General features: G+C 69.7%; 52 protein-coding genes and 1 pseudogene (1 of these 53 cut by a window edge). 23 read left to right on the top strand and 30 right to left on the bottom strand.

Translation table 11 applies throughout. The features are described from left to right. The 6 genes from ACFXC1_RS14140 to ACFXC1_RS14115 form a co-directional block, all read left to right on the top strand. A protein-coding gene (locus tag ACFXC1_RS14140) for a DeoR/GlpR family DNA-binding transcription regulator (RefSeq protein ID WP_381242459.1) crosses the window boundary here: on the top strand, nt 1-291 show its 3' end. The gene continues 480 nt to the left of window position 1, outside the view; 291 of the gene's 771 nt are visible here — the last part of the coding sequence; the start codon falls outside the window, past its left edge; the stop codon is at nt 289-291. A gap of 91 nt (nt 292-382) precedes the next feature. Next, entirely contained in the window at nt 383-1753 is a 1371-nt protein-coding gene (locus tag ACFXC1_RS14135; protein ID WP_381242457.1) for an ABC transporter substrate-binding protein, read from the top strand. Beyond that, on the top strand, nt 1750-2688 hold the full coding sequence (locus tag ACFXC1_RS14130; RefSeq protein ID WP_381242455.1) for a carbohydrate ABC transporter permease: 939 nt from the start codon (nt 1750-1752) through the stop codon (nt 2686-2688). Before ACFXC1_RS14135 ends, ACFXC1_RS14130 begins: the two co-directional genes overlap by 4 nt. Beyond that, a complete protein-coding gene (locus ACFXC1_RS14125) occupies nt 2685-3533 on the top strand; it encodes a carbohydrate ABC transporter permease (protein WP_381242453.1) in 849 nt (282 codons plus the stop codon). The genes ACFXC1_RS14130 and ACFXC1_RS14125 overlap by 4 nt, the downstream gene beginning before the upstream one ends. Then, nucleotides 3530-4519, top strand: a complete 990-nt coding sequence (locus ACFXC1_RS14120; RefSeq protein WP_381242451.1) for a zinc-dependent alcohol dehydrogenase family protein — start codon at nt 3530-3532, stop codon at nt 4517-4519. The genes ACFXC1_RS14125 and ACFXC1_RS14120 overlap by 4 nt, the downstream gene beginning before the upstream one ends. A gap of 103 nt (nt 4520-4622) precedes the next feature. After that, nucleotides 4623-5801, top strand: a complete 1179-nt coding sequence (locus tag ACFXC1_RS14115; protein ID WP_381242449.1) for a TerD family protein — start codon at nt 4623-4625, stop codon at nt 5799-5801. 51 nt (nt 5802-5852) lie between these two features. On the opposite strand, the gene ACFXC1_RS14110 is transcribed toward ACFXC1_RS14115, so the two are convergent. Next, the gene (locus ACFXC1_RS14110) at nt 5853-6431 is read right to left on the bottom strand and encodes a TetR/AcrR family transcriptional regulator (protein ID WP_381242447.1); all 579 of its coding nucleotides are present in this window, start codon (nt 6429-6431) and stop codon (nt 5853-5855) included. Between the two features lie 137 nt (nt 6432-6568). Between ACFXC1_RS14110 and ACFXC1_RS14105 the strand changes: the two genes are divergently transcribed. Further along, complete coding sequence (locus ACFXC1_RS14105) at nt 6569-8014, top strand: MFS transporter (protein WP_381242445.1); 1446 nt, start codon at nt 6569-6571, stop codon at nt 8012-8014. On the opposite strand, the gene ACFXC1_RS14100 is transcribed toward ACFXC1_RS14105, so the two are convergent. The 5 genes from ACFXC1_RS14100 to ACFXC1_RS14080 all read right to left on the bottom strand — a co-directional run bounded on the left by ACFXC1_RS14100 (nt 8011) and on the right by ACFXC1_RS14080 (nt 14958). Continuing rightward, nucleotides 8011-9027 carry a 1-aminocyclopropane-1-carboxylate deaminase gene (locus tag ACFXC1_RS14100; protein ID WP_381242443.1) on the bottom strand — a complete coding sequence of 339 codons (1017 nt, stop codon included), beginning with the start codon at nt 9025-9027 and terminating at the stop codon, nt 8011-8013. The genes ACFXC1_RS14105 and ACFXC1_RS14100 overlap by 4 nt on opposite strands. Nucleotides 9028-9041: 14 nt before the next feature. Continuing rightward, nucleotides 9042-9689, bottom strand: coding sequence for a GntR family transcriptional regulator (locus ACFXC1_RS14095; RefSeq protein ID WP_381242441.1), 648 nt, complete (start codon nt 9687-9689; stop codon nt 9042-9044). 62 nt (nt 9690-9751) lie between these two features. Continuing rightward, a complete protein-coding gene (locus ACFXC1_RS14090; RefSeq protein ID WP_381242439.1) occupies nt 9752-11335 on the bottom strand; it encodes a TROVE domain-containing protein in 1584 nt (527 codons plus the stop codon). 491 nt (nt 11336-11826) lie between these two features. Then, the gene (locus ACFXC1_RS14085; protein WP_381242437.1) at nt 11827-13281 is read right to left on the bottom strand and encodes an alkaline phosphatase PhoX; all 1455 of its coding nucleotides are present in this window, start codon (nt 13279-13281) and stop codon (nt 11827-11829) included. Between the two features lie 240 nt (nt 13282-13521). Continuing rightward, entirely contained in the window at nt 13522-14958 is a 1437-nt protein-coding gene (locus tag ACFXC1_RS14080; protein ID WP_381242435.1) for a hypothetical protein, read from the bottom strand. 310 nt (nt 14959-15268) lie between these two features. On the opposite strand from ACFXC1_RS14080, the gene ACFXC1_RS14075 reads away from it, so the two are divergent. Then, entirely contained in the window at nt 15269-17092 is a 1824-nt protein-coding gene (locus ACFXC1_RS14075; RefSeq protein WP_381242433.1) for an endonuclease/exonuclease/phosphatase family protein, read from the top strand. Between the two features lie 67 nt (nt 17093-17159). Here the strand turns inward: ACFXC1_RS14075 and ACFXC1_RS14070 are convergent, their stop codons facing one another. Both ACFXC1_RS14070 and ACFXC1_RS14065 read right to left on the bottom strand, forming a co-directional pair. After that, nucleotides 17160-17885: an SRPBCC family protein gene (locus ACFXC1_RS14070; protein ID WP_381242431.1), complete on the bottom strand. Its 726-nt coding sequence runs from the start codon at nt 17883-17885 to the stop codon at nt 17160-17162. Nucleotides 17886-17910: 25 nt separating this feature from the next. After that, a complete protein-coding gene (locus ACFXC1_RS14065; RefSeq protein WP_359605381.1) occupies nt 17911-18528 on the bottom strand; it encodes an ArsR/SmtB family transcription factor in 618 nt (205 codons plus the stop codon). Nucleotides 18529-18616: 88 nt separating this feature from the next. Here ACFXC1_RS14065 and ACFXC1_RS14060 point away from each other — a divergent pair, with 88 nt between their 5' ends. After that, nucleotides 18617-19093: a hypothetical protein gene (locus ACFXC1_RS14060; protein WP_381242429.1), complete on the top strand. Its 477-nt coding sequence runs from the start codon at nt 18617-18619 to the stop codon at nt 19091-19093. A gap of 9 nt (nt 19094-19102) precedes the next feature. On the opposite strand, the gene ACFXC1_RS14055 is transcribed toward ACFXC1_RS14060, so the two are convergent. From ACFXC1_RS14055 to ACFXC1_RS14045, 3 genes are all read right to left on the bottom strand, one after another. Beyond that, complete coding sequence (locus ACFXC1_RS14055; protein WP_381242427.1) at nt 19103-19816, bottom strand: antibiotic biosynthesis monooxygenase; 714 nt, start codon at nt 19814-19816, stop codon at nt 19103-19105. A gap of 78 nt (nt 19817-19894) precedes the next feature. Next, nucleotides 19895-20575 carry a hypothetical protein gene (locus ACFXC1_RS14050; RefSeq protein WP_381242426.1) on the bottom strand — a complete coding sequence of 227 codons (681 nt, stop codon included), beginning with the start codon at nt 20573-20575 and terminating at the stop codon, nt 19895-19897. Further along, on the bottom strand, nt 20572-20709 hold the full coding sequence (locus ACFXC1_RS14045) for a hypothetical protein (protein ID WP_381242424.1): 138 nt from the start codon (nt 20707-20709) through the stop codon (nt 20572-20574). The genes ACFXC1_RS14050 and ACFXC1_RS14045 overlap by 4 nt, the downstream gene beginning before the upstream one ends. Nucleotides 20710-20924: 215 nt before the next feature. Between ACFXC1_RS14045 and dapA the strand changes: the two genes are divergently transcribed. Further along, nucleotides 20925-21830 carry a 4-hydroxy-tetrahydrodipicolinate synthase gene (gene dapA, locus ACFXC1_RS14040; RefSeq protein WP_381242422.1) on the top strand — a complete coding sequence of 302 codons (906 nt, stop codon included), beginning with the start codon at nt 20925-20927 and terminating at the stop codon, nt 21828-21830. A 33-nt stretch (nt 21831-21863) separates the two neighbouring features. Here dapA and ACFXC1_RS14035 read toward each other — a convergent pair whose 3' ends face one another. Both ACFXC1_RS14035 and ACFXC1_RS14030 read right to left on the bottom strand, forming a co-directional pair. Next, nucleotides 21864-23075, bottom strand: coding sequence for a WD40 repeat domain-containing protein (locus ACFXC1_RS14035; RefSeq protein ID WP_381242420.1), 1212 nt, complete (start codon nt 23073-23075; stop codon nt 21864-21866). Then, nucleotides 23072-23629: a SigE family RNA polymerase sigma factor gene (locus ACFXC1_RS14030; RefSeq protein WP_026178364.1), complete on the bottom strand. Its 558-nt coding sequence runs from the start codon at nt 23627-23629 to the stop codon at nt 23072-23074. Before ACFXC1_RS14030 ends, ACFXC1_RS14035 begins: the two co-directional genes overlap by 4 nt. Before the next feature lie 142 nt (nt 23630-23771). On the opposite strand from ACFXC1_RS14030, the gene ACFXC1_RS14025 reads away from it, so the two are divergent. Beyond that, nucleotides 23772-24275, top strand: a complete 504-nt coding sequence (locus ACFXC1_RS14025; RefSeq protein ID WP_381242417.1) for a hypothetical protein — start codon at nt 23772-23774, stop codon at nt 24273-24275. A 64-nt stretch (nt 24276-24339) separates the two neighbouring features. Here ACFXC1_RS14025 and dapD read toward each other — a convergent pair whose 3' ends face one another. The 3 genes from dapD to ACFXC1_RS14010 all read right to left on the bottom strand — a co-directional run bounded on the left by dapD (nt 24340) and on the right by ACFXC1_RS14010 (nt 26674). Then, the gene (dapD, locus tag ACFXC1_RS14020; protein ID WP_381242415.1) at nt 24340-25329 is read right to left on the bottom strand and encodes a 2,3,4,5-tetrahydropyridine-2,6-dicarboxylate N-succinyltransferase; all 990 of its coding nucleotides are present in this window, start codon (nt 25327-25329) and stop codon (nt 24340-24342) included. 488 nt (nt 25330-25817) lie between these two features. Then, the gene (locus ACFXC1_RS14015; RefSeq protein WP_381242413.1) at nt 25818-26354 is read right to left on the bottom strand and encodes a TetR/AcrR family transcriptional regulator; all 537 of its coding nucleotides are present in this window, start codon (nt 26352-26354) and stop codon (nt 25818-25820) included. Next, on the bottom strand, nt 26354-26674 hold the full coding sequence (locus ACFXC1_RS14010; protein WP_093625388.1) for a DMT family transporter: 321 nt from the start codon (nt 26672-26674) through the stop codon (nt 26354-26356). The genes ACFXC1_RS14015 and ACFXC1_RS14010 overlap by 1 nt, the downstream gene beginning before the upstream one ends. A gap of 303 nt (nt 26675-26977) precedes the next feature. Between ACFXC1_RS14010 and ACFXC1_RS14005 the strand changes: the two genes are divergently transcribed. Next, nucleotides 26978-27856 (top strand): AbfB domain-containing protein, encoded by an 879-nt coding sequence (locus ACFXC1_RS14005; protein WP_381242411.1) that lies wholly within the window; start codon nt 26978-26980, stop codon nt 27854-27856. Here the strand turns inward: ACFXC1_RS14005 and ACFXC1_RS14000 are convergent. From ACFXC1_RS14000 to ACFXC1_RS13960, 9 genes are read right to left on the bottom strand one after another with little or no spacing between them, the layout of a single operon-like run. Further along, a complete protein-coding gene (locus ACFXC1_RS14000; protein ID WP_381242409.1) occupies nt 27853-28245 on the bottom strand; it encodes a VOC family protein in 393 nt (130 codons plus the stop codon). The genes ACFXC1_RS14005 and ACFXC1_RS14000 overlap by 4 nt on opposite strands. A 48-nt stretch (nt 28246-28293) precedes the next feature. Beyond that, nucleotides 28294-28626 (bottom strand): metal-sulfur cluster assembly factor, encoded by a 333-nt coding sequence (locus ACFXC1_RS13995; RefSeq protein WP_019067540.1) that lies wholly within the window; start codon nt 28624-28626, stop codon nt 28294-28296. After that, the gene (sufU, locus tag ACFXC1_RS13990) at nt 28623-29090 is read right to left on the bottom strand and encodes a Fe-S cluster assembly sulfur transfer protein SufU (protein WP_381242406.1); all 468 of its coding nucleotides are present in this window, start codon (nt 29088-29090) and stop codon (nt 28623-28625) included. Before sufU ends, ACFXC1_RS13995 begins: the two co-directional genes overlap by 4 nt. A 19-nt stretch (nt 29091-29109) precedes the next feature. Then, nucleotides 29110-30366 carry a cysteine desulfurase gene (locus ACFXC1_RS13985; protein ID WP_019067542.1) on the bottom strand — a complete coding sequence of 419 codons (1257 nt, stop codon included), beginning with the start codon at nt 30364-30366 and terminating at the stop codon, nt 29110-29112. Continuing rightward, nucleotides 30363-31130: a Fe-S cluster assembly ATPase SufC gene (gene sufC / locus ACFXC1_RS13980; RefSeq protein ID WP_381242404.1), complete on the bottom strand. Its 768-nt coding sequence runs from the start codon at nt 31128-31130 to the stop codon at nt 30363-30365. The genes ACFXC1_RS13985 and sufC overlap by 4 nt, the downstream gene beginning before the upstream one ends. 7 nt (nt 31131-31137) lie before the next feature. Continuing rightward, nucleotides 31138-31458 (bottom strand): bifunctional 3-phenylpropionate/cinnamic acid dioxygenase ferredoxin subunit, encoded by a 321-nt coding sequence (locus ACFXC1_RS13975; RefSeq protein WP_093625399.1) that lies wholly within the window; start codon nt 31456-31458, stop codon nt 31138-31140. Further along, complete coding sequence (gene sufD / locus ACFXC1_RS13970; protein ID WP_381242401.1) at nt 31458-32642, bottom strand: Fe-S cluster assembly protein SufD; 1185 nt, start codon at nt 32640-32642, stop codon at nt 31458-31460. Before sufD ends, ACFXC1_RS13975 begins: the two co-directional genes overlap by 1 nt. Before the next feature lie 56 nt (nt 32643-32698). Beyond that, a complete protein-coding gene (sufB, locus tag ACFXC1_RS13965) occupies nt 32699-34123 on the bottom strand; it encodes a Fe-S cluster assembly protein SufB (protein ID WP_019067546.1) in 1425 nt (474 codons plus the stop codon). Further along, on the bottom strand, nt 34120-34842 hold the full coding sequence (locus ACFXC1_RS13960) for a helix-turn-helix transcriptional regulator (protein WP_381242399.1): 723 nt from the start codon (nt 34840-34842) through the stop codon (nt 34120-34122). Before ACFXC1_RS13960 ends, sufB begins: the two co-directional genes overlap by 4 nt. Before the next feature lie 161 nt (nt 34843-35003). Between ACFXC1_RS13960 and ACFXC1_RS13955 the strand changes: the two genes are divergently transcribed. The 4 genes from ACFXC1_RS13955 to ACFXC1_RS13940 all read left to right on the top strand — a co-directional run bounded on the left by ACFXC1_RS13955 (nt 35004) and on the right by ACFXC1_RS13940 (nt 39714). After that, nucleotides 35004-35816 carry an AAC(3) family N-acetyltransferase gene (locus ACFXC1_RS13955; RefSeq protein WP_381242397.1) on the top strand — a complete coding sequence of 271 codons (813 nt, stop codon included), beginning with the start codon at nt 35004-35006 and terminating at the stop codon, nt 35814-35816. 30 nt (nt 35817-35846) lie between these two features. Further along, nucleotides 35847-36770 (top strand): ABC transporter ATP-binding protein, encoded by a 924-nt coding sequence (locus ACFXC1_RS13950; protein WP_381242395.1) that lies wholly within the window; start codon nt 35847-35849, stop codon nt 36768-36770. Between the two features lie 62 nt (nt 36771-36832). Then, the gene (locus ACFXC1_RS13945) at nt 36833-37549 is read left to right on the top strand and encodes an ABC transporter permease (protein ID WP_381242704.1); all 717 of its coding nucleotides are present in this window, start codon (nt 36833-36835) and stop codon (nt 37547-37549) included. A 29-nt stretch (nt 37550-37578) separates the two neighbouring features. Further along, on the top strand, nt 37579-39714 hold the full coding sequence (locus ACFXC1_RS13940; protein ID WP_381242393.1) for a glycogen debranching N-terminal domain-containing protein: 2136 nt from the start codon (nt 37579-37581) through the stop codon (nt 39712-39714). Between the two features lie 108 nt (nt 39715-39822). Here the strand turns inward: ACFXC1_RS13940 and ACFXC1_RS13935 are convergent. After that, nucleotides 39823-40956: pseudogene (locus tag ACFXC1_RS13935) on the bottom strand (glycosyltransferase family 4 protein); the annotation flags it as partial. Nucleotides 40957-41250: 294 nt separating this feature from the next. Here ACFXC1_RS13935 and ACFXC1_RS13930 point away from each other — a divergent pair. Beyond that, entirely contained in the window at nt 41251-43818 is a 2568-nt protein-coding gene (locus tag ACFXC1_RS13930) for a tetratricopeptide repeat protein (protein ID WP_381242391.1), read from the top strand. Between the two features lie 70 nt (nt 43819-43888). After that, nucleotides 43889-44899 carry a COX15/CtaA family protein gene (locus ACFXC1_RS13925; RefSeq protein ID WP_381242389.1) on the top strand — a complete coding sequence of 337 codons (1011 nt, stop codon included), beginning with the start codon at nt 43889-43891 and terminating at the stop codon, nt 44897-44899. Between the two features lies 1 nt (nt 44900). On the opposite strand, the gene ACFXC1_RS13920 is transcribed toward ACFXC1_RS13925, so the two are convergent. The 4 genes from ACFXC1_RS13920 to ACFXC1_RS13905 form a co-directional block, all read right to left on the bottom strand. Next, nucleotides 44901-45653 (bottom strand): nucleotidyltransferase domain-containing protein, encoded by a 753-nt coding sequence (locus ACFXC1_RS13920; protein WP_381242387.1) that lies wholly within the window; start codon nt 45651-45653, stop codon nt 44901-44903. 18 nt (nt 45654-45671) lie between these two features. Further along, on the bottom strand, nt 45672-46778 hold the full coding sequence (locus ACFXC1_RS13915) for an amidohydrolase family protein (RefSeq protein WP_381242385.1): 1107 nt from the start codon (nt 46776-46778) through the stop codon (nt 45672-45674). Between the two features lie 105 nt (nt 46779-46883). Beyond that, nucleotides 46884-47216, bottom strand: coding sequence for a hypothetical protein (locus ACFXC1_RS13910; RefSeq protein WP_381242383.1), 333 nt, complete (start codon nt 47214-47216; stop codon nt 46884-46886). Nucleotides 47217-47282: 66 nt separating this feature from the next. Then, complete coding sequence (locus ACFXC1_RS13905) at nt 47283-48236, bottom strand: heme o synthase (protein ID WP_381242702.1); 954 nt, start codon at nt 48234-48236, stop codon at nt 47283-47285. 356 nt (nt 48237-48592) lie between these two features. Here ACFXC1_RS13905 and tkt point away from each other — a divergent pair, with 356 nt between their 5' ends. The 5 genes from tkt to pgl are packed head-to-tail and all read left to right on the top strand — an operon-like array spanning nt 48593 to nt 55280. Next, entirely contained in the window at nt 48593-50680 is a 2088-nt protein-coding gene (tkt, locus tag ACFXC1_RS13900) for a transketolase (protein WP_381242381.1), read from the top strand. A 34-nt stretch (nt 50681-50714) separates the two neighbouring features. Beyond that, nucleotides 50715-51833, top strand: a complete 1119-nt coding sequence (gene tal, locus ACFXC1_RS13895; protein WP_381242379.1) for a transaldolase — start codon at nt 50715-50717, stop codon at nt 51831-51833. A gap of 4 nt (nt 51834-51837) precedes the next feature. Next, a complete protein-coding gene (gene zwf, locus ACFXC1_RS13890) occupies nt 51838-53361 on the top strand; it encodes a glucose-6-phosphate dehydrogenase (RefSeq protein WP_381242377.1) in 1524 nt (507 codons plus the stop codon). Continuing rightward, nucleotides 53358-54491 carry a glucose-6-phosphate dehydrogenase assembly protein OpcA gene (gene opcA / locus ACFXC1_RS13885; protein ID WP_381242375.1) on the top strand — a complete coding sequence of 378 codons (1134 nt, stop codon included), beginning with the start codon at nt 53358-53360 and terminating at the stop codon, nt 54489-54491. Before zwf ends, opcA begins: the two co-directional genes overlap by 4 nt. A 6-nt stretch (nt 54492-54497) precedes the next feature. After that, nucleotides 54498-55280, top strand: a complete 783-nt coding sequence (pgl, locus tag ACFXC1_RS13880) for a 6-phosphogluconolactonase (RefSeq protein ID WP_381242373.1) — start codon at nt 54498-54500, stop codon at nt 55278-55280. The last annotated feature ends 234 nt before the right edge of the window (nt 55281-55514 follow it).

The raw sequence follows: 55514 nt of genomic DNA, 5'->3' as shown, positions 1-55514 counted from the left end.
ACGAAGATGCTCGCCGGCTTCGTCCTCGACCTCGCCTTCATCGGCGCCAACGGCATCTCCCGCGAACACGGCCTGACCACGCCCGACCCCGCCGTCAGCGAGGTCAAGGCACAGGCCATCCGCGCCGCCCGGCGCACCGTGTTCGCCGGTGTGCACACCAAGTTCGGGGCGGTCAGCTTCTGCAGGTTCGCCGAGATCGGCGCCCTGGAGACGATCGTCACGAGCACGCTGCTCCCGTCGGCCGAAGCCCACCGGTACTCCTTGCTGGGGCCACAGGTCATCCGCGTCTAGCACGCCGTTCGAAATTCCAACTGAGTCTCTACGTAGGGCGCAGCCACGCCCGGCCCGCGCCTTTTTCTCCCCATATGTGCAGGAGCGATCCATGCGAACCCAGAGCCGACGACGGCCCCCGCGAGCAACGCTCGCCCTGGCCGCCGTAGGGACGCTGCTCGCCCCGCTGCTCTCCGGCTGCTGGGTCGGAGCGGGCGGCGCCGGATCAGGCGGCAACTCGGTCAACGTCCTGATGGTCAACAACCCCCAGATGGTCGAACTCCAGAAACTGGCCCCGCACTTCACGAAGGAGACCGGCATCAAGGTCAACTTCACGGTGCTGCCCGAGAACGACGTCCGCGACAAGATCAGCCAGGACTTCGCCAACCAGGCCGGCCAGTACGACGTGGCGACCCTCTCCAACTACGAGATCCCGATCTACGCCCGCAACGGCTGGCTGCACGAGATGGACTCGTACGTCGCCAAGGACCCCGCCTACGACGAGCAGGACATCCTCAAGCCGATGCGGGAGTCCCTGACCGCCGACGACGGCAAGCTCTACGGGCAGCCGTTCTACGGCGAGTCGTCCTTCCTGATGTACCGCAAGGACGTGCTCGCCGCGAAGGGCCTCACGATGCCCGCGCACCCGACCTGGACCCAGGTGGCCGACATAGCCGCCAAGGTCGACGGCGCGAAGTCGGGCATGAAGGGCATCTGTCTGCGCGGGCTGCCCGGCTGGGGCGAGTTGATGGCGCCGCTGACCACCGTCGTGAACACCTTCGGCGGCACCTGGTTCACCAAGGACTGGAAGGCGCAGCTGGACTCCCCCGCGTTCGAGCAGGCGACGAAGTTCTATGTCGACCTCGTCCGCAAGCACGGTGAGTCCGGCGCTGCCCAGTCGGGCTTCGCCGAGTGCCTCAACAACATCACCCAGAGCAAGGTCGCCATGTGGTACGACGCCACCTCGGCGGCGGGATCCCTGGAGGCCAAGGGCTCCCCGGTGAAGGGCAAGATCGGCTATGTCCCCGCGCCCGTCGAGAAGACCGACTCCTCCGGCTGGCTCTACACCTGGGCCTGGGGCATCCAGAAGGCGTCCCACAACTCCGACAAGGCCTGGAAGTTCGTGTCCTGGGCGTCCAGCAAGGAGTACGAGCAGCTGGTCGGCGAGACCGACGGCTGGGCCAACGTGCCGGCCGGGAAGCGCGCCTCGACGTACACGAACCCCGAGTACGTGAAGGAGGCCGCCGCCTTCCAGGAGCAGACGAAGGAGGCCATCGAGGGCGCCAAGCCCAACGACCCGGGTGTGCAGCCGCGGCCCGCGCCCGGCATCCAGTTCGTCGACATCCCCGAGTTCACCGACCTCGGTACGAAGGTCTCCCAGGAGATCAGTTCGGCCATCGCCGGACGCCAGTCCGTCGACTCGGCCCTGAAGAAGTCCCAGAAGCTCGCCGAGAAGATCTCCAAGGAGTACGAGGGACGATGACCGCCACGACAACGGCCCCGCTGGCCGCCAGCCCAACCCGTACCGCGCGGCAGCCCTCGGACCGACTGCGCGCCTGGGCCACCCGTGCCCCGCTGCTCCCCGCCCTTGTCTTCATGATCGTCGTGACCCAACTCCCGTTCGTGGCCACGCTGGTGATCTCGTTCTTCGACTGGAACGCGCTCTATCCGAAGGCCCGGCACTTCACCGGTTTCGACAACTACCAGCAGGTCCTCAGCGACGCCGATCTGCGCCACTCGGTGTGGACGACCGTCCTGCTCACCGTCGCCGTGGTGCTGGCCAGCCTGGTCATCGGCCTGCTCCTCGCGCTGCTCCTGGACCGTAAGTTCCGCGGCCGGGGCTTCGTCCGCACCCTGCTGATCGCACCGTTCCTGGTGGTGCCGGTGGCCGCGGCCCTGCTCTGGAAGCATGTGCTCTACAACCCCGAATACGGCCTGCTCAACGGTCTGTTGCACTATGTGGGCGGACCGCAGCCGGACTGGATCTCCAACACCCCGCTGCTCGCGGTGGAGGCCTCCCTGGTGTGGCAGTGGACACCGTTCATGATGCTGATCCTGCTGGCCGGGCTCCAGAGCCGCGACCACCAGCAGATCGAGGCCGCGAAGGTGGACGGCGCGAGCGACTGGCAGGTCTTCCGCTATCTGACGCTGCCGCATCTGCGCCGCTATCTCGAACTGGGCGCCCTGCTGGGCTCGATCTACATCGTCCAGAACTTCGACGCGGTCTTCACCATCACGTCCGGCGGCCTGGGCACCGCCAACCTGCCCTACACCGTCTACCAGAGCTTCTACCAGGCCCACGAGAACGGCCTCGCCTCGGCGGCCGGCGTCCTGGTGGTCATCGGCTCGATCATCATCGCGACCTTCGCCCTGCGGGTCGTGTCGTCCCTGTTCCGAGAGGAGGCGTCCCGCGCATGAGCAGCATCGCCGTACGCGCGCGTGCCCGCCGCAAAGGCTCGGGCCTCGGCCTGGTGGCCTGGCTCCTGGGCATCGTGTTCTTCCTGCCCATCGCCTGGATGGCGCTGACGTCCTTCCACTCGGAGAGCGACGCGGCGACCAACCCGCCGTCCTTCGGTGCCGCCCTCACCCTGGACGGCTACCGGGAGTTCTTCGGCACGGGTGGCGGCGCGAGCCCCTGGCCCGCGCTGGTCAACTCCCTGGTGGCGTCCGTGACTTCGACGCTCTTCGTACTGCTGCTGGCGTTCCCGGCGGCCTACGCGCTGTCGATCCGACCGGTGAAGAAGTGGACCGACGTCCTGTTCTTCTTCCTGTCCACGAAGATGCTCCCGGTGGTGGCGGGCCTGCTGCCGATCTACCTGTTCGCGAAGAACGCCGGAATGCTGGACAACATCTGGCTCCTGGTCATCCTCTACACCTCCATGAACCTGCCGATCGCGGTGTGGATGATGCAGTCCTTCCTCGCCGAGGTCCCGGTCGCCGTCATCGAGGCGGCGCAGATCGACGGCGCGCGGCTGCCGACCATCCTCGCGCGCGTGGTGGCCCCGATCGCCCTCCCGGGGATCGCGGCGACAGCCCTGATCTGCTTCATCTTCAGCTGGAACGAGCTGCTGTTCGCCCGGGTCCTCACGGGTGTCGTCGCCGAGACCGCGCCCGTGTTCCTGACCGGCTTCATCACCAGCCAGGGCCTGTTCCTGGCGAAGGTGTGCGCCGCGTCGCTCGTCATCTCCCTGCCGGTGCTCGCCGCGGGGTTCGCCGCCCAGGACAAGCTGGTCCAGGGCCTCTCCCTGGGAGCCGTCAAATGAAGGCCGCCGTCATCGAGTCCGTGGGCCGCGCCGTCGTCACCGAGGTCCCGGACCCGACGCCGGGTCCCCGCGAGGTCGTCGTCGAGGTCGCCGCGTGCGGCCTCTGCGGCACCGATCTCCACATCCTCCAGGGCGAGTTCGCGCCCAAGCTGCCGATCGTGCCGGGCCACGAGTTCGCCGGTGAGATCGTCGCGGTCGGCACCCAGGTCTCCGAGGTCTCGGTCGGCGACCAGGTGGCCGTGGACCCGTCGCTGTACTGCTTCGAGTGCCGGCAGTGCCGCAACGGCCACAACAACCTCTGCGAACGCTGGGCCGCGATCGGCGTCACCACGGCGGGCGGCGCGGCCCAGTACGCACTCGCCCCCGTGGCGAACTGCGTGAAACTGCCCGAACACGTACGCACCGAGGACGCGGCCCTGATCGAACCGCTCTCCTGCGCGGTACGCGGCTACGACGTCCTGAAGTCCCGCCTGGGCGCGCACGTCCTGCTCTACGGCTCCGGGACCATGGGCCTGATGATGCTGGAGCTGGCCAAGCGCACCGGCGCGGCGAGCGTCGACATCGTGGACCTGAACCCGGCCCGACTGGAGACGGCCCGCACACTCGGTGTCTCCGGCTCCGCGGCGAACGCGGACGAGCTGGAGAGGCCCCAGGGCTGGGACCTCGTGATCGACGCGACCGGCAACGCGGCGGCGATCCAGGACGGCCTGGACCGGGTGGCCAAGGCGGGCACGTTCCTGCAGTTCGGGGTGGCCGACTACGCGACCCGGGTGTCGATCGACCCGTACCGCATCTACAACCAGGAGATCACCATCACCGGCTCCATGGCCGTGCTGCACAGCTTCGAGCGGGCGGCGGAGCTGTTCGCGAACGGGGTCCTCGACCCCGGGATCTTCATCAGCGACCGGATCGAGCTGGAGCGGTATCCGGAGGCGCTGGCGCAGTTCGCGGCCGGCGTGGGGCGGAAGATCGTGGTGATTCCCTGAGTGAAACGACGGGATTCGAGCCAGTACTTCCAAAGCTTGGCCAATTGGTCACTTGGTAAGGGAACGGCAAAATGGTCTCGGTCGTTCACGAGGCATGACAGCTATGACCCCTGGCTCGAACATCCCTCTTCCGGTCTCCCGGGTGGCGGTCGATGTCGCCGCCCCCGTGCGGCTCGACGTGTCGAGCCTGCTGCTCACCGGCGACGGCAAGGTGCGCTCGGACGACGACTTCATCTTCTACAACCAGCCGAACGGCCCGGGTGTGACGTACCGCTCCGGCGGCGGTACGTCCCCGGACGCGATCACCGTCGACACGGCCGCGGTGCCGCCCGGGATCGAGAAGATCGTCGTCACGGCGAGCCCCGACGCCGCGGGGCAGACCTTCCAGGGCATCGAGCCCACGGCGACGATCCGCAACGCGGCCGACGGCTCGGTGCTGGCCACGTTCACGCCCCCGCAGCTCGGCGCCGAGACGGCACTCGTGGTCGTGGAGATCTATCTCCGCAACGGCGTCTGGAAGGCCCGCGCGGTCGGCCAGGGATACGCCAACGGCCTGGCGGGCATCGCCACCGACTTCGGCGTCTCGGTCGAGGAACCGGCCCCGGCGCCGGTGGCTCCGCCGGCCCCCGTGACACAGACCCCCGTGGCGCCTCCGGTGCCCGCCGCTCCCCCGGCACCGCCCGCCGCGCCGCCGCTCGGCGCCGGAAAGATCAACCTCGACAAGGGCCGCGTCAGCCTCCAGAAGAACCAGACGGTGTCCCTGGTCAAGGGCGGCCGCGCGCTCCTCTCCCAGGTCAAGATGGGCCTCGGCTGGGAGCCCGCGTACCGCGGCAAGGACATCGACCTCGATGCCTCGGTCATCGCCTACGGCCCGCAGCGCAACCACATCGACAGCTGCTACTTCGGCAAGCTCTCGATCCTCAACGGCGCGATCAAGCACTCCGGGGACAACCTCACGGGCGAGGGCGGCGGTGACGACGAGGTGATCGTGGTCGACCTCGGCCGCATCCCCCAGGAGGTCACCGGCCTGGTCTTCACGGTCAACTCCTTCTCCGGCCAGAAGTTCACCGAGGTCGCCAAGGCCTACTGCCGCCTCCTGGACGCCGCGACAGGCGAGGAACTGGTCCGCTTCGACCTCACCAACGCCGAGGCCCAGACCGGCGTGATGATGGCCAAGCTGGTGAAGCAGTTCTCCGGCGAATGGGACATGACCGCGATGGGCGACTTCGTGAAGTCCCGCACGGTGAGGGGCATGGTGAAGCCCGCGGCTCAGGCGCTGTAAGCACTCCTACGACCGCTGCGGGCGCCCCTGATCAGGGGCGCCCGGCGTTCATTACCCCTGGGCGGCGGGCCGCAGGCCGTCCGTCAGCAGGGACAGATAGCGGCGGATGAACTTCCCCTGGCCGTCCGCCAGTTCGGACGCCGTGGACACCCCGTGGGCCAGGCGCAGGACCTCGATCGGCTCGATGTCCCGGCGCAGGGTGCCCTCCTGCTGCGCCGCCTCGACCAGTCGCTGTGCCGCACCCTTCATGTGCGTGCCGCAGGCCGTGAGCGTGACATTGGTGCCGTCCGAAACGGCCGAGCCCAGCAGGGCCTTCATACCGCGCACCTGGATCGTGCCGACGCACACCTCGTACAGCCACTCGGCCAGTGCCTCGCCCGGCGGCAGTTCCTTCGCGAGTTCGTCGGCGCGGGTGCCGAGCGCCTCGATCCGGTCGACGTAGGCCGCCTCCAGCAGCGCCTGCCGGGTCGGGAAGTGCCGGTACAAGGTCCCCGAGCCGACCCCCGCGCGCTTGGCGATGTCGTCGAGCGACGCGTTCTCCCCGTGTTCGGCGAACGCCTCGGCCGCCACCTTCAGCAGGCGCTCGTAGTTGCGCCGAGCGTCCGCGCGCATGGGCCTGACCTGCGTCATCCAGATACTCCTTGCGAACCGGGGACTCTCTCCGTATCTTACCGAGTACTAAACGGAGACAGTCCCCGCTTATCTCGGCGGGCAGTCCGTGCTGCCCGCACGCCTCTCAGCCGGGGACGCCAGACCGGGAGAACTCCATGTCCACGCCGTCCGCACCGTCCACCACCGCCGATCCTCTCCCCGCACCACCCGGGCCCGCCAGGCTCGGCGCCGTCCTCTTCGTCGTCGTCACCGCCTATCTGATGGTCGGCGTCGACTCCACCGTCGTCAACGTCGCGCTGCCCGACATCCAGAAGGACCTCGGCTTCAGCCCCACCGGCCTGTCCTGGGTCCTCAACGCCTACACCCTCGCCTTCGGCGGACTGCTGCTGCTCGGCGGCCGGGTCGGCGACATCGTCGGCCGCCGCCGGACGCTCACGATCGGCGTGCTGCTCTTCGCCTCGTCCTCCCTGCTCGGCGGACTTGCCACCGACAGCGCCTGGCTGCTCGCGGCCCGCGCGCTCCAGGGCCTGGGCGCCGCGCTCATCGCGCCCAACACCCTCGCCCTGATCACCACCAACTTCCCGGAAGGGCCGCGCCGTCACCACGCGCTCGGCATCTACACGTCCATGGCCGGCATCGGCGCCTCGATCGGTCTCGTCATCGGCGGCATGCTCACCTCCTGGGCGTCCTGGCGCTGGTCCCTGCTGATCAACGTGCCGATCGGCGCGGCCGTGGCCCTCGCCCTACCCCGCTTCGTGGGCGAAACCCCGCGCCACGCGGGCCGGTTCGACGCGGCGGGCGCGCTCACCGGCACCGCCGGGATGACCTCGATGGTGTACGCGTTCATCCGGGTCTCCTCGGACGGCTGGGGCGACCTCCAGACCCAGTTGGGCTTCAGCGCGGCGGCGGCCCTGCTCGTGGGCTTCACCCTGGTGGAGTCACGCGCCGACCAACCCATCATGCCGCTGCGGCTGTTCGCGAGCCGCAACCGCGCGGGCGGTTATGTGGGCGTCCTGCTGCTGCCGGCGGGCATGTTCGGCGCGTTCTACTTCCTCACGCTGATCATCCAACGGGTCCTGGACTACAGCCCGTTGCGCGCGGGCTTCGCCTTCCTGCCGCTGACCCTCGCGATGTTCACGGTCGTCCGCTTCGTACCGCGCCTGCTCGCCCGTCTCGGCGCGAAACCGGTCCTGCTCACCGGCATGGCCCTGCTCGTCGCCTCGGCGGTCTGGCTCTCGCAACTCAGCCCCGGCGACGGCTACTTGACGGGTCTGCTCGGCCCGCTCGTCCTGATGGGCGTGGGCGTCGGCCTCAGCTTCATGCCGCTCAACGCGACGATCCTCGCGGGCATCGAACCCCGGGAGGCGGGCTCGGCATCGGGTCTGCTCCAGACCCTCCAGTGGCTCGGCGGGACCCTCGGACTGTCCGTCCTGGTCACCGTCTTCGGCACGGCGACCCGGCACACGACCGGATCGCCGTCCGACATCCTCGTCCACGGCTCGGCCCGCGCGTTCGCCGTCGGCGCGCTGATCGCCCTGACCGCGCTGCTGGTGTCGGCGTTCGTGATCACCGGCAGGAAGGAGGCCGGGCGGGCCGTCTAGAACAGCGCGCTGTACGCGTTCAGCGCGGGCTGTCCGCCGAGGTGGGCGTAGAGCACGGTGGAGTCGGCGGCGATCTCGCCACGGGCGACCAGATCGATCATCCCGGCCATCGACTTGCCCTCGTACACGGGGTCGGTGACCATCCCCTCGGTGCGGGCGGCGAGGCGCATCGCGTCCAGGGTGGTCTCGTCCGGGATGCCGTAGACGCCGGCGTGGTAGCGGTCGTCGAGTTCGACGTCGTCGACGGTCAACTCCCGCTTGACCCAGATCAGTTGGCCGGTGCCGTGCGCGATACGGGCCACCTGCTCGCGGGTCTCGGCGGGCTTGGCCGACGCGTCGATGCCGAGGACGCGGCGCTCACGCCCGCCCGCCTCCTCGATCGCCTTGAACCCGGCGACCATGCCGGCCTGGGTGGAGCCGGTCACCGAGCACACCACCACGGTGTCGAAGAAGACGCCCAACTCCCGCTCCTGCTCGGCGACTTCATGGGCCCAGTTGGCGAAGCCGAGGCCGCCGAGCGGGTGGTCGGAGGCGCCGGCCGGGATGGCGTACGGCTTGCCGCCGCTCTCCTCGACCTCCCGCAGCGCCTGCTCCCAGCTCTCCTTGAAGCCGATGCCGAACCCGGCCTTCACGAGGCGTACGTCCGCTCCGGCGAGCCGGCTGATCAGGATGTTGCCGACCTTGTCGTAGACGGAGTCGGGCCACTCCACCCAACTCTCCTGGATCAGCACGCACTTGAGCCCGGCGCGGGCGGCACAGGCGGCGACCTGGCGGGTGTGGTTGGACTGCACGCCGCCGATGGAGACGAGGGTGTCACAGCCCTTCGCGAGGGCGTCCGCGACGAGGTATTCCAGCTTGCGGGTCTTGTTCCCGCCGTATGCCACACCGGAGTTGCAGTCCTCGCGCTTGGCCCACAGGGCGGCGCCGCCGAGGTGGGCGGTGAGGCGCTCCAGCGGGTGGACGGGCGAGGGGCCGAAGAGGAGGGGGTAACGGTCGTACGAGGAAAGGGACATGGGGTTCTCCCGGGTCAGTCGGTGTCGGCGAGGCTTTCGAGACCCCGCCAGATCTCGGCCGTCACGCGGACCGCGTCGTCCACGTCACCGTCGGAGCAGGCCTCGATGAGCCGCTCGTGCAGTCCTGCCGAACGGCAGTTGCCGCCCTCGCCGAAGCGCCGTCGCTCCAGTCGACGGATGAGCGGGGTGTAGCGGGCGACGGTGGCCGCGGCGGCGCGGTTGCCGCTCACCCGGACCAGGACGTCGTGCAGTTCGTCGTCGGCGCGCAGCGCCGCGTCCACGTCCCCGGCGCGCACGGCGGCGGCGAACCGGTCGTTGGCCGCGCGCATCACGTCAACGTCCGTGCCCTGCAAAAGGGGTACGGCGATCCGCGTCACCAACTCGTGCAGGGCACCGACGACAGCCGCCGCGTCCCGTACGTCGGCGGCCACCACCGGGGTCACCCGGGTGTAACTCTGCGGCTTGCTCTCCAGGAGCCCGTCGTCCACGAGCCGCGAGAACGCCTCCCGCACCGGCGCCCGGGACAGCCCGAGCCGCTCGGCCAGCTCGGCGTCCCGCACCACCGCGCCGGGTTCGATCTCGCCGGCCACGATGGCGTCGCGGATCGCTTCGTAGGCGCGGTCCCGGAGGAGGGTGCGGGGGACGGGGCGTAGGGCTTCCATGGCCGTAATGCTAGAACTGAAATGTTAGATGTCAATATCCCTTCTGGATCCCTCCTGGTGTCTCAGACAGCCCAGGGCCAGTCCGCGTCCCGGGCCGCCTCCAGCAGGGGCACCATCCGGAAGGCCGCGTCCGAGAGGCCGCCGAAGGTGTGCCGGCTGGCGGTGCCGGACGGGCCGTGGCCTGCCCGGTACCCGGCGAGGTTCCAGGTGTAGACCGGCACATGGGCCGGGACCTGCTCGGTCGGGTCGCCGTAGTGGCTGTACTCGGCCTGCTCGTCGGTGATGATCAGCACCCGGTCATGGCCCCGGTAGTGCGAGCGGACCGCCGAGGTGGTGTTGGTGCCGCCCAGGTCGCCGAAGCGGCCCAGGACCTTGAGCACCGACTCGCCCGCACCGAAGTCGAGGCGCTTGCTGGTGGTGCCGAACTCGACCAGGTCCGCGGCCGCCGCCCGCAGCGCGAGCGCCGTACCGAAGACCGCTGCCGCGTCGGCCCGGTTGAGCTCCGAGCGGTCGGACAGCCGCGAGTAGAACATCGAACCCGAGCGGTCCACGAGCACCAGCGTGCGGCCCGGCAGCGCGGGCACGTTGGCCAGCGAGTGGCCGAGCGCCTGCTCCAGCGGGTACGACCAGCGCAGCGAGGGCGCGTGCCGGTACGCGGCGAGATACCGGAAGGGGAACTGCCGCGAGCGCGCGACCTCCGCCGGGTCGCTGATCTTCGCCGCCACCTGCGCGGCGACCTCGTCGGAGACCCCGGCCCCGTCGAAGTTCCGGAGATTTCGGACGAGCGCCATCGAACCCATGGACGGGATCACGGCCTCCCAGGCTGCCTTGTCCATCGGGCCCTGGAGCCAGCCGGCCAGCGCCTCCCACGTCATCCCGGCCGCCGCGAGCCGCTCGGCGCCATCGGCCGCCGTGACGACCGCGCGTCGCTCGGCGACCGGCAACGCCATCAACTCGCGGTGCGCGGTCAGGACACGGTTCGACGCGGGCGGTACGGCGGTGTCCGGGTGGTGCCGGCGGTCCAGCGCGTACTGGAACAGCTCGCCCTGCCACGCCTTGTCCGGGTCCGGCGCCGCGTGCACCAGGTTGAGGATGTCGCCGAAGCGGTAGCCCTTGGACGCGGTGTCGTACTTCAGCAGCGACGCGCCGCCGTAGAGACGTCGTACGGCGTCGGCGACACCCCGCTTGACGGGCTTCGGGATGGTGCGGCCGTAGCGCGCGGTCCAGTACGCGAGCAGCTCGCCGGGCTCGTCCGGGCGCCGGAGCACGGAGTCGACGACCTGTCGGTTCGAGGGGCCGTCGGTGGCGCCGACGTCGAGGCGGGCCTTCACGTACTCGGCGGCGCCCACGATCGAGGCCGTACGGAGGTTGCCCTCGCCGCGCAGCCAGCCGAGGAGGCCGGCCGTCCAGACCGGGTCGGTGACGGCGAGTTCGCGCACGAGGGTCGCGAAGCGGTCGTCGCGGTCGGCGCCGGACTCGTAAAAGGTCTGCTGGGAAACGAAGTTGGCGACGGCGAGCAGGAAGAGCTCGGAGCGCGCGTCGCGCTCACGGCCTCGGCCGCCCTGGTAGGTGCGGAGTACTCGGCCCGTCGAGGTCACTCGCGACGTGGGCTGCGCCTTCGCCGACTTGTTGTTGAATCGCGACATGATGAATTCCCCCCGAATTCATTGGTGTTCCGGAGGGAGGAGCGGCAAAGGGAGAGCGCCCGAGGTCGAAGTCGACTGCGGTGCTTATAAACTGGCGCGTCTTCCGTTCCGCCACATCGACCCTGAGTCGATGACGGGATTCGAACCCGCATGAGGGATTCACCCCCACCAGTTCCCGAAGTATCCGCTGCCTGCGCACCGGGCACCCATCAAATGCCGCGCCTCCCGAGATCAAATCGGCGGCGGCATGGGATTCTTTGGAAGAAGTAGCCGCAGCCCGCGCACCGGGAGGTGCATGAAGTTGTGGTGTCCAGAGTTCAAGGCCGGCGGAACCGACGTAGGTGCTCTAACCCCTGAGCTACACCGGCGCGTTGTACCGGTGGCGGGACTCGAACCCGCGGCCGCCCCATTATGAGTGGAAGTAGGTCCTGCCTTCGCACCTGGACGTTCTTCACTCTAGGAGGCGGCTGCGAGTCGGGCGAACGAATTAACTACTTCTTCTGGCGCTTCCAGGGCCCCGTGATCGCCAGCATGATCCCCGGCGTCTGGATGTTCGCGAACAGCGTCTTTCCGTCGGGCGAGAAGGTCACGCCGGTGAACTCGCTGTACTCCGGCTTCTCCGCCGTGCCGATGTTGAGTTCGTTGCGGGCGATCGGGTACGTGCGACCGCTCTCGGTCGCGCCGAACAGGTGCTGGACGCCCTCGCCGTCCTCGGCGATGACGAGGCCGCCGTAGGGGGAGACCGTGATGTTGTCGGGGCCGTCGAACGCGCCGTCCACGGACGGGTCGGGGTTGACGCCGAGGAGGACCTTGAGGGTGAGGGTGCGGCGCTTGGGGTCGTAGAACCAGACGGCGCCGTCGTGCTGGACGGGGCTCTCCGTGCGGGCGAACGAGGAGACGATGTACGTGCCGCCATCACCCCACCACATGCCCTCCAGCTTGCGGGCGCGGGTGACCTCGCCGGCCGCGAACTGCTTGCGGACCGACACCGACTTCGCGTCACGGTCGGGGACGGTCACCCAGTCGACGCCGTACACCGTGCCGATCTTCGTGGCGCGGGAGAGGTCGTCGACGAACTTGCCGCCGGAGTCGAAGCACTTGAAGGCTTCGAGGACGCCCGCGTCGTCGGCGAGGGTGCGGAGCTTGCCGCGGCCGTGGTGGAAGTGCTCGGGCGGGGTCCAGCGGTAGAGGAGCCCGTTGGGGTTCGACGCGTCCTCGGTCAGGTACAGGTGGCCGCGCTTGGGGTCGACCACCACCGCCTCGTGGGCGTAGCGGCCGAGTGCCTTGATGGGCTTGGGGTTCTTGTTGGCGCGGCGGTCCACCGGGTCGACCTCGAAGACGTAACCGTGATCCTTGGTGAAGCCGTTGGTGCCGGCCTTGTCCTCGGTCTCCTCGCAGGTGAGCCAGGTGTCCCAAGGGGTGTTGCCGCCCGCGCAGTTGGTGGCGGTGCCCGCGATGCCGACCCACTCGGCGACGTGGTCGCGGCGGACCTCGACGACCGTGCAGCCGCCGGCCGCGGCGGGGTCGTAGACGAGGCCCTCGGTGAGCGGGACGGGGTGGGGCCAGTTGGCGCGGGGGCCGGCCAGCTCGTGGTTGTTGACGAGGAGGGTGGCGCCGCGCGGGCCGTCGAAGGTGGACGTGCCGTCGTGGTTGGAGGGGGTGAACTCGCCCGACTCCAGCTTGGTCTTGCCGCTGTAGGTGATGACGCGGTACTTGAAGCCGGCAGGGAGAGCGAGGAGGCCGTCCGGGTCGGCGATCAGCGGGCCGTAGCCGACGCCGGCATGGCCGTGGCCGTAGCCGGTCGCCGACTCCTCGGCCGCGGTCTCGGTGTCGGTGGCGGCGAGGGCGTTGGGGGCGGTGGCGAGGGCGCCGACGCTGCCCGCCAGGGCGACCCCGGCACCGGTGATCGCGGATTTCGCGGCGAAGTCTCTGCGGGTGAGCGACATGGTGTGTCTCCTGTGACGGTGGGTGTGCCGTGGAGGGTGGCGGACCTCGGTCGGCGCCACGCTTCCGCCCATGTCTGAACACGAGTTGAACACCGGTCGACTTCGCCGGGCTCTCTTCCATGAATCCGTATGCAATCGGCCATCGATCTCTATGTGATCGGCCATGGATTCGTTTGCGATCAGCCAGGAAGTCGTATGCCGTCACCCATGGGATTCAAAAGCCACGGGCGTCGCGTCGGCTCAACTCCCTTGCTGGGAGCGCGCTTTGAAGGCCGCCTTGCGTGCTTCCTTCGCGATCCGCTTGTCGGGGTGCAGGCGGCCCATCGCCTCCAGGACGTCGGCGGTGGCGGGGTGGTCGACCCGCCAGGCCGCCGCGAAGAAGCCGCTGTGCTGCTGGGCCAGGCCCTCGACCAGGGCCTGCAACTCCTCGGAGTTGCCCTCGGCGGCCAGCTGTGCGGCGACCGTGTCGACGGTCAGCCAGAAGACCAGGTCCTCGGAGGGCGCGGGGACGTCGCTCGCGCCGTTTTCGCTCAGCCAGACCCGGGCGAGACCGCCCAGTTCGGGGTCGTCGAGCACCTCGCGCAGCGCGGGCTCGGCCTCCGCGCCGACGAGGGAGAGGGCCTGCTGGCAGAGCAGGCGGCGCAGTGGTGCGCCGGTGTCGGCGCCGCGGGCCGCCGCCAGCAACTCCCGTGCGGCGGCGAGGGGTTGGCGGCCCGCCAGCCACTGTTCGGTCTCGGCCCGCGCGGCCTTCTGCGGGAAGGTCGACGTGCCGTCGAGGAGTGCGTCGGCGCCCTTGTCGGCGAGGTCTCCGACGGCGGGTGCCGTGAAGCCGGCCTCCTGGAGGCGGGCCCGCAGGCCGTAGAGGCCGAGCGGGGTGAGCCGCACCATGCCGTAGCGGGTGACGTCGGTCTCGTCGACGGAGGGCGGGGTTCCGTCGGCCGTTTCGTCGAAGTCGGCCATCAGGGCCTCGTCCACGGGCTGGTACTCGACGATCCCGACCGGCGCGAGCAGCCGGAACTGGTCGTCGAGGCGCATCATCGCGTCGGAGACCTGTTCCAGTACGTCGTTGGTGGGCTCCCCCATGTCGCTGGGCACGATCATCGAGGCGGCCAGCGCGGGCAGCGGAATGGGGCCGTCGCCGGGGCCCTCCTCGTTGACGGTGAGGAGATAGAGGTTGCCGAGGACGCCGTCGAGGAACTCGGCCTCCGCCTCGGGATCCCAGTCGAGTGACGAGAAATCGACCTCGCCGCCCTCGTCCACGGCGTCGACAAGACCGTCCAGATCGGGCACGCTCGCGTCCGCGAGGAGGGTCTCGAGGGCGCCGAGCCACACCGCGAGCACGTCGCCGGGCGAGCCCGAGGTGAGCAGCGCCAGCTCCTCGCCGGCCGCCACGGTGCCTTCCTCCTCGTCGACGACCTCGACCAGCCCGGTGTCGAACGCGACCCGCCAGGCCTCGCTCGCGTCGGCCGCCGCGTCGTCGCCGGTCAGGCCGAGCAGCTCGGCGGCGGCGGGCAGTTGCTCGTCGCCGAGGCCGCCACCGGCGTCGATGCGGGTGTCGGGGCTGGCCCAGCGGGCGAGCCTGGCCGCGCGGGCGAGCAGGGGGGTGGACAGCGCGTCACGCGCCAGCTCCGCTTCGGAGTGCAGCCGCACCGGCGGCAGGGGGGAGCTGTCTGACATCGGGGGGTTCTCCTAGGGCGCCTCGAAGGCCGTACGACGGCCGTACACGACACACGACTCAGCCGCTCAGCCTAGACGGATTTCGCCCCATGCCGCCCGGTTCATGTCCCGGCCACGAGGTGTACATGGCTGAAACCTTGACAACTGGGCGGCCCCGCAATGAGATTGACGCGCGTAGAAATGTCATGGACACCTAGTCCGGGTATCTTCTACGCGCGTCGCTACCGCCCCACCGGTCGCGGCTCCCACCGCCGCTGCACAGCTCCATCCACCCTCGTCCCGGCTCATGCATGTCCCCGGAGGGATCCCGTTGCCGAGCAAGTCCTCCGCGCGTCTCGCCGCGCTCACCGTCGCCGCCGTCTGTTCGATGGCGTCCGCGATCGTTCTCACCTCGCCCGCGCACGCCGACGGCGTCCGCATCCACGACATCCAGGGCACGACCCGGCTGTCGCCGTACGCCGGCCAGAAGGTCGCGGACGTACCGGGCATCGTCACGGGCGTCCGTACGTACGGCTCGTCCAAGGGTTTCTGGTTCCAGGACGCGACCCCGGACGACAACCCGGCCACCAGTGAGGGCGTGTTCGTCTTCACCAGCTCGGTCCCGAAGGTCGCCGTCGGCGACTCGGTCACCGTCTCCGGCACGGTCTCCGAGTACGTCCCGGGCGGCGCCGCCACGGGCAACCAGTCGCTGACCGAGATCACCAAGCCGACGGTCACCGTCGTCTCCAGCGGCAACGCCGTACCGGCCCCCGTGGTGATCGACTCCCGGTCCGTGCCGAGCGCGTACACCCCGGCCGGCGACACCGCCGCGAGCAACTCGATCAACGCGCTGCCGCTGGAGCCCAAGAAGTACGCCCTGGACTACTACGAGTCCCTCGAGGGGATGAACGTCCAGGTCTCCGACGTGCGCGTGGTCACCGCGACCGACCCGTACTCGGAGTTGTGGGTCACGGTGAAGCCGCACCAGAACGCCACCCCGAGCGGTGGCACGGTCTACGGGTCCTACGACTCGCAGAACGGCGGGCGCCTCCAGATCCAGTCCCTGGGCGCGACGGCGGACTTCCCGGTCGTCAACGTCGGCGACAAGCTGACCGGCACCACGGCGGGCCCGCTGGACTTCAACCAGTACGGCGGCTACACCCTCGTCGCGAACGAGATCGGCACCGTGAAGAGCGGCGGCCTCAAGCGCGAGACGACGAAGAAGCAGTCGAGGAACCAGCTCGCGGTCGCGACGTACAACGTCGAGAACCTCGACCCGTCGGACGGCACCTTCGCCGCGCACGCCGCCGCGATCGTGAACAACCTCCAGTCCCCCGACATCGTGTCCCTGGAGGAGATCCAGGACAACAACGGCGCCACGGACGACGGCACGGTCGACGCGAGCGTCACGGTCAACAAGCTGATCGACGCGATCGTCGCGGCGGGCGGCCCGAAGTACGACTGGCGCTCGATCGACCCCGTCAACGACAAGGACGGCGGCGAGCCCGGCGGCAACATCCGCCAGGTGTTCCTGTTCAACCCGGAGCGGGTCTCCTTCACCGACCGCGCGGGCGGCGACTCCACGACCGCCGTCGGCGTCACCAAGGTGCACGGCAAGGCACAACTCACCGTCTCCCCCGGCCGGATCGACCCGGCCAACGCGGCCTGGACCGCGAGCCGCAAGCCGCTCGCGGGCGAGTTCGTCTTCAAGGGCAGGACGGTCTTCGTGATCGCCAACCACCTGATCTCCAAGGGTGGCGACCAGCCGCTGACCGCGCAGTACCAGCCGGTCACCCGCAGCTCGGAGACCCAGCGCCACGCGCAGGCGACGGCGGTCAACGCCTTCGTCAACGAGATCCTCGCCGCGCAGAAGAACGCGGACGTCATCACGCTCGGCGACATGAACGACTTCGAGTTCTCCGACACCGCGAAGATCCTCGAGGGTGACGGCGAGCTGTACTCGGCGATCAAGTCCCTGCCGAAGAACGAGCGTTACACGTACGACTACCAGGGTAACCAGCAGGTCCTGGACCAGATCCTGATCAGCCCGTCGATCCGCAAGGACTGCTTCGAGTACGACAGCGTCCACATCAACTCGGAGTTCAACGACCAGATCAGCGACCACGACCCGCAGGTGCTGCGCTTCCAGCCGTAGCACCTACGGGGTGGGCCACGGGGGCTCACGGGGGAGGGTGGACGGGGTCTCGCCGACTTGCACCAGGTCAGGCGAAGGCCCCGTCCAGCCAGTTCTGCCAGGCGAGTTCGTTCGTCTTGGCGTCGGCGTCCGGTGCGAAGTCATGGACGCTGACACCGACCGGGGCGCCCCAGTGGTTGCGCCCGAAGAAGCGGATCAGCGCGCTGTCGGTGCGCAGTCCGATGAAGTACGGGTCGCGGAAGTCCAGTACGGCGTCCAGGAGTTGGCCCTCGGGACCGTGGGCCTGGACCCGCGCGCCCTGTTCGACGTCGTCCGTGAGGCCGAGTGCCCGGCCGACAACTGCGAAGGCGTCGGCGGCGGTTGAGGCGTCGGGCCCGTTGAGGGTCGCGAACGCGACGGGCCGCCCCGCGAAATGAACGACGTACTCCCGCAGCGTGTGCAGATAGAACGCGTTGTGCTTGCGCGCACCGTCGTACTGGTTGTCCCAGTCGTCGGTGAAGATCCCGCTGTGCACGTACCGCACCCAGGCGCGCCGGCCGTCGTCGCGGGGCTCGATGGTCTCGTCGATCTGGTTGAGGCTCTGGGTCGGGAAACCGACGTCCTCGGTGAGCGCGGTGAGGCGGTGCGGCGGGTCGAAGTTCGTGAGGGTCGACCCGAAGGGCCCGACGCGCTTCTCGCCGTCGAACTCCATCGGCCACAGCCAGCCGCCGGTACCGGAGGTGATGGCGTCCCACACCTGCTCCGGCGTGGCGTCGACCTCAAACTCGTAGACGATCTCGAATTCCTTGGACATGGCTGACTCCTGAGTACTACGGGTTCTACTGGCTCTGTTGGTCCAGTTCTGGGGTGGATGGCTTCTTGACCGTGGGGTGGACGGCGACGACGATCCGATGATCGCGCCCCTCCTCCGCCTCCCCCGCGTCGTACTTGCGGATGAGGGCGCTCACTCCGGCGGTCAGTTCCTGGATGAACGCGGCCCGGTCGGCGGCGGAGGCGAAGCGCACCTCGCCGTCCAGCGCGTAGGTCGCGAGCCGCTGGTGGGCCTTGGCCGCGCCGGTGATCAGCGAACCGACGTCCCGCACCAGCCGGGCGCCGAGCGCCAGCAGCCAGCGCGCGGAGAGCTGGTCGCGGAACCGGTCCGGGTCCGGCTGCACGGCGGCGAGCGCGAGCGGCGAGATGACGTACGACGCGGCGGTCGCGCGCATCAGCCGCTCGGTGACATTGCCCTTGCGCCGCTCCCCCGCCAGCTCGACCAGGCCGTGCCGCTCCAGCGCCTTGAGGTGGTAGTTCACCTTCTGCCGGGGCAGCCCGACCTTGCCGGCCAGCATGGCGGCGGAAGCGGGCCCCGCCCCCAGCTCGGCGAGCAGCCGGGCCCTTATGGGGTCCAGCGAGACGGCTGCGGCCTCGGGGTCCTCGATCACGGTGACGTCCAGCATGCGTCCACGGTCTCACCGAACACTTTTTTTGTCCAGGGGAGTTTGATTGTCGGTGGGAACTGTCGGTGGAGTGCGTCATTCTTGACCGATGAGCACCGATCCGGAGCACAAGCCGCTCCGCGCCACGGACATCACCATGGACGACGCCTGGGCGATCCACGACTTTCTGGTGCCGCGCCTCGAATCGCTGCAACGCGCGCACGGCGACGCCACGGAGGAGCACCGCACAGCCGCGGCTCTCGCCGAGGCGGTGTCGGCCCTCATCCTGTTGATCGAACGTGAAATCCGTGGCCCCATGAGACCGCGTCTCGCCCAATCCTCGGCCCGGCCGCCCGCTCACGCCCCCGCCCCGACGGAGAGCGAGCGGATCGCCAAGGAGAAGCAGCGACTCACCATGACCAGGGAGTACTGGAACCAGCTCCACGGCATCGTGCAGATCTGGCGCGAGAGCGACGGCTACGACCAGGCCCGCTGGCAGCTGGTGTCCTTCCTGGACGCCGCTGCCGAGGCCGAGTATCAGCGGCACGTCACCGAAGCCGGTCTCCGGAAGGCCGCGCGGCCGTAAACACGGCGATCACTCGCGGACGAGACCGAGCGCGTGGTCGTAACGGCTGACCGTGCTGCTCTTCAGGCCCGGCCAGGTCTGGACGCGTTCCCAGAGGGCGGTGGCGGAGCCGATTCCGTCGCCGGGGGCGGCGAGGGCTTCCAGGTGGGCCTGGGCGCTGTCCCACTCGGCGTAGTTGAGGACGCGGGTGCCGTCGGTGGAGAGGTGGAAGTGGGCGGCGATACCGCCGGGAGGCAGCGCGGGCTCGTTCTCCAGGGCCTCGAACACCGCGTCCACCCAGGCTCGTTGGCGGTCGGGGTCGGGTCCCTCGAACTCGATGTCGACGATCACGACGCACCCGGGGACGCGTCCGCCCCGGTCCGCCGGGCCGCCGCTGCGGTAGTGGCGGTAGCGGCCGGGGCCGAGCCGCTCGATGCCCGGCACGGCGGTGTCGATCTCGTCGACGCGCTCCTGGCGGCGGGTCCTGACGAAGGCCTCGTAGGCCTGTTCGCTCGTCCACTGCGAGTAGTGCAGCAGGGTGGAGGTGTCGTGCCCGGTGTAGAGGTGATAGCCGAGGAGGTCGTCGGCGGGCCACGGCCGGCGCTCCCAGGCGACGGCGACCGCCTCGACGGCCTGCCGCCGGCGCAAGGGCGTGCCGACGCGCCAGGTGCTGAAGACGGGGGCACCGACGCGGGGATCGGCGAGGTCGGGGTGCGAGTCGGTACGACGGGTGCGACGGGTCATGCGGGCCTCCGCTGATCGGTACGGGTGGGTACACCGACCAGCCTTCAACCTCGACCGACGTTGAGGTCAAGCCCCGGACTACTGCTGCGCCGTTCCCCCCTCCAGCCGCGCCAGCCGGCTCTGGAACCAGTCGAGCCGCGCCTGCAACAGGGCCGCCTCCGCGACGAGTTCGGGCACACCGAGTCCCTCGGGCAGCCCGGGGTCGACGGTCGCCACCGTCCCGGCGCTCCCCGCCACCACCCGCAGTCCGTCCCCGGCCAGCCGCGCGAACGCCGCGAGCGAGACGGACGTACGACCACGCACGCACCCCGCGCACGCGGCGGCGAGGGCGCGCCAACCCGGCCTGCCCCAGCCCGCGTCGGCGAGCGCGACGGCTCGGGCGCCGCAGGCGCAGGGGCCGACGGTGGCGGTGCGGACGCGCTGGCGGGCGTAGCGGAAGCCGCGTTCGAAGCGGATGTAGGGGCCGAGGACGGTGATGTCGAGGAGGACCGCCGCACGGTGCTCCTCGGTGCACAACAGGGCTTCCGCCGCCGTCCGTTCGTGCACACAGTGGAAGCCGCAGTCGCAGCGGGGCGCGGGCGCCCGGTGCCGGCGGCCGTAGACGCAGGACGCGTCGGCCACGACTCCGTACGGCAGCGCGCCGCCCAGCGACACACCGGTGAACCCGGCCCGGGTGCCGTCCTGGGACAGCACCGGGTGGGCGATCTTGAATCCGGTCGGCGGCTCCGTCGGGCGTTCCTCGGGGAGCCGCAGTCTCATCGGGCGGCCGGAACCTCTTCGGGCGCCTTCTCCTCCGTGAACTCCGCGATGTTCTCCGGGAGTTCGACTTCCTCGTGGTGAATCTGCGGCCGCTCTTCGGCGACTCCGGTGGCCAGTGCCTTGCCGAGCTTCATGACGCCTCCCGTGACCAGGGGGTGGATGAACGTCCCACGCCGGTGACCTTCCTGGCCATGGTGACCCATGAAGGGGCCAATTGGACATAGGGCCTTGGTCCGAGGGGGGTGACGCCGCCGGGCATGAGGGGTGCACCCATTCCGCAGCATCTCTTATCGATACCAGGTAGAAGAATTAAGTAGTGCTTCACTGTCGCTCTGCCGAGACTACTCCCATGACGAACGCCGCCACCGCCTCCCCGCCCCCTTTCGGCCGCGCCCTGTGCGCGATGATCACCCCCTTCACCGAGTCGGGGGCGCTCGACCTCGACGGGGCCCAGCTCCTCGCCGAACGGCTGGTGTCGGAGGGATGCGACGGGCTCGTCCTGTCCGGGACGACCGGTGAGTCGCCGACCACGTCGGACGCGGAGAAGGCGGCGCTCGTCACGGCGGTCCGCGAGGCCGTCGGTGACCGCGTCCCGCTCGTCTCGGGCGTGGGCACCTTCGACACCCGGCACACCGTGGAACTCGCGCTGCAGGCCGAAAAGGCGGGCGCGGACGGGGTGTTGGTGGTCTCGCCGTACTACAGCAGGCCGCCGCAGGACGCCCTGGAGGCCCACTTCCGCGAGGTCGCCGACTCCTCCGGACTGCCTGTCGTGCTCTACGACATCCCGGGCCGCACCGGCACCCGTATCGAACCGGAGACCATGATCCGGCTCGCCGAGCACCCCCGGATCGTGGCGGTCAAGGACTGCTCCTACGACTTCCTCGGCACCCAAAAGGTGCTGGCCCGCACCGACTTGGCGTACTACGCGGGCTGCGACGAACACGTTCTGGCGTTGTACGCGGTCGGGGCCACGGGGTACGTGAGCACGGTCGCGAATGTCGTGCCCGCTCAACTCCGCGCGATCCTCGACGCGTTCGAGGCGGGCGACACCCCCGTGTCCGCCCGCCTCCAGCAACGCGCCACGCCCCTCATCGAGTTGATGATGGCGGCGGGACTGCCCGGCACCGTGACCGCGAAGGCACTCCTCAACTCCCTCGGCCTGCCCGGTGGTTCGGTCCGGGCGCCGCTGCGGCCCGCCGGCCGCGAGGCGACCGACGGGCTGGTGGCGGCGTACGAGGAGTTCGTGGCCGGCTGACCCCGTGCCCGTGCCCGTGCCCGCGCGCGGTCGTCACCGCTCGGCGAAGACGGGTTTCCAGACGACCTTCTCGATGTTCTTGTACGGGCCGCTGAGGGGTACGACCTTGTCGCTGCCGATCGTGACCAGCACGAGCCGGGGCACGTACGGCGCATCCAGGCTCGTGGTCCGCTCCCAGGCGATGAGGTGCTTGTCGTCGGCCCAGGCGAGCAGCTGGGCGCCGCGGACCTTGGTGATCTCCTTGCCGGTGAGCGGATCACGGATCGAGGAGTACGACTTTCCGGGGGATCCGCCCACCTCCTTCGTCAGGCCGAGGGCGGCGAGCCTGCCGTTCGGGGACAGCCGCGCGTCGACGTCGGACCGCAGGTACTTCTCGTTCGCGGGCGCGGCGATCCTGTTGCCGTCGAGGTCGTAGAACTGCTGGAGACCGTCCCGGCCCCCGACGATCCGCGAGTACACCTGCTCGCCGGTCCGGCTGAAGGCGAAGTCCTCACGGCCGTTGATCTCGCGGCCGGACGGGACGGAGCTCCACCGGCCGGTTCCGGAGACGGCGTCGAGGACGTAGAAACCGTCGCGGGGCGAACCCAACGGTCCCTGCCAGGACCACTCCCCGGTCTTCTCGTTGACCGTCGAGGGCGCGCGCACATCGGGGTTCTCCCTGTATGTCGTCGCGAGGAGCTTGCTGCCGTCGCGCGAGAACGCGAGGCCGCCGACCCCGTGCTGCACCTTGATCCACCGCTGGATCTTGCCCGTCGTGAGGTCAAGGATCCCGATCCGGTGGGCGGGCAGGTTCTCCTCCAGCACTGCGGCGGTGCGCATTCCGGGCGCGATGGCGACGTGGGAGTACCCGCTGATCATGTGGTACTTCTCCGTCTGCGGGTCGAGCAGCCAGTAGGTGCGCCTGGCGACTCCCCGATAGGGGGTCGTCGGCACCGTCTGCTCCGTGTAGTACGCGGCGAGCACCGTCCGGCCGGCCGCGATCATGTCGCGCGGCAGCCACTGGTCGGGGTGCGCCACGGTCCCGTCGATCACCTCGGCGGGACGTACGTCGGTCCGGCCCGACTCCAGCAGCGGCACGCTCACCGCGACCGCGACCACGGCGGCCGTGGCGGCGGCGACGGACGCGAGCCTGCGGATACGGCGACGGCGGACGGCCAGCACCCGGTCGGCGAAGCCCGTCGCCGGTGACGCCTGCCCGGAGGCCTGCTCGCGCAGGGAGTCGCGCACCAGTTCCTCGATGTTCATGGACGCACCTCCGCGGGCGAGAAGTCACGGGACGGCAGTTCCTCGCCATCGGCCGGGCCGAGGGCGGCCAACTCCGGTGCGAGCACGCGGAGTCGGGCCAGGGAACGGTGGGTGGTGGACCGTACGGTGCCGACGGAACAGCCGAGGAGACGGGCCACGTCTGCCTCCGGCAGGTCCTCGAAGTAGCGCAGCACGAGCACGGTGCGCTGGCGGGCGGTGAGCCTGGACAGCGCCTCGCGCATCACCAGGCGCAGTTCGGCCGCCGACGCGGCGTCGGGCGCCGCGCCCGCCTCGGGCGGTTCGGCGACGCTGACCTCGCGTCTTCGCCACTTCAGCCGCCAGCGGCTGACCTGCTGGCGGTAGAGGATCCGCCGTACGTAGGCCTCGGGTTCGTCGATCCGCTGCCACCGTCCGGCGGCCTTGGCCAGAGCGTTCTGCAGCAGGTCCTCCCCCGCGTGCCGGTCTCCCCCGCAGAGCAGCACGGCCGTCTTCAGCAGTGCCGACGACCTGCTGTCCACGAAGTCCCGGAAACTCTCCAGCCCTTCGGCATTCATCGTCACCTTCTCTTCCCCGGCGGCACCCGCGCCCCGCCCCTGTACTCCTGGTGACGCTCGCGGGGGTGCCTCACTATGCCTGCCGGGGGAGGAATTTCCGCCGGGGGCACATGTCGTACGGTCGCTGCCGTACGGTGCCCCCGTGAGCCGCCCCCTGCTGTTCCTCGACGTCGACGGCCCCCTCAACCCGTACGCCGCCAAGCCGGAGCGGCGCCCAGGCGGCTATACGACGATCAGGGCCACCGTGCGGCCGGGCCCGCCGCTCCGGGTCTGGCTGAACCCCGCACACGGCCCGGCGCTTCTCGGTCTCGGCTACGACCTGTGCTGGGCGACCACGTGGATGGCCGCCGCGAACCGCTGGATCGCCCCGGTCGTCGGCCTGCCCGAACTGCCCTACGTCGACTTCGGCGACGCGCTGTTCGCCGAGCGGCCCGACGGGGTCCACTGGAAGACGGAGGCGATCGTGGCGTACGCCGAGGGCCGCCCCTTCGCCTGGGTGGACGACGAACAGAGCCCGCTGGACGACGACTTCGTGACCGCCCGCCATCCCGGCCCGGCACTGCTGCATCACGTGAACCCCCGACTCGGGCTGCGCGAGGGGGACTTCGCGGCGCTGGCGGAATTCGCGGCGGCCGAGCAGGCATGATCCTGGACATGAACGAGCGCCCTCCCATCGGGCGGAAGGGCGCTCAACTCACGTCGCCGCGCTGCTAGTTGTGGCTGTGCAGGATTTCGTTCAGGCCGCCCCAGACCGCGTTGTTCGGGCGGGCCTCGACCGTGCCGGTGACCGAGTTGCGGCGGAAGAGGATGTTGGAGGCGCCGGAGAGTTCGCGGGCCTTGACGATCTGGCCGTCGGGCATCGTGACGCGGGTGCCGGCGGTGACGTAGAGGCCGGCCTCCACGACGCATTCGTCGCCCAGCGCGATGCCGACGCCGGCCTCGGCGCCGATCAGGCAGCGCTCGCCGATGGTGATGCGGACGTTGCCGCCGCCGGACAGCGTGCCCATGGTGGACGCGCCGCCGCCGATGTCCGAGCCGTCGCCGACGACGACACCGGCGGAGATCCGGCCCTCGACCATCGACGTGCCGAGCGTGCCGGCGTTGAAGTTGACGAAGCCCTCGTGCATGACCGTGGTGCCCTCGGCGAGGTGCGCGCCCAGGCGGACCCGGTCGGCGTCGGCGATGCGGACGCCCTTCGGGGCCACGTAGTCCGTCATGCGCGGGAATTTGTCGATCGACGTGACCTGGAGGTGCAGGCCCTCGGCGCGGGCGTTCAGCCGGACCTTCTCGACGTCGTCCACGGCGACCGGGCCGAGCGAGGTCCAGGCGACGTTGGCGAGGAAGCCGAACATGCCGTCCAGGCTCTGGCCGTGCGGCTTGACCAGGCGGTGCGAGAGGAGGTGCAGGCGCAGATAGACGTCGTGCGCGTCGAGCGGCTTGTCGTCGAGGGAGGCGATGACCGTGCGGACCGCGATCACTTCGACGCCGCGGCGGGCGTCGGGACCGATCGCCTTCGCCGCACCCTCGCCGAGCAGTTCCACGGCGCGCTCGGCGGACAGCCGCTCGGTACCGGCGGGGCCGGGTTCGGCGGACAGTTCGGGCGCGGGGAACCAGCTGTCGAGGACGGTTCCGTCGGCGGTGACGGTGGCGAGGCCGGCGGCAACGGCGCCGGTGGTGCGAGGTGCGGTCGTGTCGGTCATGAGGGAAACCTAACCTGGAGGGGGCGGCGGGGACCAACTCGTCCACGGGGCGTCTCAGGGAACGACACACACGGCCTCGCGGCACGGGTCGCGCCACGGTCAACGGGAGCGGCTGACGGGGCGTACACAGGGCGCGGGTCGGCCCGGGGTGCGGGTAAAGCCGGTTGCGTGTAAAGCGGGTTCCGGGGCGCGGGTCGCGGCATGCCGCGGCAACAGGTCACGGGCCACACGCAGGTCTCAGGCCCACGGCCGCAGATCGCCGCGCGACGCTCACCAGTCACCACGCCCAGACCTCAGACCCACGACCGCAAATCGCCGCGCGACGCTCACCACTCACCACGCCCAGACCTCAGACCCACGACCGCAAATCGCCGCGCGACGCTCACCACTCACCACGCCCAGACCTCAGGCCCACGACCGCAGATCGCCGCGCGGCGGTCACCAGTCACCGGTCGCCGTGCGCCCGTCTCCCCGCCGCACAGCTCCCGTCACGGGATCACCCGCCCCAACACCTCCCGCGCATACCCCTCGTCGTACGCCGCGTCCGTCAGCAGTACCTGGAGACAGATCCCGTCCATCAGCGCGACCAGCGCCCGCGCGGTCACCGGGTCCGTGCGCCGGGACAGGCGGTCGGCGAGGTCGCGGGCCCACTCGTCGGCTACGGGGCGCAGGGCGGGGCGGCGCAGGGCGGCGAGGTACAGCTCGTACTCCAGCTCGACGCCCGTGCGGTCGCCCGCGAGCCACTCGCCCATCCAGCCGGCCAGTTCTCCGGCCAGGTCGGTGTGCGGGTCCTCCAGGCCACCGCGCGCCGCGATCACCTTGGCGAAGCCCTCGTTGGCCTGGCGCAGTGCGGCGACCATCAGTTCGTCGAGGGTCGTGAAGTGGTACGTCGTCGAGCCGAGCGGCACATCGGCCTCGGCGGCGACGGAGCGGTGGCTGAGGCCGGCGATGCCCTTCTCCCCGACCACCCGGATCGCCGCGTCGATGATCCGCTGGCGCCGCTCGGGGTCGTAGCGCCGGGCCATCAGTGCGCGCCGCCCAGGTTGAGGACGACCACCCCGATGATGATCAGCGCGATACCGGCGGCCTTCGCGAAGGTCATCCCCTCGCCCAGGAACACCGTCCCGATGGCCACGATGGCGGCGGTGCCGAGGCCGGCCCAGATCGCGTAGGCCGTACCGACCGACATGGACTTCAGGGTCTGCGCGAGCAGGGCGAAGGAGAGCACGTATCCGACGACCGTGAGGACCGACGGCCACAGCCGGCTGAAGCCGTGGCTGAACTTCATGGCGGTGGTGCCGCCCACCTCCGCGGCGATCGCCGTGAGGAGCATCAGGAATCCCATGTGTACGAGTGTACATAACGGCGGGCGGAACGGTCGGCCCGTGACGGGGGCATCTCTTCGACCCCTGGGCGCGGGCCTCGCCCAAGTAGCCGTGTTTCGCGCGGAGTCGACAGTGGAGTTGATAAATGTGCACGAGGAATGAGAGGTGACGTCCCATACGTCGCACGCCGACCTCGGAACTCGTAGAAACCGCTCACTGAAACGGCTGCTCACAGCCCTCTCGCTCCACTACTGTTTCACCGTTCACTCACCTGGTTTTCACGGCTACGGCCGTCGCCATGGGCGCCGCTGGAGGAACAGCGCATGCCAGACAACACGTCCCAGCACCCTCCCCCGCACCACTCCCCTTGGGAGGACGGCTGGACCCCCGACAGCTCCCGGGCCCCCGGAACCCGCCGGCTCTGGCTGGCCGGGGCGCTCGCCCTCACCACGATCGCCGTGTGCGCCACGGCGATCGTCATCACGGACAAGCAACCTGACGACACAGCACGTACCAAGAAGGCGACGGGCCCGGCGTCGCTCGGAGCGGACGGTCCCGGGCTGCTCTCGTTCGCCTCGCCGTCGAAGCAGGACACGCCCACGCCCGACGCGCACAAACCGGCAGCCACGAAGTCGCCCGCCGCTTCGGCCAGCGCCGCGGAGCACGGTTCCACGCCCTCGGCGAAGGCGCCCGCGCCGTCCAAGTCGTCGTCGTCCCACGGCGGTTCGTCCTCGTCGGGCTCGGGGGGATCGTCGGGGTCGGGCGGCTCGCCGAGTTCCTCGTCCGTCTGGAGGTCGGTCCGTTCGGTCAACTACCCGGACCGGTACTGGCAGGTGAGCGGCGACTACGTGAAGCTCAACCCGGCCGGTTCCACCGCGGCCCGCCGCGCCTCGACCTTCAAAGTGGTCAAGGGCCTGGCCAAGAGCTCCTGTTACTCGTTCACGACGGCCGACGGCAGCTATCTCCGCCACCGCAACTTCATCCTCCGCGCGGAACGCAACGACGGCTCGTCCCTCTTCAAGCAGGACGCCACCTTCTGCCCCCGCGCGTCGCCCTACTCGGGCGCGGTGATGCTGGAGTCGGTCAACTACCCGGGCCGCTTCCTGCGCCACCAGAACTTCCAGCTCAAGCTGGACCAGTACCAGAACAGCGGCCAGTACTGGGCGGACTCGGCGTTCCAGCTGGTGGCGGGGCTCAACTAGGGCCCCTGGACGGTCACTTCACGAAAGGCGATCAGCGAGGCCTTGGGCCGCAGGACACAGAACTCGTTGCCCTCCGGGTCGGCGAGCACCACCCAGCCCACGGCCTCGCCCTGCCCGACGTCGACCCGCCGCGCACCGAGCGCGAGGATCCGCTCCACCTCGGCGTCCTGGTCGTCGGGAGCGAGGTCGAAGTGGAGTCGGTTCTTGGCGGTCTTCGGCTCGCCCACCGGCATGAAGCAGATGCCGGTCTCCGCGAACTCCCCGGGGCCGATGACGACTTCGCGTTCCTTCTCGGACAGGATCCGCCAGTCCAGCACCCCGCACCAGAAGCGGGCGAGGCCCGGCAGATCGTGCGTGTCGATGACTACGTGATGCAGCGAAACGGCCATACCCGAAAGGTATGGCCGTTTCCGGTGGTCCCAAAAGAACCAGAAGGCTCAGACGTTGAACCCGAGCGCCCGAAGCTGCTCGCGTCCGTCGTCCGTGATCTTGTCCGGGCCCCACGGCGGCATCCAGACCCAGTTGATGCGGAGCTCGTTGACGAGGCCGTCCGTGGCGGACTTGGCCTGGTCCTCGATGACATCCGTCAGCGGGCAGGCCGCCGAGGTCAGCGTCATGTCGATCGTCGCGATGTTCGCGTCGTCGATGTGCACGCCGTAGATGAGGCCGAGGTTGACGACGTCGATACCCAGTTCGGGGTCGACCACGTCGAGCAGGGCCTCGCGGACCTCCTCCTCGGAGGCGGGCTTGATCTCGATGGTCTCGCTCATGCCGTCTTCCTTTCGGCTTCGGCTCCGCCCAGGGCCTGGGCCGTCGCGTCCTTCCACGCCATCCAGCTGAGGAGGGCGCACTTCACCCGTGCCGGGTACTTGGAGACACCGGCGAACGCGACCGCGTCCTCCAGCACCTCCTCCATGTCGTCGTCGGGCTCGACCCTGCCCTTGGACTGCATCAGCTCCAGGAAGGTCTCCTGGATCTTCTGCGCCTCGGACAGCTCCTTGCCGACGAGGAGGTCGTTCAGTACGGAGGCCGAGGCCTGGCTGATGGAGCAGCCCTGACCCTCGTAGGAGATGTCGGTGATCTGCTCGCCGTCGTACTTCACGCGCAGCGTGATCTCGTCGCCGCACGTCGGGTTGACGTGGTGCACCTCGGCGTCGCCATCCCGCAAGCCCCGGCCGTGCGGGTGCTTGTAGTGGTCCAGGATGACTTCCTGGTACATCGAATCCAGCTTCATGCGGTCGCTCGCCAACCCCTCAGCCGAAGAAGTTCCGTACGTGCTCCAGACCGTCGACCAGTGCGTCGATCTCGGCCGGCGTGGAGTACAGATAGAACGACGCTCGCGTGGTCGCAGGAATTCCGTAGCGGAGGCAGACCGGCCGTGCGCAGTGATGGCCGACACGTACCGCGATGCCTTCTTCGTCCAGCACCTGGCCCACGTCGTGCGGGTGGATGTCGCCGAGCGTGAAGGAGATCGCCGCGCCCCGGTCCTCGGCCGTGGTGGGGCCGATGATCTTCAGGTCGGGCACGTCCAGCAGGCGCTTCACCGCGTACTCGGTCAGCGCGTGCTCATGGGCGAGGATCTTGTCCATGCCGATCGCCGACAGGTAGTCGATCGCCGCACCGAGACCGACCGCCTGCGCGATCGGCGGGGTGCCCGCCTCGAACTTGTGCGGGGCGGGGGCGTACGTCGACGAGTGCATCGACACGGTCTCGATCATCTCGCCGCCGCCGAGGAACGGCGGGAGGTCCTCCAGCAGCTCCTGGCGGCCCCAGAGGACGCCGATGCCGGTCGGGCCGCACATCTTGTGGCCGGTGAAGGCCACGAAGTCGGCCTGGAGCGCCTGGACGTCCAGCGGCATGTGCGGAGCGGCCTGCGAGGCGTCGATCAGGACCAGGGCCCCGACCTCCTGCGCGCGGCGCACGATCTTCTCGACCGGGTTGACCGTGCCCAGGATGTTGGAGACCAGGACGAAGGAGACGATCTTCGTCTTCTCGGTGATGATCTCGTCTATGTTCGACAGGTCCAGCCGGCCGTCGTCCGTGAGGCCGAACCACTTCAGCTTCGCGCCCGTGCGCTGCGAGAGCAGCTGCCACGGCACGATGTTGGAGTGGTGCTCCATCTCCGTGATGACGATCTCGGTCTCGTGGTCCACGCGGTAGGGCTCGTCGGCCCAGCCCAGCATGTTCGCCACGAGGTTGAGCGACTCCGAGGCGTTCTTGGTGAAGATCACCTCGTCGCGGGAGGGCGCGTTGATGAACGCGGCGACCTTGTCCCGCGCGCCCTCGTACAGCGCCGTGGCCTCCTCGGCGAGCACATGCACACCGCGGTGGACGTTGGCGTTGTAGCGCTCGTAGTACTCGTTCAGGGCGTCGAGCACCTGGCGCGGCTTCTGCGAGGTCGCCGCGTTGTCCAGGTACACGAGCTTCCTACCGTCGTGGACCGTGCGGTCCAGGATGGGGAAGTCCTTGCGGATCGCCTCTGTGTCGAGGAGGCCCGGCAGTTGCGTCACGCGGATACGCCACCCTTCGCGGTGTAGGTCTCGTAGCCCTCGTTCTCCAGCTTGTCGGCGAGCTCGGCGCCGCCGGACTCGACGATCCGGCCGCCGGAGAAGACGTGCACGAAGTCGGGCTTGATGTAGCGCAGGATGCGCGTGTAGTGCGTGATCAGCAGGGTGCCGACCTCACCGGTCTCGCGGACGCGGTTGACGCCCTCGGAGACGACGCGCAGGGCGTCGACGTCCAGGCCGGAGTCCGTCTCGTCGAGGATCGCGATCTTCGGCTTGAGCAGCTCCAGCTGAAGGATCTCGTGGCGCTTCTTCTCGCCGCCGGAGAAGCCCTCGTTGACGTTGCGCTCGGCGAAGGCCGGGTCCATGGAGAGGCGCTCCATGGTCTCCTTGACCTCCTTCACCCAGGTACGCAGCTTGGGGGCCTCACCGCGGATGGCGGTGGCGGACGTCCGGAGGAAGTTGGAGACGGAGACACCGGGGACCTCGACCGGGTACTGCATCGCGAGGAACAGGCCGGCGCGGGCGCGCTCGTCGACGGACATCTCCAGGACGTCCTCGCCGTCGAGGGTGACGGTGCCGCCCGTGATCGTGTACTTCGGGTGGCCCGCGAGCGAGTAGGCGAGGGTCGACTTGCCGGAGCCGTTCGGGCCCATGATGGCGTGGGTCTCGCCCTGCTTCACGGTGAGGTCGACGCCCTTGAGGATCTCCTTCGTGGCGTTGTCGGCCTCGACGGTGACGTGCAGGTCGTGGATTTCAAGCGTTGCCATGGGTTCCTCAGGACTCCTGGGTGAGGGAGACGAGCACGTCGTCCCCTTCGATCTTTACGGGGTATACGGGTACGGGGCGCGTGGCGGGGAGGCCGGACGGCTTGCCGGTGCGCAGGTCGAACGCGGAGCCGTGCAGCCAGCACTCGATCTGGCAGTCCTCCACCTCGCCCTCGGAGAGCGAGACGTTCGCGTGCGAGCAGATGTCGTTGATCGCGAACACCTCCCCCTCGGTCTTCACGACCGAGACCGGCGTGCCGTCGAGTTCCACCCGCTTCGGGGTGTCCTCCTCCAGCTCGCTCAGCGCGCAGGCGCGCAGGAAGGCCGACATCAGACCGAGGCCTCCAGCTCCGCGTCGATCTTCTCCAGCAGCCGCTCCTGGATGTCGGCGACACCGATCTGCTGGACCAGTTCGGCGAAGAAGCCGCGGACCACCAGGCGTCGGGCGTCGTCGGCGGGGATGCCGCGGGCCATCAGGTAGAAGAGCTGCTCGTCGTCGAAGCGGCCGGTCGCGGAGGCGTGTCCGGCGCCGACGATCTCGCCGGTCTCGATCTCCAGGTTCGGCACGGAGTCGACGCGGGCGCCGTCGGTCAGCACGAGGTTGCGGTTCATCTCGTATGTGTCGGTGCCCTCGGCCTTGGCCTCGATGAGCACGTCGCCGATCCACACCGCGTGGGCGCCCTCGCCCTGGAGCGCGCCCTTGTAGATGGCGTTGGACTTGCAGTGCGGGACGTTGTGGTCGACCAGGAGGCGGTGCTCCTGGTGCTGGCCGGCGTCCGTGAAGTACAGGCCGAACAGCTCGGCCTCGCCGCCGGGTCCTGCGTAGGCCACGCGCGGGTGCAGTCGTACGAGGTCGCCGCCGAAGGTGACGACGAACGACTTGAAGGTGGCGTCGCGGCCGATCAGCGCGTTGTGCTGGCCGACGTGCACGGCCTTGTCGTCCCAGTCCTGGACGGAGACGACGGTCAGCTTGGCGCCGTCGCCGAGGACGTACTCGACGTTGGCGGCGAGGACCGCGTCACCGGTGTGGTCGATGACGACGACGGCCTCGGCGAAGGCTCCCAGCTCGATGACCTGGTGGCCGTAGGCGACCCCGCCCTCGCCGTGCACGGCGATGCGGATCGGCTCGGTCAGGACCGTCTCCTTGGGGACGGTGACGACCGAGGCCTTCTCGAAGGACGAGTACGCCTGCGCGGCCACGCGGTCCACCGGGGTGCCGGCCTTGCCGAGCCGCGCGTCGTCACGGCCGACGGTCTCCACGGTGACCCCCTCGGGGGACCCGATGGCGACCTTCACGCCGCCGCCGTCGGCGACCGCGGTGCCGTCGTGCAGCCCGCGCAGGCGCTCCAGCGGGGTGAACCGCCACTCCTCCTCGCGGCCGTGGGGGACCGGGAAGTCCGCCACGTCGAAGGAGGGGGGCGCGCTCATGCGCGTGGCGACGGTCGACTCGGCGGCCACCGCGATCGATCCGGCGGTGGTGGAGGACCCCACCGTGGAGTTCTGAGCCTCAGCCATGGCTGTCGTAGTGCTCGCTTTCTGAAGTCAAGAAATGTGCTGACCGATGGGCGGGGTCAGCCGACCGCGCCTTCCATCTGCAGCTCGATCAGCCGGTTGAGCTCAAGGGCGTACTCCATCGGCAGCTCCTTGGCGATCGGCTCGACGAAGCCGCGCACGATCATCGCCATCGCCTCGAACTCGGTCAGACCGCGGCTCATCAGGTAGAAGAGCTGGTCCTCGGAGACCTTGGAGACGGTCGCCTCGTGGCCCATGGACACGTCGTCCTCGCGGACGTCCACGTACGGGTACGTGTCCGAGCGGGAGATCGTGTCGACGAGCAGCGCGTCGCAGAGCACGTTCGACTTGGAGCCGTGGGCGCCCTCGCCGATCTCGACGAGACCGCGGTAGGACGTACGGCCGCCACCACGCGCCACGGACTTCGACACGATGTTGGACGACGTGTTCGGCGCCATGTGGACCATCTTGGAGCCGGCGTCCTGGTGCTGGCCCTCGCCCGCGAAGGCGATGGAGAGGGTCTCGCCCTTGGCGTGCTCGCCCATCAGGTAGACGGCCGGGTACTTCATCGTCACCTTGGAGCCGATGTTGCCGTCGATCCACTCCATGGTCGCGCCCTCGTAGGCGACGGCGCGCTTGGTGACCAGGTTGTAGACGTTGTTCGACCAGTTCTGGATGGTCGTGTAGCGGCAGCGGGCGTTCTTCTTGACGATGATCTCGACGACCGCGCTGTGCAGCGAGTCCGACTTGTAGATCGGCGCCGTACAGCCCTCGACGTAGTGCACGTAGGCGCCCTCGTCGACGATGATCAGGGTCCGCTCGAACTGGCCCATGTTCTCCGTGTTGATGCGGAAGTAGGCCTGGAGCGGGATCTCGACGTGCACGCCCTTCGGCACGTAGATGAAGGAACCGCCGGACCACACGGCCGTGTTGAGCGACGCGAACTTGTTGTCGCCGACCGGGATGACGGTGCCGAAGTACTCCTTGAAGAGCTCCGGGTGCTCCTTCAGCGCGGTGTCGGTGTCGAGGAAGATGACGCCCTGCTCCTCCAGGTCCTCGCGGATCTGGTGGTAGACGACCTCGGACTCGTACTGCGCGGCGACACCGGCGACGAGGCGCTGCTTCTCCGCCTCGGGGATGCCGAGCTTGTCGTACGTGTTCTTGATGTCCTCGGGCAGGTCCTCCCAGGACTCCGCCTGCTTCTCCGTGGAGCGCACGAAGTACTTGATGTTGTCGAAGTCGATGCCGGAGAGGTCGGAGCCCCAGTTCGGCATGGGCTTCTTCTCAAAGAGGCGCAGGCCCTTGAGACGGAGCTTGGTCATCCACTCCGGCTCGCTCTTCTTGCCGGAGATGTCCCGGACGACGTCCTCGTTGATGCCGCGCTTGGCGGAGGCACCGGCCACGTCGGAGTCGGCCCAGCCGTATTCGTACGTACCCAGACCCTCGAGCTCGGGGTGGGCAGTCTCCTCGATGGGGAGCGTCATGCGGGGTTCCTCCCGGCGGTACTTGCAGATGCGTTATGTGTGGTCTTGGAAATCTTTGGGATGAACGTGGTGCACACACCGTCGCCGTGGGCGATGGTCGCCAGTCGCTGGACATGGGTGCCGAGCAGCTGGGAGAAGAGTTCCGTCTCCGCCTCGCACAGTTGCGGGAACTGCTCGGCGACATGGGCGACCGGGCAGTGGTGCTGGCAGAGCTGCTCACCGACCGGTGCGCTACGCGCCGTAGCAGCGTACCCGTCCGCGCTCAGGGCCTTGGCCAGCGCTTCCGCGCGGTCCTCGGGGGCGGCGGCCTCGACGACCTTGCGGTAGGCGATGGCCTGGGCCGCCATGCGGTCACGGGCGAAGGCGACGATCGCCTCGTCCCCGCCGCTGTGCGTGGCGATCCAGCGCAGCGCGTCGGCGGCGAGCTTGTCGTAGGACTGGTCGAAGGCGTCCCGGCCGCAGTCGGTCAGGGCGAACACCTTGGCGGGCCGGCCGCGCGTGCGCGCTCCGTAGACCCGCTGCTCACGTGCTTCTACGACGTCGTCGGCGACGAGTGCGTCGAGATGACGGCGTACGGCGGCCTGGGTCAGCCCCAGCCGGCCGGCGAGGTCGGCCACGGTCGACGGGCCGTGGTCCAGGATGGAGCGCGCGACACGGTTGCGGGTGGACCGCTCACCGGTCGCGAGTTCCTCCTGCGGAGCCTCGCCAACGTTTTTCACAACGCCATTGTTGCGTAATTCCTCAGAGGCAGGCAACCCGCGCCCCGGCCACCCGGCGGTGCGGTGCGTCACTTAGGTATACCTAATCCGACCTGCGGAAACGATCTTTGATCGATCAATCGGGTGGCGCCGCCGCCCCCCTTCCGGGAGACTCCACAACCATGCCCGCACCCCCTCCCACCGGCCCGCTTGTCACCCGGGACAGTCTCGCCGCAGACCTGCGCGAGGTGGGCGTTCACCCCGGTGAGATCCTCCTCGCGCACACCTCCCTGAGCTCCCTCGGATGGGTCTGCGGAGGCGCCGTGTCGGTCGTCCAGGGAATCCTCGACACGCTCGGCCCGGACGGCACCCTGGTGGTCCCCACCCAGACCGGCGACCTCTCGGACCCGGCCCACTGGGGAAACCCGCCGGTTCCCCGTGAATGGTGGGACACCATCCGCACCTCCATGCCGCCCTACGACCCCGTCGTCACCCCCTCGCGCGGCGTGGGCATCGTCCCGGAGACCGTCCGCACCTGGCCCGGCGCCCTGCGCTCCGCGCACCCGCAGACCTCCTTCGCGGCGATCGGCCCGCACGCCGCCGAGATCCTCGACGGCCACGCCACCGACTGCCGACTGGGCGAGCGCAGCCCGCTGGCCCGCCTGGAGGGCCTCCAGGCGCGCGTGCTGCTGCTCGGCGCGGGCTACGACGCCTGCACCAGCTTCCATCTCGCCGAGTACCGCGTCCCGTCCCCGCTGGTCGCGCTCGGCCGCCCCGGCCCGGACGGCTGGGAGACGGTGACCGAGGTGTCGATCTCCTCCGACCGCTTCGACGAACTGGGCCACGACTTCGAACGGGACCGTCCCGTCGTCCGCGGAAAGGCGGGCGCGGCCGACGTACGGCTGTTCCCGGTGGGCGACGCCGTGGCCTACGCCGAACGGTGGCTGCCCCTGCACCGCCCCCGTGAGGAGGAGATCCTGCACCCGCCCGCCTGACCGGCGGATCGCGTACCTAGACTCGGGCCCATGCGAAGCGAGCCCGTGCTCCAGGTCCAGGCCCTGGTGAAGCGGTACGGCACGAAGACCGCGGTGAACGGCCTCGACCTGGTGGCCGAAGCGGGTGTCACCGCGGTGCTGGGCCCCAACGGGGCGGGCAAGACGACCACGGTCGAGACCTGCGAGGGGTACCGGAAGCCGGACTCCGGCACGGTGCGCGTCCTGGGCCTCGACCCGGTCCGCGAGTCCGCCGCGCTGCGCCCCAGAATCGGCGTGATGCTCCAGTCCGGCGGGGTGTACTCGGGCGCCCGCGCCGACGAGATGCTCCGGCACGTGGCCAAGCTGCACGCGCACCCGCTGGACGTGGACGCGCTCATCGAGCGCCTGGGGCTCGGCAGTTGCGGCCGTACGACGTACCGGCGCCTCTCCGGCGGCCAGCAGCAGCGCCTCGCACTGGCGATGGCCGTAGTGGGCCGCCCCGAACTGGTCTTCCTCGACGAACCGACCGCGGGCCTCGACCCCCAGGCCCGCCGGGCCACCTGGGACCTGATCCGCGACCTCCGCGCGGACGGCGTCTCCGTCATCCTCACGACCCACCACATGGACGAGGCCGAGCAGCTGGCCGACGACGTGGCGATCATCGACGCGGGCAAGGTCATCGCCCACGGCTCCCCCGAGGAACTGTGCCGCGGCGGCGCCGAGAACACCCTCCGTTTCACCGGCCGCCCCGGCCTGGACGTCGGCTCCCTCCTGAAGGCCCTCCCGGCCGACTCCACGGCTGCCGAACTGACCCCCGGCTCCTACCGCGTCGGCGGCAAGGTCGACCCGCAACTGCTCGCCACGGTCACCTCGTGGTGCGCGCAGCACGGCGTGATGCCGGAGAGGATCTCGGTCGAACGGCACACCCTGGAGGACGTGTTCCTCGAACTCACCGGCAAGGAGCTGCGCTCGTGACGACGACTGTTTCCGGTTCCGGGACGTACACGCCCGCGCCAGGGGCGGCCCCCCTCCCCCGCATGATCGCGGCGCAGGCGCTCCTCGAAACGAAGATGCTCCTGCGCAACGGCGAACAGCTCCTGCTGACGGTGGTCATCCCCACCCTCCTGCTGGTCCTCTTCAGCTCGGTGGACATCGTCGACACCGGTAAGGGCAAGTCCGTCGACTTCCTGACCCCCGGCATCCTCGCCCTCGCCGTCATGTCCACGGCGTTCACGGGCCAGGCCATCGCGACGGGCTTCGAACGCCGCTACGGCGTCCTGAAGCGCCTCGCGTCCTCCCCGCTCCCCCGCTGGGGCCTGATGACCGCGAAGACGGCGTCGGTCCTGGTCACGGAGATCCTCCAGATCATCCTGCTGACGGCGATCGCGTTCGCGCTGGGCTGGTCCCCGCACGGCAACCCCGTGGCCGTCCTGCTCCTGCTGGTCCTGGGCACGGCCGCGTTCTCGGGCCTGGGCCTGCTGATGGCGGGCACGCTGAAGGCGGAGGCCACGCTGGCCGCGGCCAACCTGGTGTTCCTGCTGCTGCTGGTGGGGGGTGGGGTGATCGTGCCGATGGACAAGTATCCGGCGGGAGTGCAGGACGTGCTGGGCCTGCTGCCGATCTCCGCGCTGTCGGACGGGTTGCGGGACGTGTTGCAGCACGGGGGCGGGATGCCGTGGGGGGACCTGGGGATTCTGGGGGTCTGGGCGGTTGTGGGGCTGGGGGCGGCGGGGAGGTTCTTCCGCTGGGAGTGACGTTCGTGCGGAGCGGGAAGAGTCGCTCCGTGTTCAAGACCGCGGAATCCCAGACTGCGCGCGCCCTGCAACCGCTGCTGCATGACGTGGTGATCTGCGTCGCGGCTCCGGCGTTCGCCGTGTCACCCCGGGACGGGCAGTTGCGCGGTCTGCGCGCCGACGGGTTCTACGGCCACGACCGCAGGCTGCTGCACACCGTGTGCCTGCTGGTCGACGGACGTGAACCCGAGCCGATCGGAGTGCAGCCGCTCGGCCCCGACGAGGTGCGGTTCACCGCGGTCCACCGCTATCCCGGGGGCGGGACGGACGATCCCACCGTGATCGTCGAACGTGTACGCACCGCCGGCGCGGGAGAGACCGTCCTGCTGCGCAACGTCGGCACGGTCACCCGCCGATTACACGTCGAACTGGCCCTGGCGACCGACCTCGCGGACATCGCCGTGGTGAAACGCGGCGATTCGGGAACCTCCGCGCCTTGCACGACCGCATCCGACGCCGCCGGTCTTGACTGGCAGACGCCCACCGGCCGGACCGAAGTGCGTGTGGTGGACAAGGACACCTCGGCACCGGAGATCGCCGAAGGCCCCGAGGGCGGCACCTTCGTCTGGCCCAGGATCGTGTTACGGCCCGGTGAGAGTCGGCAGATCCGGCTGACCGTCGAGGGCGGAGCGGTTCCTGCCCCGCCCGGCCACCCCGACGCTCCCCGCTCCGCGGCACCCTGGGCCGAACCTGTCGTAGAGGGCGATCGCCGCCTGGTCGAGCTGGTGCGCCAGGGCCTGGGCGACCTGCGGGCGCTGCGCCTGGCGGACCCCGAACGTACGGCCCCGGATGGTCCCGAGGACCAGTTCATCGCGGCGGGCTGCCCCTGGTACCTGACGTTGTTCGGCCGCGACTCGATCTGGTCGGCGCGGATGATGCTGCCGCTGGGCACGGACCTGGCCCGCGGCACGCTGTGGGCGCTGGCCCGCCGCCAGGGCACGGTGGACAACGAGACCCGCGAGGAGGCCCCGGGACGGATCCTGCACGAACTGCGCCCGGCCGACGCCGAACACGGCCACGGCCTGCGCGTGCCGTCGCGCTACTACGGTTCGGTGGACGCGACTCCGCTCTTCGTGACCCTTTTGGTGGAGGCCTGGCACTGGGGGCTGCCGGACGCCGAGGTGGACGCGCTGCTGCCGTACGCGGAGCGGGCGATGGCGTGGGTCGTGAAGACGAGCGCCGGGGACGAGGACGGCTTCCTGCGTTACTACTCACGCACCGGCGGGCTGCGCCACCAGTCCTGGAAGGACAGCGAGGACGCGGTCCGGGACGCGGCGGGCCGCCGTATAGAGCCCCCGTTGGCCCTGTGCGAGGTGCAGGGGTACGCCTACCAGGCGGCGAGCGGGCTGGCCGAGCTGCTGTCGGCCCGTGGCAGCCACGAGCAGGCCGAGCGGTTGCACGCGTGGGCGCAGTCACTGCGAAAGCGCTTCGCCGACGCGTTCTGGCTGCCGTCGCCGGACGGTCCGGCACCCCGCTACGTGGCCATCGCCGTCGGCCGCGACCTCACCCAGATCAGCGGCCCCGCGTCCAACATGGGCCAGTTGCTGTCCACCGGCATCCTCGACCCGGCCGGCTCCCGTGACGTCGCGGCCTGGCTCGCCTCCGGGGAACTGAACTCCGGCTGGGGCCTGCGCAGTCGCTCCTCGAAGCTCCCGGGCTTCAACCCGATGAGCTACCACGGCGGCTCGGTGTGGACCCACGACACGGCGATAGCGATCCAGGGGTTGTGCGCGACAGGCTGCCACGAGGAGGCATATCTCCTTGCAGACGGCCTCCTGGACGCGGCAACCCGCTTCGGATACCGGATGCCGGAACTGTACGGCGGCGACGACCGTACCCCGGGATCACCCGCTCCCCTCGCCTACCCCGCGGCCTGCCGCCCGCAGGGCTGGTCCGCTGCGTCCGGAGTGGCGCTGCTGGGCGCACTCCTCGGGCTGCGCCCGGACGTCCCGAGCCGCACGCTGTGGATCGGCCCCATGCCGTCGAAGCGGTTAGGACCGCTGAGGGCCGACGGGGTGCGGCTGGCCGGACACAAGCTCACGATCAGTGCGGAGCGCTCGGGCGCGGTCGAGGTGACCGGGCTGCCCGGCGACTGGCGCTACGCCGTCCAACCAGCCGCCAGGTGAGGAATCCGCGCGGCCACCTGCCGTAGTGGGGACGCCGGCGAGCGCGACTTCGTAGGCCTCGACCAGCGGCGGCAGACAACGGCCTTCGAGATCGAACTCCTCTTGTACCCGCTTCCGCGCCTCGTTGCCGACGGACCGAGCCAATTCGGGGGAGCGGAGCAGTTCGGTGATGCGCCGGGCGAGGTCGTTGACACACCGGGCGGGGTCGTTGATGTCATAGGGATCCACGAGGAAGCCGGACACCCCGTTCGCACCGATTCCCTCCGCGAGACCGCCCACCTTGGTGGCGATCACCGGACGCGCCGCGCACATCGCCTCCAGGGCCGCGAGTCCCATGGGTTCCGCGAACGTGGACGGGCAGATCACGACCCGCGCCCCGCGGTACATATCAGACATTCCATCCACGCCGGCTCGTTCGAAGCGCACCCGATCGAGAATTTCAAGAGTCTTTGCGAGCGTGCGCACGGTAGCCCGAAATCCGACTTTCTCACCGTGGAAATCGACCGAGTCAGGCGTATCCATGAGAACCAGGTACGGCCGAACCGGAAGATCCTCCCCAATAACCTTGGCCAAGGCTTTCACAGCCAGTTCGGCACCCTTGTCGGGAATGAGCCGGGCCGGCAGAAGAATAGCGACCGCCTCACCCTCCTTCGGGTCGGAAAGCTCGGGTACCCGCAGATAGGACTCCGCGTCGATCCCCAGGTACATGGGTTTCGCACAGTCCACGCCCAGCACCTTCGAACAGGCGTCGCTGAGGTACTCCGAGACCGTGAAGTGCGCGTCGAACCGGCCGCACGCCTCGGCCAGGGCGACGTTCTCAGGCTTCTCCCAGATGCTGTGATACGTGTGCAGCAGCACGAGCCCCAGCGCATCACGCAGGTCGAGCAGGGCCTCGGCGGGCGCCGCGGAGAAATGGTGCAGATTATGACCGTGCACCAACCGGACGCCCCGTACGGTCAGTTCGGCCCGGAACCAGTCCCGCAGGGACTCCCTTTCCTCTTGACCCCCGGTGGCCCGGGACAGGTCGAGAGCGGGATGGTGCAGCACCTCGACCCCGTCCGCCGGGGGCGTCCTGGCCCCCGGTGTCCCCGTGAACACCGTCACCCGGTGGCCGAGTCCGGCCAGCAGCCGGGAGCAGTTCCACAGATAGGACTCGACCCCACCGACCGTGGGCGGGAACGCCCAGTGGACAAAGGCGATGTTCAGCCTTCTCGGGGTCTGGAAACCGCTCGCCTGCCCCATTGCCGCCTCCGGCGCACTGGCCACCGTGCTCGGGCCAGACCCGGTAAACGGTAGAACAACTTCCGCGAGCGGGAATCGTATCCATACGACGTGCGGCTTGTCTCTTCAACGAACCAGGTTTTCGTTGATTGTAAGCGCGAGCACCGGGGAAAACTGAAGATTAGATGACATTCGCCCGCAAACGCGAGAGGGATGCTCGTGGTGTGTAGCGGAGCGATTTCGGGGGGTCACATGCGTTCGTGGGTGATCAATTTATCCGCTGGTACGGGGGCCGGAGCGGCTGCCTTCCTCACCGTGGCCGCCAAAGCCGCCGACTCGGGCAAGGCACTGCTGTGGTGGCTGGCCGCAGGAGCCGCGGTCGTCGTGGGTCTGACCGGTGCCGTCGCCGCGCAGGTGGCGCGAAAGCCTGCCGAGATCCCCCGTACGAAATCGCCCAGCCCCTTGCAGGGCCCACCGAACAACCTCCCCATGCTCAGCATGTACTTCACCGGCCGTGCGGCGCAGAGCGAACGGATCGTGAGCGTACTGCGCCGCCCGGACGTCGAACGCCGCGAGAAGAACGAGAGGTCTCTCCCGCGCGTCTGTGTCCTGTACGGAGCGACCGGCGCCGGCAAGTCGCAGCTGGCCGTGGCCTACGCCCTCCAGCACCTCCACCGGCACACCCTCACATGGTGGCTCCACGCCTCCCGGCCCGACGCACTGCGCACCGAACTGCTGGAGCTCGCCGAGTACGTGGGCATCCCCGAGCAGGAGAGCAAGAACGTCGTCCTCATGAACCTGTGGTCCCGGCTGCGCGACCAGCCGGGATGGCTCCTCGTCTACGACGGATGGCCGGCGTACGACGATTCCCTGCGCGCCCTGCTGCCGTCCGAGGGCGACGGCGAGGTGCTGATCACTACCCAGCAGCACCACGGGGGGACCGGCCTGCGCGCCGACCCGATCGAACTGCGGGCGTTCCCCGAGCACGAGGGCATCGAGTTCCTGCGCCGCCGCTTCGGTATCGCACGCGACCACGTCACCGACGCGGACCATCGGGCCATGACCTCGCTGGGCCGCCAGCTCGGCTGGCTGCCGCTGGCCCTCGAACAGGCCGCTGCCTACATCGTGCAGGCCGAGATCACCGTGGCCGAGTACCTGCGCGACCTGCCCGGCGGGGCCTCCGTCGAGGACACCTTCCGGCTGTCCATCATCAGGGTCTCGGAGGCCTCGCCCGCCGCCGTGGACCTGTTGCAGCTGTTCGCGTTCATGGCGTCGGAGGACGTACAGAAGACGACGCTGACCCAGCACCGATCGGTGCTCCCGGGCCGGCTGTGCGCCATCATGACCGACCCGGTCACCTTCAACCGCGAGGTGATGCTGCTGGTGGACCACTCCCTGGTGACCCGCAGCGGCGACTGGCGCGACGGATCAGCCGCGTACGGCATGCATCCACGGGTCCAGATACTGATCCACGACGAGCTGAACGAGGCGGCGCGTCTGGAATGGTCCCAGGCGGCGGTGCGGCTCATGGAGGCCTGCTTCCCCCCGACACCGGACCTGCTGGCGTCGTGGCCGGTGTGCGAGCGCCTGATGCCGCACGTCGAGGCCGTCATCGACAAGCTGGCCTGGGGGGACGACGCGGACGGCGGATACGGCGCCTCGCAGGACCCGGAGGCGTTGGCCCGGCTGCTGCACCGCGTCGGCATGTACCAGGAACACCGCTGCGACTGGGTACGAGCGCTGGACTTCTTCGAGCAGGAGGCCGAACTCCGCGAGATAGGGGACGACGACGAACTCGCCCGCGCCACCGCCCGCTACGCGATGGCCCGCCAGCACTATCTGCTGGCCGCACTGGACGAGGCCGAACAGGAGTGCCGACTGGCCCTCGACCTGTGCGCGGACCACGAAGGAGAGGCGTTCCTTCGGCTACGGGCGCAGTGCCAGCGGCAGTTGGGCGGCATCATGCGCGAGCGCAACCGCTTCCCGGAGGCACTGGAGGCCGTGCAGACCGCCGTGAAGATCTACGAGGGGCAGACCTGGCGGGAGGAGAGTCTCGACTGGGCCGTCGCCGAACAGGAGATCGGCCTGATCCACCGCAACGCGGGCCAACTCGCCCAGGCCGCCGTCCACTACGAACGCGCCGAGGAACGGATACCCAGCCGGGGCAGTCAGGAGCCGCCGGAGTACACGGTCTTCCGTGCCATGCTCCAGCGTGACCTCGGCATCGTCGCCCAGGACCGCGGGCAGCTGGAGCTCGCCGAGGAGAGGCTGAACTCGGCCCTGGAGACCTGCAAGGTCCACCGGGGAGGGGAGGACTTCGAGACGGCGCAGGTCGCCAAGTTCCTGGCGGACGTGCTGCGGCGGCGAGGCGAACAGCACCGGGAGGATGCCCGCCGTACCGTGCAGCCGCTGCGCCGCCTCGACCTGGCGCGCCAGGCCCGTGCGGCACTGGAGCGGGCCGACGCGCTCCTCGGTCCGGTGGTGGAACTGCACAGCAAGCGCAGCGAGGCCGAGGAGCACAAGTACGCGTCCTGCCTCAACAAACTGGGTTCGCTGCGGCTCGCTCAGGGCCGGACGGCCGAGGCGAAGCGGATTCTGGAGCAGGCCGAGAAGATCTACCGGCGTGCCTACGGCAATCAGCACTACTACCGTGCCAAGTCGCTCACCCGGCTCGGACCCGTGCTGCGGGCCGAGGGCAACGGTCCAGGTGCGGAACGCGTACTTCGGGAGGCGGCTGAGATCTTCCGGACCGCGCTCGGCGGCGACCACCCCGTGCTGACAGCGGTGTACGAGCACCTGGCCGACTGCGTCGCGGACCGCGGCGACCACCGGGAGGCCGAGCAGCTCAGGGTCGAGGCCGAGCGCATCCGTCAGTCGCTGTGACCAGTGCTTTCACCCGATCCGCCGTCCGAAGCCCGGCCCACGTGAATTCGTGCACAAGCACCCCCCTACGATGGACCCCGTGCCAAACGTGACCCGCGCCGACATCGTCTCCGCCGCGCGCAACCCCCTCGCCTTCATCGCCGCGCGCTGGACCCCGGATCCCCGGACGGTTCGGCGGGCGGCTCTCGCCGCGCTCGTGATGTCGGTGGTCATCGTGGTCACCGGCGGTGCCGTGCGGCTGACGGGGTCGGGGCTCGGCTGCCCGACCTGGCCCAAGTGCACGGACGACTCGCTGACCACGACCAGCGCGATGGGCTTCCACGGTGCCATCGAGTTCGGCAACCGGATGCTGACGTACGTGCTGTGCGCGGCCGTCGGCTGGGCGATCATCGCCGCGCGCTCGGAGAAGCCGTACCGCCGGAGCCTCACCCGGCTGGGGTGGGCGCAGTTCTGGATCGTGATGAGCAACGCGATCCTCGGCGGGATCGTGGTGCTGGTCGGCCTCAACCCGTACACGGTCGCGGCCCACTTCCTGCTCTCCTCGGCGCTGATCGCGGTCGCCACGCTGATGTGGCAGCGCAGCCGGGAGGGCGACGGGGAGGCCGAGCCGCTGGTCGGGAAGGCCGTGCAGCAGCTGGTGTGGTTCCTGGTCACCGCCTCCGTGCTGCTGATCGCGGTCGGCACGGTGGTGACCGGCGCGGGCCCGCACGCGGGCGACTCCAAGGAGGTCGACCGGATCCCGATCGACTGGGAGACGGTCGCCAAGCTGCACGCGGTGCTCGCCTGGATCGTGGTCACGCTGACGTTCGCCCTGTGGTTCGTCCTCAAGGCGGTCGACGCCCCCAGGGGCCCCCTGGACCGCACCCGCGAGCTGTTCCTGATCCTGCTGTCCCAAGGCGTCATCGGTTACGTCCAGTACTTCACGAACCTCCCCGAGGCCCTGGTCGCCCTCCACATGCTCGGCTCCTGCCTGGTGTGGATCGGGGTGCTGCGGGTGCTGCTGTCGCTGCGCGAGCGGCCGGCGGTCGTGGCGGACCTGCCGGGGCCGTCGGTGGAACAGACGCTGCCCACGCGCGCGTGAGTCATCCGTAGCGGGTAACCAACTCGTCAATCGCCGGGCCCAGATAGGCCCGCGTCAGCTTGGCCCTGCGGTCGAGCCAATCGCCCTCTACGGAGTCGACGGCGGACGGTACCGGATCGTCGTAACGCCGCCGTACGACGTCCTCGACGACCTCTGCCGGGGCGCCCAGGCCGGGCAGTAGGTCGAGCGCCTCGCGCTTGGTGATGAGGCGGCCCTCCCGCCGGGTGACGGTCGCCCGGGCGAAGGTGGTCAGGCCCAGGTCGACCCAGATGTCCTGGTGCCAGAGGTGCGCCTTGTCGACGGCCGGCCGCCAGTACTCCCGCTGGTCGCGGACCACGAACTCGCCCAGTTCCAGGTCCGTCACCGCGGGCAGCAGTTCCTTCGGTGATCCGCCCTGCAACACCCGCCCGAAGTCGTGCAGTTCACGCCGGGTCACGGGCGTGACCGGCCGACGGGTGACGTGGTCGTGGGCCCAGGTGAGGTGCCGTTGGTTCGGGGCGTCCTGGGTGCCGGGGGCGAGGTAACTGCAGTGCAGGCGGGTGGCGAGGGGGTCGGTGCGCAAGCCCCGGTGCAGGGCGACGAGTTGGCGGGCGGTGCTCGGCTTGAGGGGATGGTCCAGGATGGCTATCAGGTCCAGGTCGCTGCGCCCCTCCTGGTAGTCGCCCCCGGCGAGCGAACCGTGGGCCCACACGGCGACGGGCTTCAGGGGGGCCAGTTCGTTCAGGAAGCGGTCGAGCAACACGTCGGTCGGCATTGGCCCAGTCTGTACAGCTCACTCCAGCCCGTACACCCGTTTCGCGTTGCCGACCGCGATCAGTCCCGCGACCCGCTGCGCATCGGCGAGTGACCAGGCCCCTTCGGCAACCCAGCCACCGAGCACCCGTCCGAGCGCCTCGCGGAACAACCGCGCGCCCACGACGTGCAGTTCGGGCAGCCCGTGGGCCCCGCTGGAGAACAGGATCTTCCCGAAGGGGGCAAGCTCCAGGATCTCAGCGAGCACGGTCGCGGCGCGGGCGCCGGTGCGGACGAGGGCGGCGCCGGAGTCGGCGTAGACGTGCGGGAAGACGCCCGCGAGATGGGCCGCGTGCCGGTGGTACGGGTAGCTGTGCAGCAGCACGAGGTCGGTGCCGAGCCCGGCCGTCGCGCGCACGAAGTCGGTGAGCAGGACGGGGTCGGTGCGGTCGATGCGGAGGCCCGGTTCGCCGAGTCCTGCGTGGAGTTGGAGGGGCAGCCCGGACGCTACGGCGATCCACAGCAGGTGTCGTAGGAGTACGGGATCGGTGAGCGGGCCGCCGACCCTGCGGCCTGCCAGCCAGCGGCCCGCTGCGCCCCGAACCTCGCCCGGGTCGGGGGGTTCGGGCGCGAGCGCGAGACCGTGCCGTACGCCCGCCACGGAGGTGAAGGCCACCGCGCCGGCCGCGGCGCCGTGCACCGACTCGGCGAGGTTGGCGAGGAAGGACTCGACGGTGCCGGAGGTGTCGGCGACCTGTTCCGCGAGGAGTTCGAGGCGGACGATCTCCCGCGCGTCCGCCTGGCCGGCCGTCGCCATCTCGGCGGGGCCTGTGAGGTCGCCGGGCAGGCCCGTGTCGATCAGATACGTCGTGATGCCACTGCCGCGCAGCAGCCTGCGGCCCGCTTCCAGTACGCCCAGTTCACGGCGCCGGGCGAGATAGCGGGCGGGCGGACAGTGCGGCTCAAGGCCCAGCAGGGGCGGGCACCATCGCCGTACGGCGAATCCGGTCTGGGTGTCGAAGAGGGTGGTGCCGGGGGCGGGCGGGCCCTCTGTGCGGGCGAGTTGGGCCTCGAAGGTGCCGAGGCCCAGCTCCGTTCTCAGTACGCCGTGGCAGTACTGGTCCACGAGGGACGGCGTTTCGATCATCCGGGCTCCCCGTGGCGGTGACTGCGTGCCTTGTACGGGGCCTAACGGGTGAAACGGGGGTGAGGTGTTGCTCGTACGCACCCCGTGTGAGGGGGTGCCCAGTCGTCAACCGTTGCTCGGGCCGCCCACCTGGATGCCCGCCATGCGGCTCCACTCGTACCGCCCCGTCGTCACCTTCGCCGCGAACTCGCCGTCGAAGTCCTCGTGGACGGTGATGCCGGACTTCTCGACGGCCTGCTGGGCGATCTCGTAGGTCGTGGCCACCAGGTCGCCCCAGCCGCCGTCCTCGCCGACGAGGACGATGCGGGCGCCGCGTTCCCCGATGTACGCGACCTGGCCCTCGGCCCCGCCGTGCGCCTTGGAGAAGGTGCCGATCTGCTTGGCGAGGCGGGCCACCTGGCGCTCGGCCTTCGCGTCAACCTGCTGCGTGTCTGCCATGGCCAGGATGCTACCGACGGGTAGGTCGAACGGCGACGGGCGGGGGGAGTGACTCCCGCCTCAGGGCTACCGCAGGAAGGGGTCCACCGCGATCGCCACGAAGAGGATCGACACGTAGGTGATCGACCAGTGGAAGAGGCGCATCTCCTTGAGCTTGCCGCCGGTCACCTCGGCCTTGGCGCGGTTCTGGAGGCCGTGTGCCTCCCAGAGCCAGAAGCCGCCGACCAGCAGTGCGACCACGGTGTAGAACCAGCCGGTGTAGCCGAGGGGCGTGAGGAGGAGGGAGACCGCGACCATGACCCAGCTGTAGATCACGATCTGCCGGGCGACCACCTTGTTGGAGGCGACCACCGGGAGCATCGGCACGCCCACGCGCGCGTAGTCGTCCTTGACCTTCATGGAGAGCGGCCAATAGTGCGGCGGCGTCCAGAAGAACATGACGAGGAAAAGAATGATCGGGGCCCAGGACATGGAGTCCTTGACCGCGGACCAGCCGATGAGGACCGGGAGGCAGCCGGCGATTCCGCCCCACACGATGTTCTGCGAGGTACGTCGTTTGAGGATCATCGTGTAGACGACGACGTAGAAGAGGAGCGCTCCGAGCGCGAGCCACGCGGACAGCCAGTTGACGGTCAGGCCGAAGAGGAGTGTCGAGACGACGGCGAGGGTGACGCCGAAGGCGAGGCACTCGCGGGGGCTGACCATCCCGGTGACGAGGGGGCGCTGCGAGGTGCGGTCCATGAGCGCGTCGATGTCGCGGTCGATGTACATGTTGAGCGCGTTCGCGCCGCCGGCGGAGAGATAGCCGCCGAGGCAGGTGAGGAGGACCAGCTTGAGGTCGGGCACACCCTGCTGGGCCAGGAACATCACCGGAACGGTGGTGATCAGCAACAGCTCGATGATCCGCGGCTTGGTCAGCGCCACGAACGCCATGACCCGGGCCCCGATCGGCCGCCGGCTCGGGCTCTGACTCGCCCCGACAATCCCCGCTGGACGGGATTCAACGGCCGTCACGCACACCCCTGACAGAGACATCCCAGCGAGCCTCCGGGTGTGAACTCCCGGTAAAGGCTCGCGCGTACCACGCCACTGTAGACGTTGCCCAGACCCGGACATTCGCGGGGGTGGGGTCGTGTTGGACGGCACCCCCGGAAGAGCTGATCAGCACTCTGTTGAGCACTCGAACGAGCACCTCCGTATTCAGTTGCCGAATACGAAACGGGCCAGTCGGGAGGCGGATCCCCGAGAGTCCCGGCAGTCTGGAATGACTCGAAAAAATGCACGTTCTCACGGGGGTAGGCTCGACAACGGCCGGTGGGCGCCAAGTGCACCGGCATCCGACATGCGTGACATGTGGAGAGGAGCCCTGACTCAGGGTGAGCACCAAGCCGACCACCACAGACCTCGAGTGGACCGAGTTGGACCAGCGGGCCGTGGACACCGCCCGCGTCCTGGCCGCCGATGCCGTACAGAAGGTCGGTAACGGCCATCCCGGTACGGCCATGAGCCTCGCGCCCGCCGCCTACACCCTCTTCCAGAAGGTGATGCGGCACGACCCCGCCGACGCCGACTGGGTGGGGCGCGACCGGTTCGTGCTGTCCGCCGGCCACTCGTCCCTGACCCTCTACACACAGCTCTACCTGGCCGGTTTCGGCCTGGAGCTGGCCGACCTGGAAGCGTTCCGCACCTGGGGCTCGAAGACTCCGGGTCACCCCGAGTACGGCCACACCACCGGAGTGGAGACCACCACCGGCCCGCTGGGCCAGGGTGTCGCCAACGCGGTGGGCATGGCCATGGCCGCCCGCTACGAGCGCGGTCTGTTCGACCCGGACGCCCCGCAGGGCGAGTCCCCCTTCGACCACTACATCTTCGCGATCGCCGGTGACGGCTGTCTCCAGGAGGGCATCTCCGGGGAGGCGTCCTCGCTCGCCGGCCACCAGGAGCTCGGCAACCTCATCCTCCTGTGGGACGACAACCACATCTCCATCGAGGGCGACACCGAGACCGCGGTCTCCGAGGACACCGTCAAGCGCTACGAGGCCTACGGCTGGCACGTCCAGCGCGTCGCCCCGAAGCCGGACGGCGACCTGGACCCGCACGCCATCTACAACGCCATCGAGGCCGCGAAGAAGGTGACGAACAAGCCGTCGTTCATCGCGATGCGCTCGATCATCGCCTGGCCCGCGCCGAACGCGCAGAACACCGAGGCCGCGCACGGCTCGGCGCTCGGCGCCGAAGAGGTCGCGGCCACCAAGCGCGTTCTCGGCTTCGACCCGGAGAAGTCCTTCGACGTCTCCGACGACGTCCTCAAGCACACCCGTCAGGCGCTGGAGCGGGGCCGCGAGGCGAAGGCCGCGTGGGAGCCCTCGTACCAGGAGTGGCGGGCCAACAACCCGGAGCGCGCCGCCGAGTACGACCGCATCGCCGCGGGCGAGCTGCCGGCCGGCTGGGAGGACAAGCTCCCGGTCTTCGAGGCGGGCAAGGGTGTCGCCACCCGCGCCGCGTCCGGCAAGGTCCTCCAGGCGCTCGGCGCGGTCATCCCGGAGCTGTGGGGCGGCTCGGCCGACCTCGCGGGCTCCAACAACACGACGATCGACAAGACCTCGTCGTTCCTCCCGGCGGACAACCCGCTGCCCGAGGCGAACCCGTACGGCCGCACGATCCACTTCGGCATCCGCGAGCACTCCATGGCCGCGGAGATGAACGGCATCACGCTGCACGGCAACACCCGTGTCTACGGCGGTACGTTCCTCGTCTTCTCCGACTACATGCGCAACGCGGTCCGTCTCTCCGCGCTGATGCACGTACCGGTGACGTACGTGTGGACGCACGACTCCATCGGTCTCGGCGAGGACGGCCCGACCCACCAGCCGGTCGAGCACCTGGCCTCGCTGCGCGCCATCCCGGGCCTGAACGTGATCCGCCCGGCCGACGCCAACGAGACCGCGATCGCCTGGCGCGAGGTCCTGCGCCGCTACACCAAGGTCTACGGCAAGGGCGCCCCGCACGGCTTCGCGCTGACGCGTCAGGGTGTGCCGACGTACGAGGCCAACGAGGGCACCGCCAAGGGCGGTTACGTCCTGTTCGAGGCGTCCACGGGTACGCCCGAGGTGATCCTCATCGGCACCGGTTCCGAGGTGCACCTGGCCGTCGAGGCGCGCGAGCAGCTGGAGGCCTCCGGGGTTCCGACGCGGGTCGTGTCCATGCCCTGTGTGGAGTGGTTCGACGCGCAGGACAAGGAGTACCGGGACAGCGTGCTGCCGCCGTCGGTCAAGGCGCGGGTCGCGGTCGAGGCCGGCATCGGTCTGACCTGGTACCGGTTCGTCGGAGACGCCGGCCGCATCGTTTCCCTGGAGCACTTCGGGGCTTCCGCCGACGGCAAGGTGCTCTTCCAGGAGTTCGGCTTCACTGCCGAGAACGTGGCCGCCAAGGCCCGGGAATCCCTCGCCGCCGCCCAGAGCTGACGCTGACAAACGACACGTAGGAGATGCATTTTCCATGACAGACGCACTCAAGCGCCTCTCCGAGGAAGGCGTCGCGATCTGGCTGGACGACCTGTCGCGCAAGCGGATCACGTCCGGCAACCTCGCCGAACTGATCGACCAGCAGCACGTCGTGGGCGTCACCACCAACCCGTCGATCTTCCAGAAGGCCATCTCGTCGGGCGACGGTTACGAGCAGCAGCTCACCGACCTCGCCGCCCGCAAGGTCACCGTCGAAGAAGCGCTCCGCATGATCACGACGGCGGACGTCCGTGACGCCGCCGACATCCTGCGCCCGGTCTACGACGCGAGCGGCGGCCAGGACGGTCGCGTGTCGATCGAGGTCGACCCGCGCCTCGCCCACAACACGGCGGCGACCGTCGCCGAGGCCAAGCAGCTGGCCTGGCTGGTGGACCGTCCCAACACCCTGATCAAGATCCCGGCGACCAGGGCGGGCCTCCCGGCGATCACCGAGACCATCGGTCTCGGCATCAGCGTCAACGTCACGCTGATCTTCTCGCTGGAGCGCTACCGCGAGGTCATGGACGCGTTCATCACCGGCCTGGAGAAGGCCAAGGAGCGCGGCCTGGACCTCTCCAAGATCCACTCGGTGGCGTCCTTCTTCGTGTCCCGCGTGGACACCGAGATCGACAAGCGGATCGACGCGCTCGGCACCGACGCGGCGAAGGCGGCCCGCGGCAAGGCCGGTCTCGCCAACGCGCGGCTCGCCTACCAGGCGTACGAGGAGGTCTTCTCCTCCGACCGCTGGCTGGCCCTGGACAAGGCGCAGGCCAACAAGCAGCGTCCGCTGTGGGCCTCGACCGGTGTCAAGGACAAGGCGTACAAGGACACCCTGTACGTGGACGACCTGGTGGCGCCGAACACGGTGAACACCATGCCGGAGGCCACTCTCGAGGCCACCGAGGACCACGGCCAGATCACCGGCAACACCATCGCCGGCACGTACGAGCAGTCGCGCGCCGAGCTCGACGCCGTAGAGGCGCTCGGGATCTCTTACGACGAGGTCGTGCAGCTGCTGGAGGACGAGGGCGTCGAGAAGTTCGAGGCGGCCTGGACCGACCTGCTCAAGTCGACCGAGGCGGAGCTTTCGCGCCTCGCCCCCTCGGAGGGCTGAAACCTTGTCGAGCAGCAACCCGCTGCGTGACCCCGCCGACCGACGGCTCCCGCGAATCGCGGGGCCGTCGGGCCTGGTCATCTTCGGCGTCACAGGCGATTTGTCACGCAAAAAGCTGATGCCCGCCGTGTACGACCTCGCCAACCGTGGTCTGCTGCCGCCGGGTTTCTCGCTCGTCGGCTTCGCCCGGCGCGAGTGGGCCCACGAGGACTTCGCGCAGGAGGTCCACGACGCGGTCAAGGAGCACTCCCGCACGCCGTTCCGTGAGGAGGTCTGGCAGCAGCTCGTCCAGGGGATGCGCTTCGTCCAGGGCACCTTCGACGACGACGACGCGTTCGAGCGGCTCCGCGACACGATCGACGAGCTGGACAAGGCACAGGGCACGGGCGGCAACTTCGCCTTCTACCTGTCGGTGCCGCCGCGCTCCTTCCCGGTCGTCATCCAGCAGCTGAAGAAGCACGGTCTCGCCGACCAGGACAAGGGTTCCTGGCGCCGCGCGGTCATCGAGAAGCCCTTCGGCCACGACCTCAAGTCGGCCGAGGACCTCAACAGGGTCGTGCACGAGGTCTTCGCCGCCGACCAGGTCTTCCGCATCGACCACTACCTCGGCAAGGAGACCGTCCAGAACATCCTGGCGCTCCGCTTCGCCAACACGATGTTCGAGCCGATCTGGAACCGGTCCTTCGTGGACCACGTGCAGATCACCATGGCCGAGGACATCGGCATCGGCGGCCGGGCCGGCTACTACGACGGCATCGGCGCCGCCCGTGACGTCATCCAGAACCACCTGCTCCAGCTGATGGCGCTGACCGCGATGGAGGAGCCCTCCTCCTTCTCCGCCGACGCGCTGGCCGCCGAGAAGGAGAAGGTGCTCGGCGCGGTACGGCTGCCGAAGGACCTGGGCAAGAACACCGTCCGCGGGCAGTACGCCGAGGGCTGGCAGGGCGGCGAGAAGGCCGTCGGCTACCTCCAGGAAGACGGCATCGACCCGCAGTCGAAGACCGACACCTACGCAGCCATCAAGGTCGAGGTCGACAACCGCCGCTGGGCGGGCGTCCCCTTCTACCTGCGCACCGGCAAGCGCCTGGGCCGCCGCGTCACCGAGATCGCGGTCGTCTTCCAGCGCGCCCCGCACTCCCCCTTCGACCAGACGGCGACGGAGGAGCTGGGCCAGAACGCGATCGTCTTCCGCGTCCAGCCCGACGAGGGCGTCACGGTCCGCTTCGGCTCCAAGGTCCCCGGCACCTCGATGGAGATCCGGGACGTCTCCATGGACTTCGCCTACGGCGAGTCGTTCACGGAGTCGAGCCCCGAGGCGTACGAGCGGCTCATCCTCGACGTCCTCCTGGGCGACTCGAACCTCTTCCCGCGCACCGAGGAGGTCGAGCTGTCCTGGAAGATCCTCGACCCGATCGAGCGCTACTGGGACAAGCACGGCAAGCCCGCGCAGTACCAGTCCGGCACCTGGGGTCCGGTCGAGGCCGACGAAATGCTCGCACGAGAGGGACGGAGCTGGCGCCGGCCATGAAGATAGACCTCACCGACACCACCGCCAGCAAGATCAACAAGGGGCTGGTGAAGGCCCGCCGCGCCATCGGCACCCCGGCCGTCGGCATGGTGCTCACCCTCGTCGTCGTCACGGACGAGGAGAACGCCTACGACGCCCTGAAGGCCGCGAACGACGCGTCGCGCGAGCACCCCTCGCGCACGCTCGTCGTCATCAAGCGCGTTTCGCGCTCCCCCCGGGACCGCACCCAGTCCCGCCTCGACGCCGAGGTACGGGTGGGCACGGACGCGGGCAGCGGCGAGACGGTCGTCCTGCGGCTGTACGGCGAGGTCTCCGACCACGCCCAGTCCGTGGTGCTGCCGCTGCTGCTGCCGGACGCGCCGGTGGTCGTCTGGTGGTCGGTGGACGCGCCGCGCGACCCGGCGAACGACCCGCTGGGCGCCCTGAGCCAGCGCCGGGTCACCGACAGCTACGCGGCGGAGAAGCCCGTCGAGGAGCTGCGGTCCCGCGCCGAGAGCTACGAACCGGGCGACACCGACCTGGCCTGGGCCCGGATCACCCCGTGGCGTTCGATGCTGGCCGCCGCGCTCGACCAGGTCTCCTCGGAGATCGTCTCCGTCGAGGTGGCGGGCGAGGAGTCCAACCCGAGCGTCGAACTGCTCGCGATGTGGCTCGCCGACCGCCTCCACGTGCACGTCCGGCGGGCGATCTCGGCCGGTCCCGGTCTGACCCAGGTGCGCCTGGAGACGACCGGCGGTCCCATCACGCTGCACCGGTCGGACGGGGCGATGGCCACCCTGGCCCTGCCCGGCCAGCCGGACCGCGCGGTGGCGCTCAAGCGCCGCGAGACGTCCGAACTCCTCGCCGAGGAGCTGCGCCGGCTCGACCCGGACGACACTTACGCCTCCGCGCTGCGCTTCGGCGTGGACCGGCTGGGCGGCATCCAGTCGGCGGCGGAGCGGGCCGAGGCGGCGGCCGACCAGCCCGTGCCGGCGCTGCCGGTCCGCGCGGTACCGGAGGCGACGCCCGCGTCGGTTCCGGCAGCGACTGCCAAGTCGGCTCCGGCACCGGCTTCCGCTTCGGCGGGCGAAGGTGACGCCGACCGGCCGACCCCCGCGAAGATGCCCCCGGTCAAGAAGCAAGAAGGCTGATCCGCAGTGAGCACTCCCCAACTCGTCGTCCACCGCGACAAGGAACTGATGGCCCAGGCCGCCGCGGCCCGGCTGATCACGAAGATCGTGGACGCGCAGGCCTCGCGCGGCTACGCCTCGATCGTGCTCACCGGCGGCCGCAACGGCAACGGTCTGCTGGCGGCCCTCGCGGGACAGCCCGCCCGGGACGCCATCGACTGGGGCCGGCTCGACCTGTGGTGGGGCGACGAGCGGTTCCTGCCCGAGGGCGACCCGGAGCGCAATGTCACCCAGGCCCGTGAGGCGCTGCTCGACGCGGTGCTGCTGGACCCGAAGCGCGTGCACGCCATGCCTGCGTCGGACGGTCCCTACGGCGCCGACGTGGACGCCGCGGCGGCCGGTTACGCCGAGGAACTCGCCCGGTCCGCCGGTCCCGAGAACCACGGCTCCGTCCCGACCTTCGACGTCCTGATGCTGGGCGTCGGCCCGGACACCCATGTGGCGTCGCTCTTCCCGGAGTTGCCCGCCGTACGGGAGACCGAGCGCACGGTGGTGGGCGTGCACGGCGCGCCCAAGCCGCCGCCGACCCGGGTCACCCTGACCCTGCCGGCGATCCGCTCCGCCCGTGAGGTGTGGCTGCTCGCGGCGGGCGCGGACAAGGCGGAGGCCGCGGCGATCGCGCTGTCCGGCGCGGGCGAGATCCAGGCACCGGCCGCCGGCGCCCAGGGCCGCTCCCGCACCCTGTGGCTGCTGGACGCGGCGGCGGCCTCGCAGCTGCCGCGGGCGCTGTATCCGCCGGCTTCTCCGTAACACCTGCGTGCCGCTGAAGAGGCCCGGCCGGGGGGGGGGGAAGGGGGGGTGCGGGGGTCAAAAGCCCCCCCGCGCCCCCGGGATGTGGGGCACGGGCCTCCGGGCGCCGGCCCGCCCCCGCCCCCGGGGGGTGTGTCCCAGCCGGCCGGTGCAGCCCCGGGTCGCGATACCCTCCCAACACGGCGACTCACAGGTCACGATCGAGACCCATAACAAAAATAGGTTCACACGCGC

This window comes from Streptomyces hokutonensis (assembly GCF_042751305.1).
GTDB classification, from domain to species: domain Bacteria; phylum Actinomycetota; class Actinomycetes; order Streptomycetales; family Streptomycetaceae; genus Streptomyces; species Streptomyces hokutonensis_A.
Note: the sequence above shows the minus strand (reverse complement) of the source record. Positions and strands in the feature narration are given on the sequence as shown.

Excerpts from the sequence above, each read along its gene's own strand:
- ACFXC1_RS14035 (WP_381242420.1), bottom strand. The coding sequence starts at position 23,075 with ATGAACATCGAGGAACTGGTGCGCGACTCCCTGCGCGAGCAGGCCTCC.
- sufB (WP_019067546.1), bottom strand. The coding sequence starts at position 34,123 with ATGACGCTCCCCATCGAGGAGACTGCCCACCCCGAGCTCGAGGGTCTG.
- ACFXC1_RS14130 (WP_381242455.1), top strand. The coding sequence starts at position 1,750 with ATGACCGCCACGACAACGGCCCCGCTGGCCGCCAGCCCAACCCGTACC.
- ACFXC1_RS14055 (WP_381242427.1), bottom strand. The coding sequence starts at position 19,816 with ATGACCCGTCGCACCCGTCGTACCGACTCGCACCCCGACCTCGCCGAT.
- ACFXC1_RS14120 (WP_381242451.1), top strand. The coding sequence starts at position 3,530 with ATGAAGGCCGCCGTCATCGAGTCCGTGGGCCGCGCCGTCGTCACCGAG.
- ACFXC1_RS14100 (WP_381242443.1), bottom strand. The coding sequence starts at position 9,027 with ATGTCCCTTTCCTCGTACGACCGTTACCCCCTCCTCTTCGGCCCCTCG.
- ACFXC1_RS13995 (WP_019067540.1), bottom strand. The coding sequence starts at position 28,626 with ATGAGCGAGACCATCGAGATCAAGCCCGCCTCCGAGGAGGAGGTCCGC.
- ACFXC1_RS14105 (WP_381242445.1), top strand. The coding sequence starts at position 6,569 with ATGTCCACGCCGTCCGCACCGTCCACCACCGCCGATCCTCTCCCCGCA.
- ACFXC1_RS14110 (WP_381242447.1), bottom strand. The coding sequence starts at position 6,431 with ATGACGCAGGTCAGGCCCATGCGCGCGGACGCTCGGCGCAACTACGAG.
- ACFXC1_RS14135 (WP_381242457.1), top strand. The coding sequence starts at position 383 with ATGCGAACCCAGAGCCGACGACGGCCCCCGCGAGCAACGCTCGCCCTG.
- ACFXC1_RS13950 (WP_381242395.1), top strand. The coding sequence starts at position 35,847 with ATGCGAAGCGAGCCCGTGCTCCAGGTCCAGGCCCTGGTGAAGCGGTAC.
- ACFXC1_RS14095 (WP_381242441.1), bottom strand. The coding sequence starts at position 9,689 with ATGGAAGCCCTACGCCCCGTCCCCCGCACCCTCCTCCGGGACCGCGCC.
- ACFXC1_RS14060 (WP_381242429.1), top strand. The coding sequence starts at position 18,617 with ATGAGCACCGATCCGGAGCACAAGCCGCTCCGCGCCACGGACATCACC.
- sufD (WP_381242401.1), bottom strand. The coding sequence starts at position 32,642 with ATGGCTGAGGCTCAGAACTCCACGGTGGGGTCCTCCACCACCGCCGGA.
- ACFXC1_RS13975 (WP_093625399.1), bottom strand. The coding sequence starts at position 31,458 with ATGTCGGCCTTCCTGCGCGCCTGCGCGCTGAGCGAGCTGGAGGAGGAC.
- sufU (WP_381242406.1), bottom strand. The coding sequence starts at position 29,090 with ATGAAGCTGGATTCGATGTACCAGGAAGTCATCCTGGACCACTACAAG.
- sufC (WP_381242404.1), bottom strand. The coding sequence starts at position 31,130 with ATGGCAACGCTTGAAATCCACGACCTGCACGTCACCGTCGAGGCCGAC.
- ACFXC1_RS14070 (WP_381242431.1), bottom strand. The coding sequence starts at position 17,885 with ATGTCCAAGGAATTCGAGATCGTCTACGAGTTTGAGGTCGACGCCACG.
- dapD (WP_381242415.1), bottom strand. The coding sequence starts at position 25,329 with ATGACCGACACGACCGCACCTCGCACCACCGGCGCCGTTGCCGCCGGC.
- ACFXC1_RS13915 (WP_381242385.1), bottom strand. The coding sequence starts at position 46,778 with ATGATCGAAACGCCGTCCCTCGTGGACCAGTACTGCCACGGCGTACTG.
- ACFXC1_RS14115 (WP_381242449.1), top strand. The coding sequence starts at position 4,623 with ATGACCCCTGGCTCGAACATCCCTCTTCCGGTCTCCCGGGTGGCGGTC.
- ACFXC1_RS13910 (WP_381242383.1), bottom strand. The coding sequence starts at position 47,216 with ATGGCAGACACGCAGCAGGTTGACGCGAAGGCCGAGCGCCAGGTGGCC.
- ACFXC1_RS13920 (WP_381242387.1), bottom strand. The coding sequence starts at position 45,653 with ATGCCGACCGACGTGTTGCTCGACCGCTTCCTGAACGAACTGGCCCCC.
- ACFXC1_RS14010 (WP_093625388.1), bottom strand. The coding sequence starts at position 26,674 with ATGGGATTCCTGATGCTCCTCACGGCGATCGCCGCGGAGGTGGGCGGC.
- ACFXC1_RS14085 (WP_381242437.1), bottom strand. The coding sequence starts at position 13,281 with ATGTCGCTCACCCGCAGAGACTTCGCCGCGAAATCCGCGATCACCGGT.
- ACFXC1_RS14065 (WP_359605381.1), bottom strand. The coding sequence starts at position 18,528 with ATGCTGGACGTCACCGTGATCGAGGACCCCGAGGCCGCAGCCGTCTCG.
- tal (WP_381242379.1), top strand. The coding sequence starts at position 50,715 with ATGACAGACGCACTCAAGCGCCTCTCCGAGGAAGGCGTCGCGATCTGG.
- ACFXC1_RS14050 (WP_381242426.1), bottom strand. The coding sequence starts at position 20,575 with ATGAGACTGCGGCTCCCCGAGGAACGCCCGACGGAGCCGCCGACCGGA.
- ACFXC1_RS14005 (WP_381242411.1), top strand. The coding sequence starts at position 26,978 with ATGCCAGACAACACGTCCCAGCACCCTCCCCCGCACCACTCCCCTTGG.
- dapA (WP_381242422.1), top strand. The coding sequence starts at position 20,925 with ATGACGAACGCCGCCACCGCCTCCCCGCCCCCTTTCGGCCGCGCCCTG.
- ACFXC1_RS14030 (WP_026178364.1), bottom strand. The coding sequence starts at position 23,629 with ATGAATGCCGAAGGGCTGGAGAGTTTCCGGGACTTCGTGGACAGCAGG.
- ACFXC1_RS14045 (WP_381242424.1), bottom strand. The coding sequence starts at position 20,709 with ATGAAGCTCGGCAAGGCACTGGCCACCGGAGTCGCCGAAGAGCGGCCG.
- ACFXC1_RS14000 (WP_381242409.1), bottom strand. The coding sequence starts at position 28,245 with ATGGCCGTTTCGCTGCATCACGTAGTCATCGACACGCACGATCTGCCG.
- ACFXC1_RS13945 (WP_381242704.1), top strand. The coding sequence starts at position 36,833 with ATGATCGCGGCGCAGGCGCTCCTCGAAACGAAGATGCTCCTGCGCAAC.
- ACFXC1_RS14015 (WP_381242413.1), bottom strand. The coding sequence starts at position 26,354 with ATGGCCCGGCGCTACGACCCCGAGCGGCGCCAGCGGATCATCGACGCG.
- ACFXC1_RS14090 (WP_381242439.1), bottom strand. The coding sequence starts at position 11,335 with ATGTCGCGATTCAACAACAAGTCGGCGAAGGCGCAGCCCACGTCGCGA.
- ACFXC1_RS13955 (WP_381242397.1), top strand. The coding sequence starts at position 35,004 with ATGCCCGCACCCCCTCCCACCGGCCCGCTTGTCACCCGGGACAGTCTC.
- ACFXC1_RS14125 (WP_381242453.1), top strand. The coding sequence starts at position 2,685 with ATGAGCAGCATCGCCGTACGCGCGCGTGCCCGCCGCAAAGGCTCGGGC.
- ACFXC1_RS14080 (WP_381242435.1), bottom strand. The coding sequence starts at position 14,958 with ATGTCAGACAGCTCCCCCCTGCCGCCGGTGCGGCTGCACTCCGAAGCG.
- ACFXC1_RS13925 (WP_381242389.1), top strand. The coding sequence starts at position 43,889 with ATGGACCCCGTGCCAAACGTGACCCGCGCCGACATCGTCTCCGCCGCG.
- opcA (WP_381242375.1), top strand. The coding sequence starts at position 53,358 with ATGAAGATAGACCTCACCGACACCACCGCCAGCAAGATCAACAAGGGG.